General features: G+C 60.7%; 54 protein-coding genes (1 of these 54 cut by a window edge). 29 read left to right on the top strand and 25 right to left on the bottom strand.

Going from position 1 to position 56,709, the window contains the following annotated elements:
• Positions 1–1,540, bottom strand: partial view of a glycosyltransferase gene (locus K328_RS25700; RefSeq protein ID WP_051284646.1) — the start only. The gene continues 1,934 nt to the left of window position 1, outside the view; 1,540 of the gene's 3,474 nt are visible here — the first part of the coding sequence; its start codon is at positions 1,538–1,540; its stop codon lies off the left edge, out of view.
• Positions 1,541–1,663: 123 nt separating this feature from the next.
• A complete protein-coding gene (locus K328_RS25695; protein WP_051284645.1) occupies positions 1,664–2,482 on the bottom strand; it encodes a sulfotransferase in 819 nt (272 codons plus the stop codon).
• 163 nt (positions 2,483–2,645) lie between these two features.
• On the opposite strand from K328_RS25695, the gene K328_RS23080 reads away from it, so the two are divergent.
• The 5 genes from K328_RS23080 to pseB all read left to right on the top strand — a co-directional run bounded on the left by K328_RS23080 (position 2,646) and on the right by pseB (position 9,161).
• Positions 2,646–2,936, top strand: coding sequence for a hypothetical protein (locus K328_RS23080; protein ID WP_051284644.1), 291 nt, complete (start codon positions 2,646–2,648; stop codon positions 2,934–2,936).
• Between the two features lie 181 nt (positions 2,937–3,117).
• A complete protein-coding gene (locus K328_RS23075; protein ID WP_084608163.1) occupies positions 3,118–5,451 on the top strand; it encodes a type I secretion system permease/ATPase in 2,334 nt (777 codons plus the stop codon).
• A 42-nt stretch (positions 5,452–5,493) separates the two neighbouring features.
• Positions 5,494–6,831 carry an HlyD family type I secretion periplasmic adaptor subunit gene (locus K328_RS23070; RefSeq protein ID WP_051284642.1) on the top strand — a complete coding sequence of 446 codons (1,338 nt, stop codon included), beginning with the start codon at positions 5,494–5,496 and terminating at the stop codon, positions 6,829–6,831.
• Positions 6,832–6,835: 4 nt separating this feature from the next.
• A complete protein-coding gene (gene pseC / locus K328_RS0108225) occupies positions 6,836–8,047 on the top strand; it encodes a UDP-4-amino-4,6-dideoxy-N-acetyl-beta-L-altrosamine transaminase (protein WP_028465573.1) in 1,212 nt (403 codons plus the stop codon).
• An 85-nt stretch (positions 8,048–8,132) separates the two neighbouring features.
• On the top strand, positions 8,133–9,161 hold the full coding sequence (pseB, locus tag K328_RS0108220; protein ID WP_028465572.1) for a UDP-N-acetylglucosamine 4,6-dehydratase (inverting): 1,029 nt from the start codon (positions 8,133–8,135) through the stop codon (positions 9,159–9,161).
• Between the two features lie 76 nt (positions 9,162–9,237).
• Here pseB and K328_RS0108215 read toward each other — a convergent pair whose 3' ends face one another.
• From K328_RS0108215 to K328_RS0108205, 3 genes are all read right to left on the bottom strand, one after another.
• On the bottom strand, positions 9,238–10,614 hold the full coding sequence (locus K328_RS0108215) for a TRAP transporter large permease (protein ID WP_028465571.1): 1,377 nt from the start codon (positions 10,612–10,614) through the stop codon (positions 9,238–9,240).
• Between the two features lie 3 nt (positions 10,615–10,617).
• Complete coding sequence (locus K328_RS0108210; RefSeq protein ID WP_028465570.1) at positions 10,618–11,292, bottom strand: TRAP transporter small permease; 675 nt, start codon at positions 11,290–11,292, stop codon at positions 10,618–10,620.
• 93 nt (positions 11,293–11,385) lie between these two features.
• Positions 11,386–12,381 (bottom strand): DctP family TRAP transporter solute-binding subunit, encoded by a 996-nt coding sequence (locus tag K328_RS0108205; protein ID WP_028465569.1) that lies wholly within the window; start codon positions 12,379–12,381, stop codon positions 11,386–11,388.
• 229 nt (positions 12,382–12,610) lie between these two features.
• Here K328_RS0108205 and K328_RS23065 point away from each other — a divergent pair, with 229 nt between their 5' ends.
• The gene (locus K328_RS23065; RefSeq protein WP_051284641.1) at positions 12,611–14,329 is read left to right on the top strand and encodes a sensor histidine kinase; all 1,719 of its coding nucleotides are present in this window, start codon (positions 12,611–12,613) and stop codon (positions 14,327–14,329) included.
• Entirely contained in the window at positions 14,326–15,543 is a 1,218-nt protein-coding gene (locus K328_RS0108195; protein WP_028465568.1) for a sigma-54-dependent transcriptional regulator, read from the top strand. Before K328_RS23065 ends, K328_RS0108195 begins: the two co-directional genes overlap by 4 nt.
• 55 nt (positions 15,544–15,598) lie before the next feature.
• Here the strand turns inward: K328_RS0108195 and K328_RS0108190 are convergent, their stop codons facing one another.
• A complete protein-coding gene (locus K328_RS0108190; RefSeq protein WP_028465567.1) occupies positions 15,599–15,811 on the bottom strand; it encodes a DUF2842 domain-containing protein in 213 nt (70 codons plus the stop codon).
• 214 nt (positions 15,812–16,025) lie between these two features.
• On the opposite strand from K328_RS0108190, the gene K328_RS23060 reads away from it, so the two are divergent.
• The gene (locus tag K328_RS23060; protein ID WP_051284640.1) at positions 16,026–17,375 is read left to right on the top strand and encodes an MFS transporter; all 1,350 of its coding nucleotides are present in this window, start codon (positions 16,026–16,028) and stop codon (positions 17,373–17,375) included.
• Here K328_RS23060 and K328_RS0108180 read toward each other — a convergent pair.
• From K328_RS0108180 to K328_RS23050, 7 genes are all read right to left on the bottom strand, one after another.
• Positions 17,354–18,304 (bottom strand): dimethyl sulfoxide reductase anchor subunit family protein, encoded by a 951-nt coding sequence (locus K328_RS0108180; RefSeq protein ID WP_028465566.1) that lies wholly within the window; start codon positions 18,302–18,304, stop codon positions 17,354–17,356. The genes K328_RS23060 and K328_RS0108180 overlap by 22 nt on opposite strands.
• A 9-nt stretch (positions 18,305–18,313) precedes the next feature.
• Positions 18,314–19,108, bottom strand: coding sequence for a 4Fe-4S dicluster domain-containing protein (locus K328_RS0108175; protein WP_028465565.1), 795 nt, complete (start codon positions 19,106–19,108; stop codon positions 18,314–18,316).
• Complete coding sequence (locus tag K328_RS23055) at positions 19,105–21,984, bottom strand: molybdopterin oxidoreductase family protein (RefSeq protein ID WP_084608162.1); 2,880 nt, start codon at positions 21,982–21,984, stop codon at positions 19,105–19,107. Before K328_RS23055 ends, K328_RS0108175 begins: the two co-directional genes overlap by 4 nt.
• A 181-nt stretch (positions 21,985–22,165) precedes the next feature.
• The gene (locus K328_RS0108165) at positions 22,166–22,651 is read right to left on the bottom strand and encodes a universal stress protein (RefSeq protein WP_028465564.1); all 486 of its coding nucleotides are present in this window, start codon (positions 22,649–22,651) and stop codon (positions 22,166–22,168) included.
• Positions 22,652–22,682: 31 nt separating this feature from the next.
• Positions 22,683–23,447, bottom strand: coding sequence for a TIGR02186 family protein (locus tag K328_RS0108160; RefSeq protein WP_028465563.1), 765 nt, complete (start codon positions 23,445–23,447; stop codon positions 22,683–22,685).
• A gap of 4 nt (positions 23,448–23,451) precedes the next feature.
• A complete protein-coding gene (locus K328_RS0108155; protein WP_028465562.1) occupies positions 23,452–24,372 on the bottom strand; it encodes a sulfite exporter TauE/SafE family protein in 921 nt (306 codons plus the stop codon).
• Between the two features lie 132 nt (positions 24,373–24,504).
• The gene (locus K328_RS23050) at positions 24,505–25,302 is read right to left on the bottom strand and encodes an ABC transporter ATP-binding protein (RefSeq protein ID WP_036553253.1); all 798 of its coding nucleotides are present in this window, start codon (positions 25,300–25,302) and stop codon (positions 24,505–24,507) included.
• Positions 25,303–25,489: 187 nt separating this feature from the next.
• Here K328_RS23050 and K328_RS0108145 point away from each other — a divergent pair, with 187 nt between their 5' ends.
• Positions 25,490–25,846 carry a PilZ domain-containing protein gene (locus K328_RS0108145; protein WP_028465561.1) on the top strand — a complete coding sequence of 119 codons (357 nt, stop codon included), beginning with the start codon at positions 25,490–25,492 and terminating at the stop codon, positions 25,844–25,846.
• Between the two features lie 53 nt (positions 25,847–25,899).
• Here K328_RS0108145 and K328_RS23045 read toward each other — a convergent pair whose 3' ends face one another.
• Entirely contained in the window at positions 25,900–26,919 is a 1,020-nt protein-coding gene (locus K328_RS23045; protein ID WP_051284639.1) for a glycosyltransferase family 9 protein, read from the bottom strand.
• A gap of 90 nt (positions 26,920–27,009) precedes the next feature.
• Here K328_RS23045 and K328_RS0108135 point away from each other — a divergent pair, with 90 nt between their 5' ends.
• Positions 27,010–28,047 carry a glycosyltransferase gene (locus K328_RS0108135; protein WP_028465560.1) on the top strand — a complete coding sequence of 346 codons (1,038 nt, stop codon included), beginning with the start codon at positions 27,010–27,012 and terminating at the stop codon, positions 28,045–28,047.
• 11 nt (positions 28,048–28,058) lie between these two features.
• Here the strand turns inward: K328_RS0108135 and K328_RS0108130 are convergent, their stop codons facing one another.
• Positions 28,059–28,934: a MurR/RpiR family transcriptional regulator gene (locus tag K328_RS0108130; protein WP_028465559.1), complete on the bottom strand. Its 876-nt coding sequence runs from the start codon at positions 28,932–28,934 to the stop codon at positions 28,059–28,061.
• A gap of 149 nt (positions 28,935–29,083) precedes the next feature.
• On the opposite strand from K328_RS0108130, the gene K328_RS23040 reads away from it, so the two are divergent.
• The 7 genes from K328_RS23040 (at position 29,084) to K328_RS0108095 (ending at position 37,014) form a co-directional block, all read left to right on the top strand.
• On the top strand, positions 29,084–29,926 hold the full coding sequence (locus K328_RS23040; RefSeq protein WP_205620595.1) for an N-formylglutamate amidohydrolase: 843 nt from the start codon (positions 29,084–29,086) through the stop codon (positions 29,924–29,926).
• Positions 29,919–30,425: a TRAP transporter small permease subunit gene (locus K328_RS0108120; RefSeq protein WP_028465558.1), complete on the top strand. Its 507-nt coding sequence runs from the start codon at positions 29,919–29,921 to the stop codon at positions 30,423–30,425. The genes K328_RS23040 and K328_RS0108120 overlap by 8 nt, the downstream gene beginning before the upstream one ends.
• Positions 30,425–31,750, top strand: coding sequence for a TRAP transporter large permease (locus K328_RS0108115; RefSeq protein WP_028465557.1), 1,326 nt, complete (start codon positions 30,425–30,427; stop codon positions 31,748–31,750). The genes K328_RS0108120 and K328_RS0108115 overlap by 1 nt, the downstream gene beginning before the upstream one ends.
• Positions 31,751–31,892: 142 nt before the next feature.
• Entirely contained in the window at positions 31,893–32,948 is a 1,056-nt protein-coding gene (locus K328_RS0108110) for a TRAP transporter substrate-binding protein (protein WP_028465556.1), read from the top strand.
• A gap of 157 nt (positions 32,949–33,105) precedes the next feature.
• Positions 33,106–34,473, top strand: a complete 1,368-nt coding sequence (locus K328_RS0108105; protein WP_028465555.1) for a glutamine synthetase family protein — start codon at positions 33,106–33,108, stop codon at positions 34,471–34,473.
• Between the two features lie 7 nt (positions 34,474–34,480).
• Positions 34,481–35,863, top strand: a complete 1,383-nt coding sequence (locus tag K328_RS0108100) for an aldehyde dehydrogenase family protein (protein ID WP_028465554.1) — start codon at positions 34,481–34,483, stop codon at positions 35,861–35,863.
• A gap of 5 nt (positions 35,864–35,868) precedes the next feature.
• Complete coding sequence (locus K328_RS0108095; RefSeq protein WP_028465553.1) at positions 35,869–37,014, top strand: iron-containing alcohol dehydrogenase; 1,146 nt, start codon at positions 35,869–35,871, stop codon at positions 37,012–37,014.
• Between the two features lie 65 nt (positions 37,015–37,079).
• Here the strand turns inward: K328_RS0108095 and K328_RS0108090 are convergent, their stop codons facing one another.
• The 4 genes from K328_RS0108090 to K328_RS0108075 form a co-directional block, all read right to left on the bottom strand.
• The gene (locus K328_RS0108090; RefSeq protein ID WP_028465552.1) at positions 37,080–37,469 is read right to left on the bottom strand and encodes a helix-turn-helix domain-containing protein; all 390 of its coding nucleotides are present in this window, start codon (positions 37,467–37,469) and stop codon (positions 37,080–37,082) included.
• Positions 37,470–37,481: 12 nt separating this feature from the next.
• Positions 37,482–37,724: a type II toxin-antitoxin system RelE family toxin gene (locus tag K328_RS27150; protein WP_028465551.1), complete on the bottom strand. Its 243-nt coding sequence runs from the start codon at positions 37,722–37,724 to the stop codon at positions 37,482–37,484.
• 95 nt (positions 37,725–37,819) lie between these two features.
• Positions 37,820–38,776 carry an agmatinase gene (gene speB / locus K328_RS0108080; RefSeq protein ID WP_028465550.1) on the bottom strand — a complete coding sequence of 319 codons (957 nt, stop codon included), beginning with the start codon at positions 38,774–38,776 and terminating at the stop codon, positions 37,820–37,822.
• Positions 38,777–38,848: 72 nt separating this feature from the next.
• On the bottom strand, positions 38,849–39,343 hold the full coding sequence (locus K328_RS0108075; protein ID WP_028465549.1) for a GNAT family N-acetyltransferase: 495 nt from the start codon (positions 39,341–39,343) through the stop codon (positions 38,849–38,851).
• A 533-nt stretch (positions 39,344–39,876) separates the two neighbouring features.
• Here K328_RS0108075 and K328_RS23035 point away from each other — a divergent pair.
• The 6 genes from K328_RS23035 (at position 39,877) to K328_RS0108045 (ending at position 44,877) form a co-directional block, all read left to right on the top strand.
• Complete coding sequence (locus K328_RS23035) at positions 39,877–40,566, top strand: tetratricopeptide repeat protein (RefSeq protein WP_051284637.1); 690 nt, start codon at positions 39,877–39,879, stop codon at positions 40,564–40,566.
• 81 nt (positions 40,567–40,647) lie between these two features.
• The gene (locus K328_RS0108065; protein ID WP_028465548.1) at positions 40,648–41,397 is read left to right on the top strand and encodes an FKBP-type peptidyl-prolyl cis-trans isomerase; all 750 of its coding nucleotides are present in this window, start codon (positions 40,648–40,650) and stop codon (positions 41,395–41,397) included.
• Positions 41,398–41,403: 6 nt separating this feature from the next.
• A complete protein-coding gene (locus tag K328_RS0108060) occupies positions 41,404–42,321 on the top strand; it encodes a heme-dependent oxidative N-demethylase family protein (protein WP_028465547.1) in 918 nt (305 codons plus the stop codon).
• Positions 42,322–42,325: 4 nt separating this feature from the next.
• Positions 42,326–43,576 carry a TIGR04372 family glycosyltransferase gene (locus tag K328_RS0108055; RefSeq protein WP_028465546.1) on the top strand — a complete coding sequence of 417 codons (1,251 nt, stop codon included), beginning with the start codon at positions 42,326–42,328 and terminating at the stop codon, positions 43,574–43,576.
• A gap of 32 nt (positions 43,577–43,608) precedes the next feature.
• Positions 43,609–43,983: a VOC family protein gene (locus K328_RS0108050; RefSeq protein ID WP_028465545.1), complete on the top strand. Its 375-nt coding sequence runs from the start codon at positions 43,609–43,611 to the stop codon at positions 43,981–43,983.
• 9 nt (positions 43,984–43,992) lie between these two features.
• Positions 43,993–44,877 carry a hypothetical protein gene (locus K328_RS0108045; protein ID WP_169721189.1) on the top strand — a complete coding sequence of 295 codons (885 nt, stop codon included), beginning with the start codon at positions 43,993–43,995 and terminating at the stop codon, positions 44,875–44,877.
• 76 nt (positions 44,878–44,953) lie between these two features.
• Here K328_RS0108045 and K328_RS0108040 read toward each other — a convergent pair whose 3' ends face one another.
• On the bottom strand, positions 44,954–45,847 hold the full coding sequence (locus tag K328_RS0108040; protein ID WP_036553251.1) for a dimethylarginine dimethylaminohydrolase family protein: 894 nt from the start codon (positions 45,845–45,847) through the stop codon (positions 44,954–44,956).
• A 40-nt stretch (positions 45,848–45,887) separates the two neighbouring features.
• Positions 45,888–47,426 (bottom strand): acyl-CoA synthetase, encoded by a 1,539-nt coding sequence (locus tag K328_RS0108035; protein ID WP_028465542.1) that lies wholly within the window; start codon positions 47,424–47,426, stop codon positions 45,888–45,890.
• 188 nt (positions 47,427–47,614) lie between these two features.
• Between K328_RS0108035 and K328_RS26610 the strand changes: the two genes are divergently transcribed.
• Positions 47,615–47,791: a hypothetical protein gene (locus K328_RS26610; RefSeq protein ID WP_156901202.1), complete on the top strand. Its 177-nt coding sequence runs from the start codon at positions 47,615–47,617 to the stop codon at positions 47,789–47,791.
• Between the two features lie 6 nt (positions 47,792–47,797).
• Here the strand turns inward: K328_RS26610 and K328_RS0108025 are convergent, their stop codons facing one another.
• A complete protein-coding gene (locus tag K328_RS0108025; RefSeq protein WP_028465541.1) occupies positions 47,798–48,670 on the bottom strand; it encodes an alpha/beta hydrolase in 873 nt (290 codons plus the stop codon).
• On the bottom strand, positions 48,667–49,869 hold the full coding sequence (locus tag K328_RS23030; protein ID WP_051284635.1) for an OpgC family protein: 1,203 nt from the start codon (positions 49,867–49,869) through the stop codon (positions 48,667–48,669). The genes K328_RS0108025 and K328_RS23030 overlap by 4 nt, the downstream gene beginning before the upstream one ends.
• A 295-nt stretch (positions 49,870–50,164) precedes the next feature.
• On the opposite strand from K328_RS23030, the gene mdoH reads away from it, so the two are divergent.
• Together mdoH and K328_RS0108010 are read left to right on the top strand one after the other, a co-directional pair.
• A complete protein-coding gene (mdoH, locus tag K328_RS0108015) occupies positions 50,165–52,036 on the top strand; it encodes a glucans biosynthesis glucosyltransferase MdoH (protein ID WP_156901201.1) in 1,872 nt (623 codons plus the stop codon).
• A gap of 79 nt (positions 52,037–52,115) precedes the next feature.
• Positions 52,116–52,706, top strand: a complete 591-nt coding sequence (locus K328_RS0108010; RefSeq protein ID WP_036553249.1) for an NUDIX domain-containing protein — start codon at positions 52,116–52,118, stop codon at positions 52,704–52,706.
• Positions 52,707–52,717: 11 nt separating this feature from the next.
• Here K328_RS0108010 and K328_RS0108005 read toward each other — a convergent pair whose 3' ends face one another.
• Positions 52,718–53,389, bottom strand: a complete 672-nt coding sequence (locus tag K328_RS0108005; RefSeq protein ID WP_028465538.1) for a Fe2+-dependent dioxygenase — start codon at positions 53,387–53,389, stop codon at positions 52,718–52,720.
• A gap of 114 nt (positions 53,390–53,503) precedes the next feature.
• On the opposite strand from K328_RS0108005, the gene K328_RS0108000 reads away from it, so the two are divergent.
• The 3 genes from K328_RS0108000 (at position 53,504) to K328_RS0107990 (ending at position 55,771) form a co-directional block, all read left to right on the top strand.
• Positions 53,504–54,493 (top strand): glutathione S-transferase family protein, encoded by a 990-nt coding sequence (locus K328_RS0108000; RefSeq protein ID WP_342665268.1) that lies wholly within the window; start codon positions 53,504–53,506, stop codon positions 54,491–54,493.
• A gap of 80 nt (positions 54,494–54,573) precedes the next feature.
• Positions 54,574–55,257 carry a hypothetical protein gene (locus K328_RS0107995; RefSeq protein WP_028465536.1) on the top strand — a complete coding sequence of 228 codons (684 nt, stop codon included), beginning with the start codon at positions 54,574–54,576 and terminating at the stop codon, positions 55,255–55,257.
• Between the two features lie 121 nt (positions 55,258–55,378).
• Positions 55,379–55,771 carry a hypothetical protein gene (locus K328_RS0107990; protein ID WP_028465535.1) on the top strand — a complete coding sequence of 131 codons (393 nt, stop codon included), beginning with the start codon at positions 55,379–55,381 and terminating at the stop codon, positions 55,769–55,771.
• A 200-nt stretch (positions 55,772–55,971) separates the two neighbouring features.
• Here K328_RS0107990 and K328_RS0107985 read toward each other — a convergent pair whose 3' ends face one another.
• Entirely contained in the window at positions 55,972–56,478 is a 507-nt protein-coding gene (locus K328_RS0107985; RefSeq protein ID WP_028465534.1) for a hypothetical protein, read from the bottom strand.
• Positions 56,479–56,709: the final 231 nt, after the last annotated feature.

Below are 56,709 nucleotides of genomic sequence, written 5' to 3'. Positions count from 1 at the left end.
TGACCTCGAAACTGCCAACGAAATGCACCGGGTCGAAGCGAAGCTGGAAGACGCCTTTCGGAAGGCGGACGACGGCCTTGCCGACCCCGCCCCGGGTCGGCGGCAGGCGGAACCTGTAGGCTTCCTCGAAACCGTAGCCGGCATCCGCGAAGAGGAATGGGGACGCGCCGCGCTTTGCCTCGATCTCATACGATATTTCGGCCCAGCCTTCCGGCAGGAAACGCCAGGGTGAGCCAAGGATCAGCTGCGGATTGGGCTCGGTGGAGCGGAACTTGTCATCGCCGAGTGCCTCAGCGTGCACGGTGCTGGCGATATGCATGTCGTGCTTCAGCACCCGCATGGCGCCGAGCGTGCGCAGGGCGAGGCGGTTGATCACCCGGAGCGGGCGCGTCAGTTTCCAGGACCAGGTCTGGGTAATGAAGCGCAGCTCGCGGTGGATCCGTGCGTTCTCGATATTCAGATCGTGTTGTGCCTGCTTGTAGCTGTCATGCAGATCCGCGCGCTGAACCATGAGCGAGTGGATGATCCTGTCCCGCTCCCTGACCCTGGTCTCCCGCTCCTCGACACGGCTGATCTGCTCCGTCGCCCAGTGTTCCCGCTCGACCAGCTTGCGGTGCAGGTCGACGATTTCCTCGCGCTGCTTTTTCTCGCGCGGGGCGCCTTCGCCGACGATGTCGTCGAAATAGCTGCCCGCCTGATCAAGCTCACGCGCCACCATGTCGATATCGGCAAGGGCTGCAGCATCCTGCGGGTTCTGCTCAAGCGCGCGGCAGGCGGCAAAGACGCGGCCGGTCCAGCGGGCGAGGGTGGCGGAGCCGTAAAGCTCGGTATCGTGAAAGGCGAAATGGCGCAGGCCGGGCCGGATGAACTTCTCGATCTCGGCGCGGGACTCGTCGGTCACCTTGTCGAGCGGCAGACCGAGCTGTTCGGCAAGGCCTTCGATCGCAGGCTGCCAGTCCTGCATCAAGGCATCGTAGCTGACGAAGGCGCGGCGCTTGCCTCGGGTCGCCCGCTCTGCCTCGATGACATGCCGGAGCCAGAGGACCATGCCGCGGCCGTTCGAAAGGCCGTCGCGCTGGTGCAGGGAGCGGACAACCTCAAGCGGATGCCGCTGCATGATGATGTAGGCGGGTTCGGCGCCCAGCTCTTCGATGACCGGATCCCAGAGCGGCATCAACCGGCACATGCGCGGGTCCTTGATGCCCCAGAGCGGCGCCGTGCCAAAATCGGTATTCAGAAAGGCAAGGATCTTCTCGCGCGCGGCCTGCGCCGCCTCCGTCTCCGTCCAGCCGTCCGGCAGGGCGCGCGGGTCGTCCCAGAACATGTCGAACGCGACCAGCAATTCCTCGTTGGTCACGACGGCGCCCAGATGCTCCCAGAACCCGGTCTCGTTATTGCCTTCGGCCGGCGGCAGCAGATTGTCGCTCAGGTCGACCCCGAGGATATTGCAGACCCTGGTCAGGGCGGATGTGCCGCTCCGGTGCATGCCGAGAATAACGACTGCTGTCGGTTTGCTTGAGGTCTTGGGTTTGGATGCCATGGATCTGGGACTCGTCGGGTGAACTTCGTTCGCGGTTCGCTTGGTCGGTCGTCTGGATATCATAAACGGTGTGGTTCGGCGATGTTGCCCGGCCCGGTCCGGCGCAACACAGGGCAGTCCGGCTCAGGATAGGTAACCGAATCTTTCCAATGCGTCGGTGGCCTTCTCTGTCAGGGCACGCGCTTCGTCTTCCGGCAGGCTGCGCCATCGGCCGACGGAAGAGGGTGTCCGGATCACCGAATCGGCTCCGGCGCCGACGCGCCCGGCGAGGGCAGGCTCGATGCCGCCATTGATCAAGGCACCGGCGAGAACCTTTCCGGGCGCGGCACAAAGGTCTTCGAATCGGATGCGCATATAGCGGCTACCGAGTTCCCGCTCGCCCCAATCCGCTACCTGGCTGTTGGCGCGCGCCCAGAGCTTGATGGCAAATTCCGGAGTGGCGTCGCCATAGGCCTCGCCGAACAGGGCTTCATAATGTTTGTTGGGCTGATTCTGGTTGTCGCTCAGCGCCATGTCGCGCCCGTCGCGCACCAGATGCAGGAAGCTCATGCCCGGGCAGGCCGCGGCAATAATGGGCAGCACGTACATGCTGCGGGGATTCTTCCAGCCCCAATGCCCGGCCTTTTGCGGCAACTCGGCGGTGTATGTCTTCAGGGCCGCCTTGAAACCGCGTTCAGCTGCCGTGCGTGTTCCGCCGGACAACTGGTCTAGCGCGTAATCGAGAGAACGGGTTTCCCGCAGAACCGGATTGATGATCTCGTCCAGGAAAGGCTCGAAATCCATCGCGTCGCCGGCATGATTGAGCCGGGTGCCGACGAAAAAGCCGGCCTCCGCCAGTGCGCCATGCAGGGCCCGGGTTCCGGACCCGCCTGTGGCGCCGATCAGCAGGGGCGCACTCGTGTCCTGGCGAACGAAAAACCTGTCGATAATCTTGTCGAGCACACTTGCTCCGGCCCCTTCAAGGGCTGTCGGTTGATTGGGATGTGCCTAGATAGGGCAAGGCCAAGCTCTTAGCCAAGATGTAAATTACGCCTTCACCTGTGGAAAGCGATCCGATATAAGGCCAATAGGCCAAACCGCACACGAAATTGTGGATTTTCGATCGATGGGCAAGTATCTCGACGACCTTTGGAACGACCTTGAGCAGACTTGGGATCTCGCCATGCAGGTGAATGATCTTTCCGAGCAAGAGCGCTCTGACGTGTCGGCTGCCTGGGAAACCTACTTCAAGCCGGCTGAACTGGTTGACGCCGCGAGGACCGAAGGCGAGGGCGTAACCCCGCCGACCAAGGTGTTCTGCACCAATATCTACGGTCTGCAGTACAATCCGGAAACCAAATACTGGGTTCCTTTCCGTCACGGTGATATCGACCTGGCGAAATTTACCGAGGATTGATCCCCAAGGCCTGCCGGACTTTTCGCCAGCAGGCCTTTTTTGACGGTAAATCAATAAACAAGACGCTCAACTTCATGTTTCGCATCGGCGAATCATGTATGGTATTGATAGTTTTCGAGGCAAAAGCCGCGCAAGTTGAGTCGCGTGGCTTTGATTTGATATTCGATACCGAGGTGATTCAATGGCAGGGGCGGATCAGCCCGTAACCGTAAATCGGTTGATGCGAGCCTGCTACACGGCCTTGATGTCGGCTGGCATTTTCAGTTTCGCCGTCAACATGCTGATGCTGACCCTGCCGGTCTTCATGTTCCAGGTGTTCGACCGGGTGCTGGCAAGCCGCAGCGAGGCAACGCTTTATCTGCTGCTTGGTATTGCCGCGTTCACGCTCTGCATCCAGGCATCGCTTGATACGATTCGTGCTTACGCCTTCGTACGGATCAGTGGCTGGATCGACCGCCGTATCGGCCCCATCCTGCTCTCCTCAATCATCACCGATGCGCTCGATCGGGGCAGCCAGCCGAACAGCAACCCGTTGCGGTCGCTCGGAACGCTCCGCATGTTCCTCACGGGGCCCGGCATGCTCACCATGCTGGATTTGCCGTGGGTGCCGGTTTTCATGGCCCTTATTTTCTTTATCAATCCGCATATGGGGATGGCGGCAATAGCCGGCGCTGTGGTCATGCTGGTGCTCGGCATCGTCAACGACCGGATGACGCGGCCGGCACTCAACGCGGCACAGGAGTTCTCCTCCAAGGCCTATTCGGCAGCGGAATCCGCCGTTCGTAATGCGGCGGTTGTCGAGAGTATGGGAATGCGCCGGAACGTGATGGCGCGTTGGCATCGAGAAAACGAAAAGGTTCTCACCCTGCAAGGGCGGGCAAGTGACCGTGCCGCCATCCTCAGTTCGATGTCGAAGTCCGCACGGATGCTGATCCAGATGGTCATCATGACCGTCGCCGTCCTGCAGATCATCGATCCGTCCGTCGACATGACGCCGGGCATGATGATCGCCTGTTCGCTGATCCTCGGGCGCGCGTTGCAACCGGTTGAGATGGGAATCAGTCAGGCTCGCCAGCTGGTCGATGCGCTGGCGGCGTACAAGAGTATCGAGACGGCGCTGGTCAATGCCCAGTCCGGCATGCACCGGATGGAACTGCCGGCCCCGAAAGGGCATCTGGTTCTGGAGAATGTCGGATATCAACCGCGCGGTGCGCCACGGCCGATCCTTCAGCGCATCAGCCTTGAGGTCAAGCCGGGTGAGGCGCTCGGCGTCGTTGGTCCGTCCGCTGCCGGAAAGTCCACGCTGGCGCGTCTTATCGTCGGGGTGGAAAAGCCGCATGTCGGGCATGTCCGGCTAGACGGTTCCGATATCTTTAATTGGGATACGGGGAGCCTCGGCAAGCATGTCGGCTTCATGCCGCAGGATATCGAGCTGTTCGGCGGATCCGTCGCGGAGAATATCGCGCGTCTCGATGCCGATCCGGATCCGGAGAAGGTGATCGATGCGGCGAAACTTGCCGGTCTGCACGAGTTGATCCTGCAGCTGCCCAATGGCTATGACACCGATATCGGCAATGCCGGTGCAATCCTCTCCGGTGGCCAGCGGCAGCGTGTTGCGCTTGCCCGGGCGCTTTACGGCGACCCGTCTCTCGTGGTTCTGGATGAGCCGAACTCGAACCTGGATTCCAAAGGCGATGAAGCGCTTGCGAATGCGGTTAATGTCCTCAAGGAACGCGGCGCCACCGTCATCATGATCACGCATAGGGTCCAGACCTTGGCGAACATGAATCAGTTGCTGGTTCTGCAGGATGGCATGATCAATAAATACGGCTCCCGCGATGAGGTGCTGGCGAGTGCCGGTATGGGATCGGCTTCTCCCTCTGGCCCCCCTCCGTCGTCGGGTGGGGCCAATCCGTCAACTGCACAGCCGACTCCTGCAAAACCGGCTCCGGCCAAGGCTGAAGCTGGGACGCCAGAGGTTGAGCGCCGTCGCATGCCGTCACCGCCGCGGGCTGGACCGGGGCCGGCACCGCGCGGCGTGCCCGCCGCAGCGAGTTTACCGCCACCGCCGCGCGTGCCCGAATTGCCCTCGGCACGTCGGGCCCGTTCCGGCAAGACGACGCCGCCGACCCTGCAGCCGGGTACAGGCCATGGCGTTCGGCCGCAACTCGGTCAGGGGTCGGCCCAAGCTATGGAAATTCTGGCGGCCCGACCGTCTGCCGGACCTGGCGGATCTGGCGCTCCGACGCCACCCAAAGCATCTGTCGATTCAGCGCCAATGATACGGCCGCCGAAAATGGAAGCGACAGTACGCCTGCAGCCGCCGCCGGCCGGGCCTGTTCGCCCTGCGCCGAAACCGGCGAATACGCAAGAACCGCGCGCCGCGAAACCTGTTGAACAACCGTCAGTCCCCCGCCCGCTCTCGCCGCCACCGCCGGCGAATGCCCGGCCGGTCGCGGCCCTCAATATCGCGGACATACAGTCCATTTCGGGACGTCCCCGTGCCAAGCAGTAAATCGTCGGAACGGGGTGCCACGCCCCTTGTCAGGAACCATTAATGTCTAATGCCGAAGATGAACTGAGCGATGGTTCTGAGCTTTCGGAGGCTGAAAACCCGAAAGCCTGGCGGCCTGTTGTGTGGATGGGCTTCTTCATTTTGATGTTCTTTTTCGGTGGTCTCGGGCTGTGGGCATCTCTGGCGCCGCTTGGCAGTGGGGCGATTGCACAGGGGCAGCTACAGGTTTCGTCAAATCAGAAGACCGTTCAGCATCTCGAAGGTGGGATCATTGAGGCGATCAATGTCAGGGACGGTGACCTGGTTCGCGAGGGTGACATTCTGATCAAGCTGGACGACACGCGGGTTCGGGTTGATTACGAGCTGCTCCACAAACAATTCCTTACACACCTTGGCAGCAAGGCACGGCTTGTGGCCGAGCGGGACGATCTTGCGGAGGTGAATTTCCCGTCCGAGCTCCTGTCGCAGTCGGCGGATGTGGATGTCGGCGAAGTGATTGCCGGTCAGAGGCGCCTGTTCGAGACCCGTATCAGTGCCCGTGACAGCCAGTTCGGGCTGCTTCGCCGCCGTATCCAGAAGACCCGCGAAGAAATCACAGCACTGGGAGCGCAGCAGCGGGCCGATGCACGTCAGTACGAGTTGATCCAGGAAGAGATCGCGGATGTCCGGGTGTTGTATGAGAAAGGGCTGGAGCGCAAGCCGCGCCTACTCTCTCTTGAGCGCACGGCGGTACAGCTGGAAGGCAGTATCGGAAACCGCAAGGCGCTGATCGCGCGAGCCGAGCAGACCATTGCCGAGACCGAGTTCCAGTTGCTGAACACAGAAGAGCGTTTCAAGACCGAGGTGGAGACTAACCTGCGCCAGGTGCAGGATCAGATGATCGATCTGAAGGACCGTCTGAAAGGTGCGCGGGACACGCTCGACCGGACCCGTATCCGGGCACCGCAGGACGGACGCGTCTATGGCCTTCGGTTCCATACCGTCGGTGGGGTTGTCGCTCCGGGTGAGCCGCTCATGGGCATTGTGCCACAGGGCGACACGCTGGTGGTGAAGGCGCGGATCGATCCGACCGATATCGACGTGGTTACGGTTGGTGCGGTGGCGAGTGTCCGGCTGACCTCTTTCAGTCAGCGCACGACGCAACCGATCGACGGCGAATTGGTGAGTATTTCGGCAGATATCGTGCAGCCCGAGCAAGGGGCTCCCTTCTATGAGGCCCGTGTCGTTCTTGATCTGGAAAGTCTCGCGAAACAGCCGAAACTGGAGCTTGTGCAGGGGATGCCGGCAACCGTGATAATCTCGACCGGCGACCAGACTTTGCTCGAATATCTGCTTGCCCCGCTGGTGCGCAGTTTCGAGCTGGGATTGAGGGAAAATTGATCCAATGAATGATGCATCCGATACCCGTTCCTTTCTTCCCTATGGCAGGCAAATGATCGACGAGGCCGACGAGCAGGCCGTTCTCGACGTGCTGCGCGGTGACTGGCTGACCACCGGTCCGGCGGTGGAAGCCTACGAGGCGGCCTTCGCCGAGCGTGTCGATGCGAAACATGCGATTGCCTGTTCCAGCGGAACCGCGGGTCTGCACATGGCGGCGATTGCCCTGGACCTCGATTTCGGCGACATCGTCGTGGTCCCGAGCGTGACCTTCCTGGCCACGGCCAATGCTGCCCGTTACGTCAAAGCAGATGTCCTGTTCGCCGATGTGGACCCGGAAACAGGTGTGATGCGCCTGGAGGATGTGCAGCGGGCCATTGCCGGCATGTCGAAGGGAACGGTCAAGGCGATCTTCCCGGTGCATCTGACTGGGCATACGGTCAATGTGGATGAACTGGCCGCGGAGTTCCCTGAACTGGTGCTGGTTGAGGATGCCTGTCATGCAATCGGCGCCGAATACGAGATCGGCGGCAGTATGACGCCCGTCGGGTCCTGCCCGCACGGCGGTATCACGATGTTCTCGACCCACCCGGTGAAAACCATCGCAACGGGTGAGGGCGGCATGCTGACAACCAACAGCGATCGTTTCGCGGAGACGCTGCGGCGGAGCAGGAACCACGGCCTCGTGCGGGAACCCGAGAAGTTCCTGAACAAGCGCATGGGATTCGAGGATGGTGTCCCGGCTCCCTGGTATTACGAGATGCACGAGCCCGGCTACAATTACCGGCTTTCCGACATCAATGCCGCTCTTGGCCTGAGCCAACTGGGCAAACTCGACAGCTTCGTCGCCAAGCGCAGGGCGCTCCGGGCGCGCTATCAGGAGCTTCTGGACGCACTTGGCCCGCATGTGGCAATGCAGAAGGTCGCTCCAGGCTGCAGTCCCGCCTGGCATCTCGCCGTGGCCCTGATCGATTTTGCGGCGCTGGGCACCACACGGACAGCGGTCATGACAGCCCTGAAGGAGCGCGGGATCGGCACCCAGGTGCATTATATTCCGGTGCACCGCCAGCCTTATTACGCGAACCGGTACCAGCCAAAATCCCTGCCCGGCGCGGACGCCTATTACGCCCGATGTCTCAGCCTGCCGCTGTTCCCGGCGATGAGCGAAGACGATGTTGACCGGGTGGTTCAGGAGCTGACTAAGGCGCTCGGGATTTAAGGGATTTAAACTGTCTCTTCCGCATATGCGGAAAACAGGGCAAAATAAAACGATTCTAATGTCTTAGGAGGAGGCTCCGGACCGCATGAGCTATCAACCATTCTCGTTTGATACCGATCACATCGATCTTAATGGCAAAACGGTATTGGTCACCGGCGGCACAGGCTCCTTCGGCAAGGAATTCGTGCGCACTGCTTTGGCTTCCTCGGAAATGCGCCGCTGTATCGTGTTCTCACGGGACGAGCAGAAGCATTACGACATGGGGCAGGAATATCCATCGGTCCCTGGGAAACCGATCCGCTATTTTATCGGCGATGTGAGGGATGTGGACCGGCTGGAGCTGGCCATGCGCGGCGTGGATTATGTTGTCCATGCCGCAGCGATGAAGCATGTGCCGGCCGCTGAGTACAATCCGTTCGAATGCGTCCAGACCAACATCTATGGCGCCGAAAACATTGTGAAGGCCGCGCTCCGCACCGGGGTGAAGAAGGTGATCGCATTGTCGACGGACAAGGCGGCGAACCCGATCAATCTGTATGGTGCAACCAAGCTTGCCTCGGACAAGATCTTCGTTGCCGCGAACAACATCTCGGGTGCGGACGGCTGCCGGTTCTCCGTGGTTCGCTACGGTAACGTGATCGGCTCCCGCGGGAGTGTTATCCCGTTCTTCCGCAAGTTGATTGACGAGCAGTCGCCGGATCTGCCGATCACCGACGAGCGCATGACGCGGTTCTGGATCACCTTGCAGCAGGGCGTGAACTTCGTGCTGTCCAGCATGCAGATGATGAAAGGCCGCGAGATTTTCGTGCCGAAGATCCCGAGCATGAAGATTACGGATGTGGCGAAGGCCATGGCGCCCGGCTTGCCGCTGCGCAATGTCGGCATCCGTCCGGGAGAGAAACTGCACGAGGTGATGATCTCGGAAGACGATTCCCGCACGACGGTGGAACTGGAAGATCGCTACGTCATTCTTCCGGCCCAGAGCGACCGGGTGCTGGATGACTATCTGGCCGAGGGCCACAAGTTGGTTCCCGCCGAGTTCCGCTATGCAAGCGATACCAATACGGACTGGTTGAGCGGCGACGATCTCAACAAGATGATGTCGTCAATCTGATCGCTCCGGGATCAGATTGCCTTGGGATCTGATAATCCAGCGGGCCGGGCCCAGGAACGGCGCGGCCCGCTGGTTTTTAGTTCGTGACGATCTCCGGCCCCATCACCGCATTGGGCAGCACAGTCGAGATCCACGGCACGTAGGTAACGACAATCAGGAATGCGAAGAGAACTGCGAGGAATGGCAGGGCAGCCTTCACCACGGCCATCATCGGCATCCCGGCGACACCTGAGGTGACGAACAGGTTGAGCCCGACCGGCGGTGTGATCATGCCGATCTCCATGTTCACCACCATGATGATGCCGAGATGGATCGGGTCGATGCCAAGTTCCATGGCGATCGGGAAAACCAGCGGCGCCACGATCACCAGCAGGCCCGACGGCTCCATGAACTGACCGCCGATTAGCAGGATCACATTCACCGCGACAAGGAACATCACCGGCCCGAAGCCGTAGGCCAGCATGGTCTCTGTGATCTGCTGCGGCACCTGCTCGTCGGTGAGGACATGCTTCAGGATCAGCGCGTTGGCGATGACGAAGAGTAGGGTAATGGTGAGCTTGCCGGCATCGAACAGGGTCTTACGTGTGTCCGGATGATAGAGAGCCGTCAGCAACGCGCTGGGCTGGCGGAACAGGGAGACGTTCCGGGTGTCGCCCTCTGTCGCCAGCGGGCCCATGTCCCGATAAACGAAGGTGGCTATGATCCAGGCATAAACGGCCGCGACGGCCGCCGCTTCGGTCGGTGTGAAGACACCGCCATAAATGCCGCCCATGATGATCACGATCAGCAGCAGGCCCCAGGATGCTTCCTTGGCGCTGGCATAGATCTCGCCCCATCCGGCCCATTCGCCTTTCGGCAGGTTCTTCCATTTCGCCATGATGTAGATCGCCGCCATGAGCGACAGACCGGCCAGGAGGCCGGGGATCACGCCAGCAAGGAACATCCGGCCGACCGAAACTTCCACGGCGGCGGCATAGACCACCATGACGATGGACGGCGGGATCAGGATACCAAGTGTGCCGGCATTGCAGATCACGCCGGCGGCGAATTCCTTGGTGTAGCCGACCTGGCGCATACCGGCGATGACGATGGTGCCGATGGCGACCACGGTCGCGGGCGAGGAGCCGGAGAGCGCGGCGAACATCATGCAGGCAAAGACGCCGGCGATGGCGAGGCCACCCGGAAAATGCCCGACGCAGGCGATGGAGAACCGGATGATCCGTTTCGCTACCCCACCCGTCGACATGAAGGAGGAGGCGAGGATGAAGAACGGGATCGCCAGCAGGGTGTAATGCCCCTCGAAAGCGCTGAACAGGGTTTGCGCGATGGAAGCCAGGGACGAATCCGAAAAGGCCAGCAGGAACAGGATAGATGACAGACCAAGCGCGACCGCGATGGGGACCCCGATCAGCAGCAGCACGATAATGGCGAGGAAGAGAAGAGCGACTTCCATGGATCAGAGATCCTTCAGTTTTTTGGCGGCGTCTTCGACTGCGTCCTCGACTTCGTGGCTGGCAATCAGCCCTTCCATCCGGCCGCGCCAGATGGCGATACCGGCCATGACAAAGCGGAACAGCAGCAGCGCCATCGCGAATGGCAGGATGGCGTAGGGGACGAGACGGGGAATCTTCTCGTAGACCTCGCCCTCGTTGAAGACGTCCTGCAACCAGTCGAGCGGGCGGAAGCCGAAAATGTCCGGCATCGGGGTGTCTTCGGTCTCGTACCAGCCTTTTTCCCGGAACTTGTCCTCGAAGCCGAGCGGGAACCAGCGTCCTTCCGTGGCGGGTAGGTTGGCGAAGTTGGCCCAGTAATCCCAGGATCCCTTCAGCAGCAGGAAGGCATAGACAATGCAGACGGCGCAGGCGAGCAGCGCCAGGATCCGGCGTTTCGGCGAGGTGAGGCCCGCGGTGATAACGTCGACGCCCAGATGAGCGCGAATCTTGACTGCGTAGGCAGCGCCAAGAAGCACGAGCCAGCCGAACAGGAATACGGTGACCTCAAGAGCCCAGAGAATGCCGGAATCGAATACATAGCGTGCGATCACATTAGCGAAGGTGATCACGGTCATCGACCCGAGGATCGCCGCTGTCGCGGTTTCCTCAACCCGGTCGGAAAGGGGTTTTATCGTCATTACGGGCGCCCCCAGAAATAAGCGCGGTGCGGAGGGAGGTCCGCACCGCGCGACAAGGCTAAAGTCCGAGCCTTGGCCTTGGAGTTTAGGTGTCTAGTTGTTCGCGGCCTGCGCGGCGGCGATGTTGTCGGCGCCAACGTCTTTCTCGAACTTGGCCCAGACCGGCTTCATCACTTCAACCCAGGCAGCGCGCTGCTCCGGGGTAAGCGAGCGGACAATGCCGCCGGCCTTGATCACGGACTGCTTGGCAGCCTCGTTCACGGCGGTGGATTCCTGGTTCCGGGCTGCGGTCACTTCGGCAACGATCTTCAGGAACTGGTCACGCACGTCCGGCTTCAGGCTTTCCAGCCAGTCGACGGAGGTGACCAGCAGATAGTCGATGATGCCGTGGTTGGTCTCCGTGGTGCCGTCCTGCACTTCGAAGAACTTCTTGCCGTAGATGTTCGACCAGGTGTTTTCCTGACCGTCGACAACGCCCTGCTGCAGAGCACCGTAGACTTCGGAGAAGGCCATTTTCTGCGGGGTGCCGCCGATGGCTTCCATCTGGGCGACCAGCACTTCGGAAGACTGCACGCGGAACTTCAGGCCATTGGCGTCGGACGGCATCAGCAGCGGCTTGCTGGCGGACATCTGTTTCATGCCGTTGTGCCAGTAGGCCAGACCCTGCAGGCCACGGCGCTGCATGCTGTCGAGCAGGCCCTTGCCGGCGTCTGAACCCTGGTAGGTTTCAACCGCGTTGATGTCCTTGAACATGAACGGCAGGTCGAACAGGCGGAATTTCTTGGTGAACTTTTCGAACTTGGACAGCGACGGTGCGGCGAGCTGGACGTCGCCCTGGAGCATGGCTTCCAGAACCTTGTTGTCGTTATAGAGGGTCGAGTTCGGGAAAACCTGCATGCAGGCCTTGCCGTTCATTTCCTCGTTCACGCGCGTTTCCAGCAGCGATGCGGCGATACCCTTCGGGTGCCGATCGGTGTTGGTGACGTGGCTGAATTTGATGACAACCTCGCCGTCATCGCAATTGGCATAAGCGGCGCCAGGCGCAATAAGGGCGGCAGCCGCCAGAGCGGCAGCGAAAAACTTCTTCATTGTGTCCTCCCAATAGACACGCGGTTGAATCCGCATAGGCTGTTACCTGAAATTGTCCGCTTCAACTGGGCAATCGTGAAATTGCAGGAAATTTTTTTTCTTTAAAGTCAGTGCACTAACTTTTGCTAAGGTGCACAAAAAGTTCATTTGTCCGGATTTTCGGGCAAATTTTCTTGAGATTTCGTGGGCCCGTTTTCGTTTCGGGAATGCGTTCAACAGACCGGGTGCCATGTCACGGGCCAAAGCGATCGTTGTCATTCTTTGCGCGCTCTATGCGCTGGTCTCCCTGCTCGCGGGCTGGCTGGTCTATCGCTATGCCTACCTGGAGACTCTCGACCAACTGGAGGAGACCGGCCGTATCCGCGTGCAGCAGGCGAGTGACCGCCTGATGGGCCAGCTTTCCGGCTACTCCTACCTGGTCAATTTGCTGGCCCGACATCCGCTGGTGATCCGTAGTGTCGTTGACGGTGTTCCTCCTGAGGCCGCTGACGATCTGCTGATCGACTCGGTTCTGACATATGGCGCCGACCGGATCAGTCTGACGGACGCGGACGGTCGTCTGGTTGCATCTTCCTCTCCCGAGACGGAACGGGACCAAATCGAGGGCACGGTCGATACATCCCTTTTGCGCGCGGCGCTGAACGGTCGTCTGGGGCTGGAAGCGGCTTTTGACGACGATGGCCGCAGGGTGATCCGGCTGAGCCGGGGTGTCCTTGATGGGGCTGCACCTGCGAAAGGTGCGATTTTTGTGACTATCGATGTGGCCGCGCTGGAGTTCGAATGGGGGATCGCTCCGGAGGCCATCTGTTTCTTTGATGCGTCGCAAACAGTGTTCGCGTCGACCAGACAATCGCTTTTGAGGCGGCAGGATAAAGGTCTGGGTGATGGCGACCCCCGATTTGAACCGTTTCCCCATCGCGCGTTGGAGCGTGAAGGGGGACATGAGGTCTGGTCTTTCTCCGAAGCTTTCGACCTGCCGCAACGCGCTCTTGTGGTTACCCGGGCGCTGCCCCAGGTGAATATGACCGCGCGCGGATTTCTCGATACGGCGCCGGCCCGGACCGCAGCCATCCTGCGCGGGCTGCTGACCACGACCGTGCTGGGCGCGGTGGGGCTTGCGATGTTGATCGCGGCGCTTTGGAGGCGGCGCATGGCGGACCGTCTGGCGATCGAGGCGGCGGTCAATGCGCGTCTCGAGGAACGTGTCGAACGGCGTACGTCGCAATTGAAAGTGGCGCAGGACCAGCTCGTCCAGGCTTCCAAGTTGACCGCCCTTGGAGAAATGTCCGCAGGGATCAGCCACGAGCTCAATCAGCCGCTCGCGGCCATTCTGAACCTGTCGGAGAATGGGCGGAAGCTGCTCGACCGAAAGAGGTTCGACGAGGCGGGCGAAAATCTCGGCCAGATAGCGGGCCAGGTGCAGCGGATCGACAAGATCATCCGCAATCTGCGTGCCTTCGCCCGGAACGAAGGCGAAGGCGGAGAGCCCGTAGATCTCGTTGCCGCTGTCGATTATGCGATCACACTGACATTGCCATCGCTCGAAAAGGACGGCATCGCCTTGTCCTGGTCCGCACCAGAGCGGCAGATGCTGGTCGATGGTGGTGAGGTCCGCCTGCAGCAGGTCGTGGTCAATATTCTGAGCAACGCACAGGATGCGATGGTGTCGTCGGATATAAAGCGGATCGACGTGATGCTGAAAACGGACACGGGTGAAGCTGTTCTGGAAATCGCAGATTCGGGACCCGGTATTCCAGATCCGACCCGGGTGTTCGAGCCGTTTTACACAACCAAGGAACTGGGAGCCTCGAAAGGCCTTGGCCTCGGGCTGTCGATTTCCTACGGGATCATTCGCAGCTTGGGCGGGACGCTCTCCTGCCATAACAGTGCGCATGGCGGGGCGATTTTCACCATTCGACTTCCATTGACCGACAGGGCGGTGCAATGACCGGACAGGTGCTGCTGATCGAGGATGACGATGCCCTGCGCAACTCGCTGGCGCAGACGCTGGAGCTGGCCGATCTGACCGTGATATCGGCGAGCAGTTATGTGCAGGCGAAGCGGAGCATCCGGGCGAATTTCCCGGGCATCATCCTGTCCGATATCCGTATGCCGCATCAGGACGGCTTCTCCGTGTTGTCGGCGGCGCAGGGGGCCGATCCGGAGCTGCCGGTGATCCTGCTGACGGGACACAGCGATGTGCCGACGGCCATGCGTGCAATGAAAGAGGGCGCCTACGAATATCTGGAAAAGCCGGTCGGCACGGAGCGCCTGGTCGATGTGGTGCTCCGGGCGATCGAGCATAGGGACCTTGTGCTGAAATCCCGCCGGATCGAGCGCGCGCTTGAGCGTAGCGACGCGGCGGCCCGGAGTTTCCCTGGCTCGGGACCGGTCTCGACGGCGCTTCGCACGGCGCTCCGCAGGGTTGCCGCCAGCGACTGTCATGTTCATCTGCATGGTCCGAAGGGGACGGGCAAGAAAGAGGCGGCTTTTGCGATCAATGCTCTTTCGCCGGAGCCACGTGCATTTCTGACACTGAACCTGCTGCACGCAGCGGCAGACTCCGTACGCCGCCTGCACCCGCCCGAGGGCGCGGCGGACCTGTCTCTGAAAAGCGTCGAATGCGCCACACCGGAACAGGTCGAGGATGTACGCGCACTGATTCATCGTTGTCCGGAGCTGCGCGTCATATCGTCGTCCGTCGCGTCGCTGGCAGAGCTGGAGCACCTGGAGCCGGGCGCGGAAGGCACGACGGTGGTGGAAATCCGGGTTCCGTCGCTTGACGAGCGCCGGGACGATTTGCCGGAGATTTTCGAGAACTTCCTGCGCCAGGCGATACGTAGCCTGGACACCGACATGCCGGAGGTATCAACCGCCACCCTGACGGACATCATGACCCGCCCCTGGCCGGGCAGCCTGCCGGAGCTGCGCAGCTATGCGATGACCTATGCGCTGGGCGTGCGGGTCCAGAGCGACAATGTCGGGCAGGGAACCCTGGCGGAGCAGGTCGAAGCGTTCGAGAAAATGGTTCTGACAGAGACGCTGAAGCGCACCAATGGGAAAGCTGCTGAAGCGGCCAGGATACTGGGGGTGCCGCGCAACACGTTCTATGATCGGCTGGCGCGTTTCGGACTGTCTGCCAAGGATTTCAGGGACGGCTGAACGAGAACAAGGCGCCACTGATCGAGAGGCAGTCTGGTGGTAACCGGCCCGGCACCTAGAGGTTCAACTCAGGTTCCTTGTCTTTCTTGGTCCATCCGATCAGGCGGATTGCAGGGAATATCCAGAGGAAACCGGCGACCGGATAAAAAAGCAACTCGGCCAGCCAGTGCTGCGGCAGCATGTGGTTCGCGACGGTCACGACTCCCGCGATATAGGCGATCAGGCCGACAATCATGATGATGCCGCCGAGGGCAGTGCGCCAGCGCATGGGGGACTCCGTTTCGTTCGGTCGGCATCGATATGCGCCGGACGGGGATAGTGTCAACCGTTGCGGAAAGACAGCGCACACATGAAATTGTTGAGACAGTCTGCGTAATCATCCTGTTTGCGCCTCTTCCGTCGCGGGGAAGCGAGACTTTGATGCCTCTCCCGCTCTAAGGGCTGCCTCATAAAGGACACGTGCAACCGAAACGGTTTTTCCGATGAGCATGCTTGGTCACCCCATTGTCGCGTTGATGATCTCCGTCGGGTTTCTTTGGACGGCCAACGGGCTGTTCCACAGTCTGATCGGCCTGCGCATGAGCCAGGAAGGGTTCGACACCACGGTTGCCGGTCTGGTCACCTCCGCATACTTTGTCGGTCAGCTCACCGGCGCCGCATTCTGTGGCCGGATTATCGAGAGTGTCGGCCATGTCCGTTCGTTCGCGGCCTTCGCGTCGATTATCTCTGCGTGCGCCATTTCCCACGCGATCTTCGTCGATCCATATTTCTGGTCGCTGTTGCGTTTCGCCACCGGCATCTGTATCGCCGGTGCCCTGATGGTGGCGGAAAGTTGGCTGAACGGCGCGGTTTCGAACAAGCATCGCGGAGGCATGCTCTCCATCTATGTTGTGGTGATCTATTTCGGCATGGCGGCTGGTCAGCAGATCCTCAATCTTTCGCCGCCGACCAGCTTCATTCTCTACAGCGTGGCCTCTATCCTGTTCTCGCTCGCCCTGGTGCCACTGTCGCTGGCCAGCCGGGCGACGGCGGGCGAGCTGGCGCCATCGCGCCTCAGCATGGCCGAACTGTTCAAGGTCTCGCCGCTCGGCATGATCTGCAGCTTCGCCAGCGGCGTGCTTGGCGCTGTCGTCATGGGGCTTGGGCCGATCTTCGGTAACCAGATCGGGTTCTCGGTTGCCCAGATTGCCACCATGATGACCGTCACCATGTTCGGCGGGCTGTTGCTGCAATATCCGATCGGAAAGCTCTCGGACTTTTTCGATCGCCGTACCGTGATCGCGGTCGTGCTCTTTGCCGTGGGCGGGGTGTCGTTCGCCATTGCGATGCTTTTCGATGGCGGGACATTCATGTTCCTGGGGCTGATGGTGGTCTTTGGCGGGCTGAACTTCGCGCTCTATCCTCTGGCCATTTCTCACGTCAACGACCACGTCGAAGCCTCCGACCTGGTGCCGGCAGCGGCCGGTATCCTGATCGCGGCGAGCTTGGGATCGTCCATCGGTCCGATTATCGGTGCCTTTGCCATGGATCGTGTCGGACCTGGTGGCCTGTTCCAGTTCACTGCCTTTGTCGGTTTTTCCGTTGGCATCTTCGCTGTCTACCGGATGCTCCGCAGCGCGGCGCCGGCCCGGGAAGAGCAGGGGCCATATGTCGCCTATGCCCGGACGTCGGCCATCGTTGCCGAACTTGACCCGCGCGGCGAGTTCATCGAGGAGGTCGAGCCGAACGTCATGGACGAGAACCTGCCTAAGGATTTCTCCTATGATGAGCTCATCGAGTCAGCGGTGGAGGGCGAGGCAGAGGAATGGGTTCAGGCGAACTCTTCGCCGTAATACAGCGTCGAGACGTGTTTCGCTTCGGCGAAATAGAGCCAGCGTTCGAGCACCACGCCGATGCTGCCTGAGATCGCCGCAAGCAGGACGAGGCCGCTTGCCATGATGCCGGAGCCGGGCATGGCGAGCACGGCAGCCAGCACGGCAACCGGGATCACCAGGCCGAAGAAACCGGCAAGGCGCCGGAGCTTCACGGCGTGTTTGCGGCCGATCCTGTAGCCCATCTCGCGCATCACGTAGGTTTCCGACGTTGTCGGTCCCTCAAGCAACCGCACTGTGCCAAGGTTGGCGAGCCCGGTCGCGGTGCCGGAAGTCGCGGTCGGTGCCGCATTGTCTGTCGCGGTCCAATAGCGCCATTTGATCGCGGCTGAAAGCAGCAGGAAGCCCATTGTCGGCAAGGCCATTGTCTGCAGGTCGCTACCGGACAGTGCGAGCAGCGGCAGTATCCAGAGCCCGCCCGTGGCCATGGCCATGGCGAGATAGCCCGGCACGGTGAAACCATTGTGCCAGCGCGGGATGGTTTTCAGGCACTGGTAGATCATCGCTGTGCAATAGACTGTGACCAGCGCCAGTATCGCGGCCACCGCTCCGGCCAGCATCCAGAGGCCATCGTTGCGGCCCAGCAGCACCCAGCCGACGGCAAACAGAAGCGCCGGGATATAGGTCAACACGGCCAGCAAACCTTCACGTGACAACCATGAGCTGCGCCACTGGCTCATCGCGCGCCAGGCCCGTTCCGGATGCCCGAGATGGAAGGTGGAACTGAGCAGCCCGGCGGTGACGAGGCCGAGGGCCAGCGGGAAGCCGATCCAGCCGATCAGCGGATTGGCATCACCGGTAAGAGCCGCATGGAGGGCAAGCCAGACCAGCAGGCCGTAGCCGGCACCGGAAGCGGTGGTGAAGAAGATGACTGAGAGAGCGGGATGCATCGGCGGGCCTCAGCGGGAAAGCATGGTGTCGAGCCAGCCGAGCAGGCCGCTGGCGTCGGAAGTCGTTTCGCCGGCGGGAACCCGCTGGGCAAGGTCCGCGAGCCGTTCCGGCGCGCCGAAATCCTCGGCCTTGGTCCGGCGTGGGCGCGGCGGCAGGTAGCGGTTTACCGGCTTGTAACCCATCTCCGGCATCAGCTCGTAACCCTGGCGTTCGGCAACCAGTTGCGAGACATCGGAGTCCGGATCTCCGAGATCGCCGAAATGCCGGGCACCTGCCGGACATGTGGAAACGCAGGCCGGCACCCGGTCTTGCTCTTCCAGGTTCTCGTTGTAGATCTTGTCGACGCAGAGAGTGCATTTCTTCATCACGCCCTCGGTCTTGTCGTATTCCCGGGCGCCATAGGGGCAGGCCCAGGAGCAGAGCTTGCAGCCGATGCAGAGATCCGCATTGACCAGAACGATGCCGTCCTCGGCCCGTTTGTAGGAGGCGCCGGTCGGGCAGACTGTGACACAGTCCGGTGTCTCGCAATGCAGGCAGGAGCGCGGGAAATGCACGGTGCGGGCGTCTTCGCCTTCACCTGCTTCATAGGTGTGGATGCGGTTGAACCAGACACCCCAGGCGCCTTCGTCACCGTCTTCTTCGGCGTCGTCGCTATAGGCGTTCCAGTCCGTCAGCGGCGCCGAATGGCCGCTGGTGTTCCATTCCTTGCAGTTCACCGCACAGGCATGGCAGCCGACGCAGATATCGAGATCGATGACGAGGCCGAGCTTCTTGCTTCCGGCTGTTGTGGGCAGGCAGGTCATTGGCCGCGCCTCCCTTTATACTGGAGCGGTCCTTTCGGGCGCTCCGCAGTCGGCGCGGTCTTCAGCACGGGGAATTGTGGTTCCGACACAGCCTCCGGCCTGTCATCCGCCGCTTTCTCGATCCTGACCCGGAGATCGTACCAGGCGGCCTGACCGGTAACCGGATCGGCGTTCGCATAGCGATAGCCGTCCTTGCGCGCGGGCAGAAGCTCGGAGATCACGTGGTTCAGCAGGAAGCCCTTGGTTGCTTCCGGCGCGTCCTTGCCGAGGTTCCAGGCGCCTCGGCGCTTGCCGATGGCGTTCCAGGTCCAGGCCGTGTCCGGATTCACACCTTCCATCAGCTTCACCGGCACCTTGATCTGGCCGTGATGGGAAGTCACGTAGACCCAGTCCCCGTCTGCGATGCCGAGCTTCTCGCCCTGCTTACGGTTCATGAAGAGTGGGTTCTTGCCGTGAAGCTGCCGCAGCCAGGCATTCTGGCCGCCCCAGGAATGATACATCGCCGCCGGGCGCTGGGTGATCGCGTGCATCGGGAAGCTGCCGGTATCGACCTGGCTTTCCTCGAACGGCTGGTACCAGATCGGCAGCGGGTCGAAATAGCGTTTGATCCGCTCCCGGTCCTTCTCCGGCGGCTGGTTCGCGCCGTGACCTTCGGCCGCCAGCCGGAACTGCTGTAACGGCTCGACATAGAGCTGCATGATGATCTGGTTCGGTGCACCGATGAAACCGAGCTTCGTCGCCGTTTCCAGATAGGTCTTGTTGGCGTGCTTGTAGTAGCGCTCTTCCGGCTTGAACTCATGGCGCCAGAAGCACTCGTTTTCCACGTAACGCTTAAGCTGGTCCGGGTTCGGCGCGCCCTTGCCGCCCTCGGTACCGTCCGCGCCGCGCCAGCCCGCCAGCGGGCCGATGCCGGGTGCGCGTTCGTGGTTGGCGATATAATCGGGATAGCCGCCCGGATATTTCGCAGAGCCATCCTCGTGCGTCAGGCCCGGCAGGCCGAGACGGACGCCGAGATCGATCAGCACTTCCTGGAAGGGGCGCACGTCCCGGTCCGGTGCCACGACAGGCTGGCGGATAGAGTCCGCCGCACCGTCCGCATCGCAGATTGGCCGGTCCAGCAGGGAGATGCAGTCCCAGCGCTCCAGATAGGTGGTGTCCGGCAGGATCAGATCGGCGTAGGCCACCATCTCGGAGGCATAGGCGTCGGAATAGATGATCTTCGGAATCCGGTATTCGCCGGTTTCCGGGTCCTTGTCCGTCAGCTTCTCCATCGTCCCCTTGGAATTCATCGTCGAATTCCAGCTCATGTTCGCCATGTACATGAACAGGGTGTCGATAGGATATGGGTCCTGTGCCCAGGCATTGTGGATGACCATGTGCATCATGCCATGCACGGCCATCGGCGCATCCCAGGAGAAGGCCTTGTCGATCCGTGCCGGGTTGCCGGCATCGTCCACGAGCAGGTCATCGGGGCCCATCGGGAAGCCGAGCGGGGGACCCGCCATCGGGGTGCCGGGCTTGATCTGTTCCGCACGGCCAACAGGTTTCAGCGGCGGCGGCGCCGGGCGCGGGAAGGGCGGCTTGTAGCGGAAGCCGCCCGGGCAATCGATGCTGCCGAGCAGCATTTGCAGGACATGCAGGGCGCGGCAGGTATGGAAGCCATTGGAATGGGCGGAGATACCGCGCATGGCATGCATGGCGACAGGGCGGCCGATCATCTTCTCGTGCCGCCGTCCGGCCCAGTCGGTCCAGGGCACGTCGAGGGTGATTTCCTGCTCGAACGCGGCATGGGCGATCTCGGCGGCCAGCCGCTTGATCGTCGCGGCGTCGAGGCCGGTCTGCGCGGCAACGGCGTCCGGCGCATAAGACGGATCGAGATAGCGCTCGGCCAGCAGCTTGAAGGACGGTACAGCCTTGCGGCCGTCCGGCAGAACATGCTCGCCGGAGAGATCCGGCGTAATGTCGGCTTCCAGCGCAGAGACCACTTTGCCGGAGCTCTTGTCGAAGGCGAGCGGGCGGCCTTCATCATCGCGTGCAAACAGGCCGTGATCGGCGGCGCCGGAGTCCTGGATTACCAGCCAGGGCGCGTTCGTGTAGCGCACCAGATATTGCAGATCGACCTTGCCGGCCCGCAGTAGCTCATGCACCAGCGCCAGAATGAACAGTCCGTCCGTTCCGGGACGGATGCCAACCCATTCATCCGCGATGGCGGAATAGCCGGTCTTCACCGGATTGACGGAAACGAACTTGGCACCACGGGTCTTGATGTGCCCGAGTCCCATCTTGATCGGGTTCGAATCGTGGTCCTCGGCGACGCCGAACATCATGAAAAATTTGGTGTGTTCCCAGTCCGGCTCACCGAACTCCCAGAAGGAGCCGCCGATGGAATATAGCCCCGCCGCCGCCATGTTGACGGAGCAGAAGCCGCCATGGGCCGCATGGTTAGGCGTCCCGAACTGGCTGGCCCACCAGCCGGTCAGCGACTGGGACTGGTCCCGGCCGGTGAAGAAGGCGAGCTTGCGCGGATCGCTCTTGCGGATGTCGCCGAGCCATTCAGCGGCAGTCGCAAGGGCTTCGTCCCACTCGATCTCCTTGAACTCGCCACTGCCGCGTTCGCCGACCCGTTTCATCGGTTTGGTCAGCCGCGCCGGTGAGTAATGCTGCATGATCCCGGCGGAACCCTTGGCGCAGAGCACGCCCTTGTTCACCGGGTGGTTCTTGTTGCCTTCGATGTACCGGATCGTTCCGTCGCGCAGATGCACTTTGATGCCGCAGCGACAGGCACACATGTAGCAGGTTGTGAATTTGGTTTCGTCGGATACGGGCGGTGACGTATCGACTGTTTCAACCACCGTCTCGAACGGGTTGATGCTCATTATCTCTCCGGAGCGGGAAGGCCTGAACGGCTCATCGGCTTGTTAATTGCCGATGACAATAGCAGGGCCGGTCCGAAAAAGTCAGGATCGAAACAAGACTTTTTCTTCGATCCGGAATTGGTGCACGATTTGACTTTAAGTCGCCGCCCGCAGGCATCTTTGGGCGGCAGGGGAGCGGGTGTCAGGTGACCGCGTCGATCTGCTCGTCGGAGAGGTTGCCGGGCACGATGGTGACCGGAACACGCATCCGGGCGGCGCCCTTGCCAGTCATATAGGTGACCAGCGGTCCGGGGCTTTCACCCTGGGTGTTCGCACCGAGCACCAGCACGGAAATGCTTGGCTCCTCATCGATCAGATTGAGCAGTTCATCACGGGTCGAGCCTTCGCGGACATAGATGATCGGGATCTGTCCGGAGATATCGACCACCTGCTTGGAGAGTTCGCCGAGAAGTGCTTCCGCATCCTCCCGGGCTTCCTCGCGCATCAGCTCGCCGACGCCCATCCAATGCTGGAATTCCTGCGGTTCAATAGCGCGGAACAGGGCCACATGGCCGCCACTGTGGCGTGCTCTGCGGCAGGCAAAACGCAGGGCGATCTGCATCTCTTCGCTGTCGTCGACAACGACGAGGAAAACCCGGGGCTTCGATCCGTCCGTCAATTGACTCATACGCGTGCTGTCCGTTCTGCCGACACTGGGTTCAGACTTTACGGAAAACTGCGGCGGCAAGCCAGCCCGCGGCGACGGCGATCAGGATTGCGACCAGTCCATAGATTGCGGACTGCTCGTGCGCGAAAGTGTAAACCTCTGCGCCGACGCCGACTTTTTCGACCAGCAACGGTGTTGTCTGGGCGTGGACGACACGGCCCCCGCGGATCAGGTAGACGACTGCAGTGTAGGTTCCGGTTGCCAGATTGGCCGGGAAATGGACCTGGGTGCGAAACAGTTTGCCCGCAATGATCGTGACCCGCCCGGGCTCGCTCGCATAGAGGCCCTGTGCCTGTTTCCGCCGCACCAGGGCCGTGCGGAAAGTATTTTCGTCCTCGGGCAACAGTTTTTTGCCGCCCGCGGCCGCGCGCAACCGCAAATGACTGGCACCGATCTGCTGGCGTTCCAGGACTTCGAGCGGTGCGATTTCTTCCAGTGGCCGGCTGGCTGCGACAGCGTAGAAGTTCGGAGCGCTGTTGAACTGCATGCTGCGGGTGTTCATCCAGATACCGGCGACCCGCTCCTTGCGTCGTACCGTGATCGATTCGCGCGGCCCCGAGACCGTGACGACAATATCGCCATCGTCATCGACCGAGCCGAAAAGCAGGAGGTCGGCGCCCGTAAAACCCGTGGTGATATCGACTCGGTGGCTGGAAAGGTCGGCGATCAGATCCTGCGCATTGGCCTTGCCGGCGGCTTCACAATTCAATGCGAGGGCGGCAAGCAGCAGCATGCTTAACTTTGTGAGCCTGTTCATGCGCCTAGCCACCCTGGGACACCACGATGGAATAGAGGTCGTCCGGTGTTACCACCAGATCGAATGCGAGCTTCAGGCAGACGGCAACAACCATCAGCGCAAGCAACCCGCGGAGCTGTTCACCTTTCAATTTGACGGCGAACTGGCTGCCGAACTGGGCCCCTACAACTGCGCCTACCAGCAGCAGGATGGCGAGCACGACATCGACGGTCTGCGTTGAGATGGCCTGCAGAAAGGTCACGTTGGCGGTTACGAAAATGATCTGCAGCAGCGATGTGCCAACGACCATGGAGGTGCGCATGCCGAGCATATAGATCATTGCCGGCACCATGATAAAGCCGCCGCCGACGCCCATGATGGCGGAAAGGATACCGACAAAACAGCCGATCCCGAGCGGTAGCAGGGCGCTGATATAGAGCTTGGATTTGCGGAAGCGGATCTTGAACGGCAGGCCGTGCATCCAGGTGTGCTGATGCAGTTTCCGGCGGCGCCCGCCGCTCTGCCGGACCTGCAGGATGGTGCGGACGCTTTCCAGCAGCATCAGGCCGCCGATCACGCCGAGAAAGACCACGTAGCAGAGCTTAATCACCAGATCGATCTGGCCGAGACTCTCCAGAAACTTGAACAGCAGGACGCCCAGGGTCGAGCCGACGATACCGCCGGCCAGAAGGACGAACCCCATGGTGAAATCGAGATTGCCGCGTCGCCAGTGCGCGATGACTCCGGAGATCGAACTGGCGACAATCTGATTGGCGCCGGTGCTGACCGCCACCGGCGCCGGAACGCCGATGAAAATCAGAATGGGAGTCATGAGGAACCCGCCGCCGACACCAAAAAGGCCGGAGAGGAAGCCGACGGCGCCGCCCATAGCCAGAATGGTGAGGACGTTTACCGACATCTCTGCGATGGGCAGGTAGATGTACATGGGCCCCGCGGGGACGGTCAGGGATAAACCAGATACCGGATGACGGCAGACACAACCACCCGAACGATTCCATCTTTAATAACAGAAAAGTATGCAGTGAGGCCATGACTAGTTTGTAGTGGTTCTAATGATTTAGCGGGACGATGTTTCGGCTGTTGTTTCGTCGCCACTTTCACTTTCCAGAGCGGCGCCGATCTCGGCCTTCACGGCGACAAATCCGGCGTCGGTTCTGATGCGGGCGGCACGCGGCCGCGGGAGATCTATGTCGATCTCCTTGAGAATGCGCCCCGGCCGGTTGCTCATCACGAGCACCCGGTCGGAAAGGAACACGGCTTCCTCGATATCGTGCGTTACCAGCAGAGCCGAGATGCCGCGTTCCGCCAGAAGTCCGGCCAGCCAGACCTGCATTTTTGCCCGGGTTTGCTGGTCAAGTGCGCCGAAAGGCTCGTCCAGCAGCAACAGATCCGGTCCGCCCGCAAGCGTGCGTGCCAATGCTGCCCGTTGCTGCATGCCGCCGGAGAGGGCCGATGGATAGAAGGTTTCGAATCCCTCCAGACCGACGGCGCTTATCAGCTCCGCGGTCACATCGAACGCCTGGGCGCGAGAGAGGGACCGGAAACGGGCTCCGAACGCGATATTCCGTTCCACCGTGAGCCAGGGGAAAAGAGCGGGTTGCTGGAAAACCATGCCGCGCCCGGGACTCGGGCCGGTCACTAACTCGCCATCGAACGTAATATGCCCGTCGCGCAACGTTATCAGGCCGGCCACCAGGCGCAGGAGGGTCGACTTCCCGCATCCTGACGGTCCGACAATTGTCAGGAATTCGCCATCCGACAGAGAGAAACTGGCTGGCCCGACCGCATGTAAGGCGTCCGCTGCCGCCTTTGCGACAAACTGGTGCCGGACGTTTTCCAGTCTAAGTTTCGTCACGATGCTCGATCCGTCCTTTTGGATTGGTACTCTGCCAGAGAATGCTTTATTCGAAATCGACCGTTAACCGGTTGACGGAAAATAATGTCTCCGGTGTATGTTTTCGCACAGACCACGTTCCAAATATCGAATGGAGTGCGTATCATTGGTTGAACGTTCGGCGTTCTTGCCGGAGGAGTCCTGAGCCATGTTAAACGCGATCCTGCAGGCCATCGGCCTTTCCTCGAAAGATGAAAGACGCCAGTTCGAACGCTATCCTGTTACCTCGCCAATTGAGGTGACGGTGGTCGGCAAGGCGCATAATTGCATCATTGATAATGTTTCGGTCGGCGGTCTCCGGCTGGAACCGCCGGTGGATGCGGAACCCGGCGCCGATTTGACGATCAAGCATCCCGAGTCCGGACTCAATCTGACCGGCCAGCTGATCGGCAACGATACCGACGGTTCGCGAATCAGTTTCAATTCATCGGAGGCTGGGGCGGTGGTGTCTGTCTGGCTCCGGATGATGCACGAGCAACTGAGCGAGGAAACGCGCCCGGAGTGAGTGCTTGCGATCCCGATTCAGCCGGCCAATCGAAGCCTCGCCGCAGCGGATGTCTAGTCCGCTGCGAGAGTTGAGATGACCCTGTCGGCTACCCTGTCCGGGCTGATATCCGCCATGCGATCGGTGCCATAGCGCAATTCTCCGAACGGCATGATGGCATCGATCCTGGTATCTTCCATCATTGGCGCGGAGCCGCCGAACAGGCCGACAGACCGGATTCCTGTCGCGGCGGCCAGATTGAGGGCCCCGGTGTCGTTACCAACCGCGATGTCGGTTACCGCAATGATGGCAGCGGTTTCCAGAATCGGCTGGGACACCATGGGAACCATCCAGTTCGGCCGCCCGAAGCGGGTGTGCAGGCGGTCCGCAAGATCAGATTCGCCCGGCCCGCCGATCAGAAAAATGCTGCCGCCGGTTTCCCGATGCAGGCGGTCGGCAAGGGCTCCGAAATTCTCGACACCCCACTGTTTGAAGGGCTCACTGGCTCCGATGATGAAGCTGATCCAGGGGCGGGGCAGATCGGCAAATCGACGCAAGTTCTCCTCGCGCATGAACTCCGGGACGGGGAGATCGGGCATCGATTCCAGCTTCGGGACGGAGTGGTTCAGCAGAAGCTGGTTCGCTTTTTCGATCGCGGTGAATTTCCGAGCCAGGCGTGAAAGGCTGTGTTGCGATGTCAGAAACGCGTCCTGCCAGCCGATGCCATACCCGATCCGCTCACCAATGCCGGCACGCCAGGTCGCCAGCCCGTATCGGGGGGACGAGTGCAGGATCCAGACAGTGTCGAAACCGTAGGGCTTGAGTGCCGCACCGAGGCGAAAGCCTCCGAAAGGCCCGCGATCCCGGCGGTCATCAAGCCACAGTACGTCCCGGACGCACTCCATATGCTCGAACAGGGAATCCGCCAGGGAGCGTTTCTTTGTCAGCAGGGTGACCGTTTTTTCCTTGGTTTGCGCGGCGATGCTTTTCAGATGCGGCAAAAGCCAGATCGCATCGCCGATGCCGGGCAGGGGCTGGATGACGAGCGTGCCACCGATATGGCGTGGGTTAGCTCCGGCGGTTTCAGCTTCCACGTCTCACGGCTCCCGAAGTGGCTGCGCTTGCGGTCAGGTCCCGGCTACACCACAATGCGCCTCGTTGTCACAAGCTTTTCCGATATTTGAATGATCCGTCTTTATCAGACCATGGCGGGCGCGCGCCACGGCGGCGCCGAAGTGTTTTTCGAACGGCTGGCCTCAGCCATGGCGAAGCCTGAGCGTAGCATGGCTGTGGCGCAGCGCGTGGCGATCCGCCGCGATAGTCGCCGTGCCGAGATTTTGCGGGCAGGCGGTGTCGATTTCACAGAACTGAGCTTTGGTGGCGCGCTCGACTTTCTGACGCCCTGGCAATTGCGAAAGGACATTCGGGCTTTCGCGCCTGATGTCGTGCTCGCCTGGATGAACCGGGCTGCGTCGAAAACCCCGCCGGGAGACTATGTCCGCGCCGGCCGGATCGGTGGTTATTACGACATCAAGTATTATCGCGGTTTCGATCAGCTGATCTGTAATGCACCGGGGCTGATCGACCATATAGTCGGCCAGGGCTGGCCGTCCGAGCGGGCGCATTACCTGCCGAATTTCGTCGATGCTAAGCCGGGGGCGGTTCTTGACCGTGGCGTCTTCGGGACGCCAAAGGACGCACCGTTGTTGCTGGCGCTCGGCCGGTTGCACCGGAACAAGGCGTTTGACGTTCTGATCCGTGCTCTTGCCAAGGTGCCGGATGCATATCTCTGGATCGCGGGAACCGGACCGGAAGAAGCGGCGTTGAAGGCGCTTGCAGAAGAGCTCGGGGTCATGCCGCGCGTTGTCTTTCTTGGATGGCGTGACGATACGGCGGATCTGTTGGCCACTGCGGATGTTCTGGTCTGTTCCAGCCGGGTCGAGGGGCTTGGCAATGTCGTTATCGAAGCCTGGGCGCGGGGTCGCCCCGTGGTCGCCGCCCGGAGTGAAGGGCCGGTGCACCTAATCCGCGATGGCGAAACCGGTTTGCTGGCCGATCTTGAGGATGCCGAGGGGTTGGCGACTCAATTGAGAACAGCGATTGCCGACAAGGCGCTGGCCGCGTCACTGGTTGTCGCTGGACGTGCCGAATATGAAGCCAAATTCAGTGAGGACACGGTGGTGCGCCAGTATCTGGAGCTGCTCTCGTCTTTCAGGCGCTAACACGCGCGGCTTCATGTGAATTTTCGGAACAGCTTCGTCCTGTCGAACAGTTGCTCAAGAGTCTTCATCCTGTTCCGGGTTTCTTCCCAGCGCTCTGTCTCCACCGCCGCGATCAGCGCTTCCAGAATGAACATGATGACGACCGAGCTGTCCCAGGCTGACGGTGCTTCGATACGGGCGCGGAAACCGTGGCTTGCATGTTTCGCGGCGGGCGAACCCCACTGATCCGTAAACAGCACAAGTTGGGCCCCCTGTTCGGTTGCCATCTCGGCGAGCCGGTGTGTGTCGTGCTCATAGCGCCGGATATCGAACGCAACCAGCACGTCGCCTACCGTCATGTTCAGGACATAGTGCGGCCAGGTGTTCGAATTCGGCGGGATCAGCGTCACCCGGTCGCGAATGACCTGCATATGCGTGAAGAGGTAGTCCGCCATGGAGCGGCTGATACGGCCGCCGACGACATAGATATTGCGGGATGGATCGGAAAGCAGATCGACCACCGCATCGAAATCCTCCAGATCCAGTTGCTGTAGCGTCTGGCGCAGGTTGTCCGTTACCGCCTCGGCGAACCGGTTCAGGATGTGGGTGTCCGGTGCGTTCGCAGCCCAGCTGTCATGCTTGGCGATCGGGCTGGAGAGTGTTGCTTCCAGCTCGGTCCGGAGTGCGGTCTGCATTTCAGGAAAGCCGCCATATCCCAGCTTCCGGGCCATTCGGGCCACGGTGGGAGCAGATACCTCCGCCGTTTCAGCCAGTGCTGTGATCGTGCCGAGACCGGAGACCGGATAATTCTCCAGCATCACATTGCTCAGTTTGCGCTCCGCATGCGTAAGCGTTTCAAACAGGCGGCTGATGCGTTCCGCGACGGTTCCTGATGAGGTTTCCGACACTTGATCCTCCCGGTCGGCATTTGAGCGCCATTCTTTACTCTGAAAATAATGCTACATTCTGAAAATCAGAGAAGAAGAATTTTCAGAAATAATCTTGACTGGCTGGTCAAAGCTGAAAAAGATGCCTGCAAGAGGCAGGGAGAATACGAGTGGCGACAACGGCTCAGCCAATGTCCGGTGCATCCGCTTGGGGCAATCCGGTGCGGGTAACCAATGAGAACGGGCGCGGGCCAGCCATCATTGTCTGCGAGCATGCCACGAATTTTATCCCGCCTGAATTGAACGATCTCGGCCTCGAAGCGGATGTTTGCGAAAGCCATGTGGCCTGGGATCCGGGTGCTCTGGCGGTAGCGAGCGTGATCGCGACGACACTGGATTGCCCGTTGGTGGCCGCCTCAATTTCGCGACTGGTCTATGACTGCAATCGGCCGCCGAGCGCGGAAAGTGCAATGCCGGCCGTCAGTGAGATCTTCCCGATCCCAGGCAATCAGGACCTTTCGGATGAAGCGCGGTGGGAACGGGTGGAGCGGATCTACAACCCTTTCCATGCTGCGGTCAGCTCCGTCATAGAGCGGCGGCTCGCGGCCGGTGCTGCGCCGGTAATCGTCACCATTCATTCCTTTACGCCGACCTATCACGGTGCCCGGCGCCCGTTCGAGATCGGCATCCTGCATGACGAGGATGCCCGGCTTGCCGAAGCCATGCTCGAAAGGGCCGAGGCTTTCGGAGGCCTGGATGTGCGGCGGAACGAGCCTTACGGTCCGGTGGATGGGGTAACGCACACATTGCAGAGGCATGCGCTGCCGCGCGGCCTGCTCAATGTGATGATCGAAATCCGCAACGATGTGATCCGCGGGCCGTCTGAGCAGACGGCGATGGCGCAGGTTTTTTCGGACGTGATCGGGGATGCGATCGGCCGCTGCACCGGGTCTGCCGGAATTGCAGGCGGGGATCCAGTCCTTCACAAGACGCAAGAGGTCGGGGATGCCTAAAGCGATACGGCTCTATGTCAGGTATGTGGAGAAGGTGAACCGGGCCATTGGCCGGTGCGCGATGTATCTGATCTTCGCGATGTTGGGCGTGCTGCTCTATTCGTCCTTCTCAAAAACCGTATTCCTGCCCGCGCACTGGACCCTTGAGACTGCCCAGTTCCTGATGGTGGCCTATTATCTGCTCGGCGGCAGCTATTCCATGCAGCTTGGCGATCATGTGCGGATGGATCTGCTTTACTCGACCTGGAAGCCGCGCACCCGGTCTCTGGTCGACTCGATTACGGTTCTTTTCCTGATCTTCTATCTCTGCCTGTTGCTCTATGGCGGCTATTCCTCGACCTCCTACGCAATCCAGTATGGCGAGCAGAGCTACTCGGCCTGGGCGCCCTATATGGCGCCGGTGAAAATCGTCATGACCTTCGGCGTCTTCATGATGCTCTTGCAGGCACTGGCGACACTCTTCAAGGACATTGCCGCCGCACGCGGGGAGGAGCTCTGATGAGCTATGAGCTGATCGCCCTCCTGATGTTCTCCTCGATGATGCTGTTGCTCCTGACGGGGCAGCGGGTCTTCGGGGCTATCGGTTTCGTCGCCTCTGCCGCAGCGCTTTTGATGTGGGGCGATGGCGGCTCCGAAATGGCCTTCAGTGCGGCCATGAAGCTGATGAAATGGTACCCGCTGCTGACCCTGCCGCTGTTCGTCTATATGGGCTACATGCTGTCGGAGTCGCGGATTGCCGACGACCTCTACCGGATGTTCCATGTCTGGATGGGGCCGTTGAACGGCGGTCTTGCGATTGGCACGATCCTGCTGATGGTCGCGGTTTCCGCCATGAACGGCCTGTCGGTCGCGGGCATGGCCATCGGCGCCAGCATCGCGCTGCCGGAGTTGCTCCGGCGCGGCTATGACAAGATCATGGTGACTGGGGTGATCCAGGCGGGCAGTTCTCTCGGCATTCTGGTGCCGCCAAGTGTTGTGCTCGTGCTCTATGGCATGATCGCCCGTCAGCCGGTCAGCCAGCTCTGGCTCGCCGGTGCGCTCCCGGGCCTGATGATGGCGGGTATGTTCATCGCCTATATCGTCATCCGCTGCTGGTTTCAGCCGAACCTCGGCCCGTCCCTCAGCAAGGAAGAGCGCGAAGAGATCAGCTGGGCGGAGAAATTCCGGCTGTTGCAGGCCGGCATCCTGCCGCTGTTCATCTTTTTCTCCATGACCGGCCTGTTCCTGATGGGGGTCACGTCTCTGGTCGAGAGCGCCGCCGTCGGCGCCACCGCAGCGACCGTGGCTGCTTTGGTAAAGCGTCGCCTGACCGCACATGTCATGGAAGAGACCCTGCGCAAGACGCTCGGCATCAGTTGCATGTTCATGTGGATCATCCTGGCCGCGCTCTGTTTCGGCTCGGTATTCGACGGCTTGGGCGCGGTGAAAGCCATCGAGGGCTTCTTTATCGGCAAGCTCGGCCTCAGCCCGTGGGAAGTCCTGATCCTGATGCAGCTGTCCTTCATCCTGATGGGCATGTTTCTGGACGACACCGCAATGCTGGTCATCGTCGCGCCGCTCTATGTGCCGCTGGTGAAGCTGCTGGGCTTCGATCTGGTCTGGTATGGCGTGCTCTACACGATCACCTGCCAGATCGCCTATATGACGCCGCCTTTTGGCTACAATCTCTTCCTGATGCGCGCCATGGCGCCGCCGGAGGTAACGCTGTCGGACATCTACCGGTCCATCGGCCCCTTCGTGCTGGTCATGACATTGGCGCTCATTCTGGTCATGATCTTCCCTGAGATCGCGCTTTGGTTGCCGAAGACCTTCTATGGTCGTTAGCAGTCAGGACGTGATGCAAAAGAAAATAAAACGGGGAAGGAAGGCGCGAAGCGCCGCAACAGGGAGATGCGACGGTTGTTTTCAGCCGCCGCATCGGGGCAACGGGTTCAAATGAACCCCATCAAAGAGGGAAATTGGTGAGATGAAAAACAGACGCGATTTTCTGAAGACGGCTGCCGTCGCGACGGCGGGGGCCGGCGCAACGACATTGAGTGCGCCTTACGTTCAGGCCGCCACCAACAAGACCATCAAGTGGCGCCTGCAGACCTATGCGGGCCCGGCCCTTGCCGAGCACGTGATCAAGCCGTCCATCGACGCCTTCAACAAGGTCGCCAACGGTGAGATGGAAATTGAGCTCTACTTCGCCGACCAGCTGGTCCCGACGGGCGAGCTGTTCCGTGCGATGCAGCGCGGCACCATCGACGCGGTGCAGAGCGATGACGATTCCATCGCGGCTCCGGTCGATATCTCGGTGTTCGGTGGTTATTTCCCGTTCGCCACCCGCTACAGCCTCGATGTGCCGGTGCTGTTCGAGCAGTACGGCCTGAAGGAGATCTGGGAAGAAGCCTATGGAGAGGTCGACGGCGTGACCTGGCTCAGTGCCGGTGCTTGGGATCCGTGCCACTTCAACACGGTCGACCCGATCAACAAGCTGGACGACCTGAAGGGCAAGCGGATCTTCACCTTCCCGACCGCAGGCAAGTTCCTGTCCCGCTTCGGCGTGGTGCCGGTCACCCTGCCGTGGGAAGACATCGAGGTCGCGGTGCAGACCGGCGAGCTCGACGGTATCGCCTGGTCAGGCATCACCGAGGATTACACCGTCGGCTGGGCGGATGTGACCAACTACTTCCTGACCAACAACATTTCCGGCGCCTGGTGCGGTTCCTACTTCGCCAATTCCGAACGCTGGGACGAGCTGCCGGAGCATCTGAAGACGCTGTTCCGTCTTTGCATGGACAGCTCGCACTATTACCGCCAGCACTGGTATTGGGGCGGTGAAGCCAAGCTGCGTGTCCATGGCACCAAGCTGAAGCTGACCTCCATCGACGATGCCGAGTGGAAGACCGTCGAGAACGAGGCCGAGAAGTTCTGGGAGGAAATTGCCGACCGGACGCCGCGGACGAAGAAGGTGGTCGAGATCTTCAAGCAATATGCGGCGGATATGAAAAAGGCCGGCAAGCCGTACCGGTATAGCTAAGACCTGACTCCCTTTTCGGGAGTTACGAATACCGGCCGCCTGATACCCCGGGAGGGGAAGACGGCGGCCGGATCTCGTCGCGGGCCTTCCGGCCTGGACGCTGACAGATGACACTCACCGGGATCATCCCCGAACACAGGAATGATGGGTTATCGGCATGGCAGGCAAACTCACCCTTGAGGAACTGCGCGCGGCGGTCGCGAGCGGCGAAATCGACACCGTACTCGCGGCACAGATCGACATGCAGGGCCGGCTTATGGGCAAGCGCTTCCATGCCGAGTTTTTCTGCGAAAGTGCTTACAAGGAAACCCACAGCTGCAACTATCTCCAGGCGACTGACATGGAGATGAATACGGTCGAGGGTTTCAAATCGACCAGCTGGGAAGCGGGCTACGGCGACTACACGATGAAGCCGGACCTCTCCACGCTGCGCCGCATTCCCTGGCTGGAAGGCACGGCGCTGGTGCTTTGCGACATGCTCGACCATCACACGCACGAGGAAGTTCCGCATTCGCCGCGCGCGATCTTGAAGAAGCAGGTCGCCCGGCTGGAAGCGATGGGTATGAAGGCCTTCATGGCCACCGAGCTGGAATTCTTCCTCTTCAAGCAGAGCTTCGAGGAAGCGCACGCCCAAGGCTATCGCAACCTCGATGTCATCAGCCCTTATAACGAGGATTACCACATCTTCCAGACCACCAAGGAAGAAGGAGTGATGCGGGCCATCCGCAACGGTCTGCACGGCGCAGACATCCCGGTGGAGAATTCCAAGGGCGAGGCCGACGCGGGCCAGGAAGAGATCAATGTCCGCTATGCCGAGGCGCTGACCATGGCGGACCGGCATGTTCTGATCAAAAACGGCTGCAAGGAAATCGCCTGGGCCAAGGGCCACGCGATCAGCTTCCTTGCGAAATGGCACTACGACTATGCGGGCAATTCCTCGCACGTGCACCAGTCTCTCTGGTCGCTCGACGGCACGCCGCTGTTCTTCGACCCGGACGCCAAATACGGCATGTCGGAGCTGATGCAGAACTATGTCGCAGGTCTGTTGGCGCATGCCGAGGAGATGACCTATTTCCTCGCGCCCTACATCAATTCCTACAAGCGCTTCGTGGCGGGCACCTTTGCGCCGACCAAATCGGTCTGGTCCATGGATAACCGCACGGCCGGTTTCCGGGTTTGCGGCGACGGCACCAAGGCGGTGCGCGTTGAGTGCCGGATCGGCGGCTCCGATCTCAATCCCTATCTTGCCATGGCTGCGCTACTCGCGGCGGGCATTGACGGGATCGAGAAGAAAATGGCACTGGAGCCCGAATTCAAGGGCGATGCCTATGGCGGGACGAACGTCCCGGAGGTCCCCGCGACGCTGCGTGCCGCAACCGCCGCGCTTGAGGGATCTAAAATGCTGCGGTCGGCCTTCGGCGACGAAGTGATCGACCATTATCTCCATGCCGCCCGCTGGGAGCAGGTGGAATATGACCGCCGCGTCACTGACTGGGAAGTCAATCGCGGGTTTGAAAGGGCCTGACACTTCAATGACCAAGATGCTTCAGTGTATTTCGCCGATCGACGGCTCCGTCTTCGCGGAACGTCCGGTGATCGAGCCGGCGGCGGCGCGCGAGATCCTCTCGGCGGCGCGTGACGCTCAGCGCGACTGGGCCGCGCGGCCGCTGGCCGACCGGGTTGCAACCGTCCGCGCCGGGGTTGCCCGGCTCGGCGAGATGCAGGCCGAGATGGTGCCGGAGCTGGCCCACATGATGGGCCGCCCGGTGCGCTATGGCGGCGAGTTCGGCGGCACCAACGAGCGCGCCTCCTACATGGCCGATATTGCCGAGACGGCGCTGGCGCCGATCGTGGTGGAGAATTCGGACAAATTCGAGCGCCGCATCATGCGGGAGCCGCACGGTCTGGTCTTCGTCATTGCGCCCTGGAACTATCCCTACATGACGGCCATCAACACCGTCGCACCGGCACTGATCGCCGGTAATGCGGTGGCGCTGAAGCATGCGACGCAGACCCTGCTGGTCGGTGAGCGTATGGTCCGCGCCTTCGAGGAAGCGGGGCTGCCGAAGGGGCTCTTCGTCAATCTCTTCCTTGATCACGGCACGACAGAAGCGCTGATCGGCACCCGCGAGTTCGATTTCATCAACTTCACCGGCTCCGTCGGTGGCGGCCGTGCCATCGAACGGGCGGCGGCGGGAACTTTCACCGGGCTTGGTCTTGAGCTTGGCGGCAAGGATCCGGGCTATGTGACGGAAGACGCCGATCTCGATGCAGCAGTCGATACGCTGATCGACGGCGCCATGTTCAATTCCGGCCAGTGCTGCTGCGGCATCGAGCGCATCTATGTGCATGAGAGCCTCTATGACGCTTTCATCGAGAAAGCGGTCGCCATCGTCTCAGGCTACAAGCTCGGCAACCCGATGGAAGAGGCCACGACGCTCGGCCCGATGGCGCACAAGCGCTTCGCCGCTCTGGTCCGTGAGCAAACCAAGGAGGCCGTCGCCCTCGGCGCGACACCGTTGATCGACCCGAAACAGTTCCCGGAAGATGACGGCGGCGCCTATCTGATGCCGCAGATCCTGACCGGCGTGAACCACGAGATGCGGGTGATGCGGGAGGAGAGCTTCGGCCCGGTCGTCGGCATCATGAAGGTCAGTGATGACGCGGAAGCGATCCGGCTGATGAACGACAGCGATTTCGGCCTGACCGCATCGCTCTGGACGAAAGACACCGACCGGGCGGCCGCCATTGGCGCGCAGCTCGAGACCGGCACCGTCTTCATGAACCGCGCCGACTATCTCGATCCCGGCCTGTGCTGGACCGGCTGCAAGGATACCGGCCGTGGCGGCGCGCTGTCCGTCATCGGTTTCCAGAACCTGACCCGTCCAAAATCATACCATCTTAAGAAAGCCTGAGTGCCATGAGCATCAAAGCCAACTGGAGCTACCCGACCGCGATCCGCTTCGGTGCCGGACGTATTGCCGAAATCGGTGAGGCCTGTGCCGCCGCCGGCATCAAGCGTCCGCTGCTGGTGACGGACAAGGGGCTGGCCAGCCTGCCTATCACCGCGAAGACGCTGGATCTGATGGAAGCCGCCGGGCTCGGCCGGGCCATGTTCTCGGCGGTCGATCCGAACCCGAACGAGAAAAATCTCGAAGCCGGTATCAAGGTTTTCAAGGACGGCAATCATGACGGCGTCATCGCCTTTGGCGGCGGCTCCGGCCTCGATCTCGGCAAGATGGTTGCCTTTATGGCGGACCAGAAAGGCTCGGTCTGGGATTACGAGGATATTGGCGACTGGTGGACCCGCGCCAACGCCGACGCGATCTATCCGAACGTCGCCGTGCCGACCACGGCGGGCACCGGCTCCGAAGTTGGCCGCGCCAGTGTGCTGACCAATTCGGAAACCCACGTGAAGAAGATCATCTTCCATCCGAAGGTTCTGCCGAGCGTGGTGATCTGCGATCCGGAGCTGACCGTCGGCATGCCGAAGCCGATCACGGCCGGCACCGGCATGGACGCCTTCGCCCATTGCCTGGAAGCCTTCTGCAGCCCGCATTACCACCCGATGAGCCAAGGCATTGCGCTCGAAGGCCTGCGGCTGGTGAAAGAGTATCTGCCGCGCGCCTATGCGGACGGCTCCGACCTTGAAGCCCGCGCCCACATGATGAGCGCGGCCGCCATGGGCGCCACGGCTTTCCAGAAGGGCCTCGGTGCTATCCACGCGCTGTCCCACCCGCTGGGCGCCGTCTACAATACCCACCACGGCACTACCAACGCCGTGGTCATGCCTCCGGTGCTGCGCTTCAACCGCCCGGCCATCGAGGACAGGCTGACCCAAGCGTCTGCCTATCTCGGCATCTCCGGCGGCTTTGACGGCTTCTTCGATTATGTCCTGAAGCTGCGCGAGGACCTCGCGATCCCCGACAAGATGTCCGCCCTCGGCGTCGGCACCGACCGGATCGACGAGCTGGCCGCCATGGCCATCGATGACCCGAGCTGCGGCGGCAACCCGGTGGAACTGACGGTCAAGAACCTGACGGAACTGTTCAAGCAGTCGATCTGACGAATTGAACGAATAATGAATAGGAAAGGGGCGGGCTTTCGGGCTCGCCCTTTTTCCTTTTGCGGTCAGTAATCCTCGGTCAGTACTGTCAGCGGTACGGCGAGCGCCTTGGCGAGCGCCTTGATCGTGCTGAGCGTTCCCTCGCGCGTGCCGCGTTCGATTTCGGAAAGATAGCTCTGGGATATCCCGGCGGTTTCGGCCAGTTCCTTCTGGGTCATGGAGCGGAATTCCCGCAGCACGCGGACGGGGCTTTCACGCTCTTCCAGCCGATCCCAGGTCGCTTCCGGCAAGGCGATATCGTCGCCGCGTTCGATGGCGGCCATGGATTCCCGATAGATGCGCAAGGTTTCCGCATCCTCATCGAATTGATTGGCAGCCATCAGGTCGAATTCCTCCTTGGAGAGGACGACCATTTGCTCGCCGGACGGTGAGGTGATGATCTGGATTGTGCTCATATTGACGATGTCCTACCGATAAATTTCGCGGCGATGCCCGGCTCGCAAAATTGAAATGCCGGCTGGGCCATCGCTGAAGACAACACGGTAATCGCCAACCCTGAGCCGGAATACGGGCTCGCCCTGCATTGCCGTGACGTCGCCTTTTCCTGTCTCGGCAAATTCGGAGATTTTGGACCGGAGCCGCTCTCGGGTTTCCGGCGCCAGTTTCCTCATTTGCTTCAGCGCGGTGGCAGTGTACTGGACTTTTCTCATGACCGATATCGTTAAATGCGATTGGCGTTATTGCCGGTATCGCTATTCGGTATATGAGTGGTTTTGAGAGTGTTTTGGCCGACTAGGTTTGGAATTCACTTACGGTGATGCAAAATCCGGCCGATGAAGTTCAGTAACAACTGCGCCGCCAGCGTCGTTGTGCTGCCGGAGTGGTCATAATCCGGAGCGACCTCTACCAGATCGACGCCGACCACAGCTCCGCGCTTGGTTAGTCCGTCCAGCAGCTCCAGTCCCTCGTAATAGGTAAACCCGCCATGGCTCGGGGTACCGGTGCCGGGGGCGATGGAGGGGTCGAAGCCGTCGATATCGATGGTGACGTAATAGCGTTTTCCGGCCGGGATGCGCTCCAGCACACCCTCGACGCCGAGCTTGCGGAACTGGCGGACGGAGAGGATGTCCGAGCCCATGGAGCGGGCGTCTTCGTATCCCTCTCGCGCGGTCGATGACACGTTGCGAATGCCGATCTGGCTGAGGCCGGAGACGTAGGGCTTTTCCGCCGCGCGCCGCATCGGGTTGCCATGGCCTGAACGCACACCGTGCCGCTCATCGACGAAATCGAGATGGGCGTCGATCTGCACCAGATGCACTGGTTCCTCATCTGAGAAGGCGTTGATGCAGGGGATGTTCACCGAGTGATCGCCTCCCAGCACCACTGGGATCGCCCCGGCTGCCAGGATCTTGCGCACGCCGAACTCGATATTGGCATGGCTCTGCTCCGTGTCCGTATGGATGATATCCGCATCTCCCAGATCGACAATCCGCGTCGTCTCCGACGGCAGGTAGGTGATGTCGTCCTCATGATCGTAGGCACCCCCATGGCCGAAGGAGAAGAGGGTGGAAGCCTCCCGGATGCTGCGCGGGCCGAAACGGGCGCCAGGACGGAACTGGGTGCCGAAGTCGAACGGCGCGCCAAGCACCGCGACATCCGCCTCGATGGCGTCCCAGTCCTGCTGGTAGGGATATTTTCCGAAGGTTGCGATGCCGACGAAAGGCAGGTTGAGACGGCCCGTTTCGTATCCGTGCGATGACATGAGATGTTCCCGGCGGGTTGAGACGATGAGAGGTGAGGGCATTGCAGGCGATTATGCCCCGCGGTGCAATGGTTAGTCGGTCTCTGTCGGGCTTTGAGCGTCGCCTTCAAGTATCTTGGTCATGTAGACCGCCGTACCGCCCATGAAGGGTTCCGTCGAAGTGGTGACGTATCCAACCTTCTCGTAGAACGTGACGTTCGCTTTGAAATCCGCGTTTGTCAGCAGGGAGAGTTTGGTTCGGCCTGACCGTTTGGCGATCTCTTCGGCATGTTGGAGAAGCCGCCGGCCCAGCCCCATTCCCTGTTGCGCCGGGGACACGGCGACGTTTTCGATCCAGATATGATCGTCGCGCGTCATTGTCTCGATCAGCCCGGCGATCTCCTCTCCGATACAGAGCAACGCAAAATCATGCTGCCGTAAGGCTTTTTCATAATCGGCGTTCATCGGTTTCGGCTCCCGGCCGATGACGGGGATCCATTTCGCATAGGCGGCGCTCACCAATGCGAGGATCGTCTTCACGTCGTCGGGTTGGGCATCCCGGAAGTTCATGGAAATGTTTTCAGGCATCGGGTCCTCACAGACACTAAAAATCCCGCCGTCCGGATGTTGACCGATCACCGGCGCCCTTTTGCGAGCGAGGCCAGTCCGGCTTCATAATCGATATCCCCCGCAGCGTTCCGGAGACAATTTACGGACCCTTCATAAATAGTTGAGCGGACGGGATGCGACAGATCTTCGTCCTTTCCGCTTTTCAATTGCCAAATACGGGTAAAAAAGTCACATTCAGAGTGACTTGACCAACCATTGGATACTTTGGTGGCGGTACGAACGCTGATACTGCTGGTTTGTTTCTTTGTTTCGGCATGTGCCAACTTGCCGTTCGAAACCAGTGCGCGCGCGCAACCGGAACTGGCTCCTGCGCCGGAACCCCGCTACTGCTACAGGACAATCGGGAAGGTTAATTGCTACACTCAGCCCCTTGATGGCTCGGAAGCGAACCGCCTTGTCGGATATGAGGGGCCGGCGCCGCGTCCGAACGCCGGGACCGGGCCCCTTTCGCCGTAACGGCGTTCGCATCCCCTGATTTGACGGAAAATTCCTTGAAACGGGTACTCCCGCCTCTCCTCGCAGCATGCGCGTTCCTCAGTCTGTGTTCCGCTCCGTCCCTCGCGGCGGACAGCAAGCGTCAGACCTATGGCGAAGCCATGGACTGGTACCGCGCGCAGGCGGAAGCTGGCGACGCCAAGGCGCAGTTCTATTATGGGCTGGCCCTGGAGCGCGGTGCGCAGGGCAGCCGGCGCGATGCGGACAAGGCGCAGGCCGTCGAGCTTTACAAGAAAGCGGCTGAAGGTGGTTACGCGCTCGCTCAATATCGTCTTGGGGTGCTCTACCAGATAGGCCAGGGCGTTGAACGATCTCTCGCTGAGGCACGGAAATGGTTCGGTACCGCTGCCGAAGCGGGGCTTCGCGAAGCCGAATTCAATTACGCGGTCATGCTGGAAACCGGGGCGGGCGGCGCGCGCGATCCGGAGGAAGCGGCCCGGCTCTATGAAATCTCCGCAGGCAAGGGCGTCCGGCAGGCTTTCCTGCCGCTCGGCATTCTCTATGCCAGGGGCGACGGGGTGGAACAGGATCTCGTTGAGTCCTTGAAATGGCTCATCCTGGCGGAGCGTGCGGATGCCGAAAGTGTTGCGCCAGCCATGCATGCCGTCCGTGGCGCGCTCGAAGACAAGGGCCAGGCGGAAGCCTTGAAGCGCGCCGAATCCTGGCGCATGACGCTGCCCGAATAGAAATCCGCCTGGCTTCGGTTGGACTCGCCCGCAGGTCCCATTACCCTGATGCCCGACCTTTTTTGTATGAGGATCGATCCGATGATGAAATTCATTGCAGTCGCCATTGCGGCATTTGCCTTGAGCTGGCAGCCAGCGCGAGCGAGTGACGAATCCCCTCCGGATAGATTGACAGTTCTCGATATGGTCCCGGGAACTGGAACGACAGCAACCGAGAACGCATCGGTGACGGTGCATTATACGGGGTGGCTGCTGGACGGGACCAAGTTCGACTCTAGCCACGATCGCAATCAACCCTTCACCTTCACCCTCGGCGCCGGTCGTGTGATTCAGGGGTGGGACCAAGGTGTTGTCGGCATGAAGGTCGGCGGCAAGCGTGAGCTGGTCATTCCTTCCAAACTTGCTTATGGCGCACGCGGGGCAGGCGGTGTGATCCCGCCGAATGCGCCCCTGAGGTTTGAGGTGGAGTTGATCTCGGTCTCGGCACCAAAGTTCAAGGCAATCGGAAATGACGAGCTGAAGAGCCTGATGCAGAGGGGCGTGAGCGTTCTCGATATCAGGCGGCCCGAAGAATGGGAGGAGACGGGAACGATCAAAGGTGTGAAACGGCTGACAGCATTCGACAGAAACGGACAGTTTGTCCCGAGCTTCCCGGATGCGCTCGGCGCACTGATCGAAAAGGATGCCGAAGTCGTGCTGATCTGCCGAAGCGGCCGGCGCTCCCTCGCGCTGGCACGCGCCATGGCCGACCAGGCCGGTTATGCGAAGGTCTATAATCACGCGACTGGCATGAATAACTGGATAGAAGCCGGTAACCCGGTGGAAAAGTAAGCTGCGATGAATGCGATCACGGAGACCAAGGCGCCACGGTTTGCGCCCTATGCCAGCGGTAAGTTCCAGATGGCCATGGGGCTGGTCGCGCTCGACCTGAAGGACTGGTTCGATGTCGATCAGAACCGCGCGGTGGAGTTGCGAGAGAAAGAGCGGTTGCTAGCCGGCCAGCACGATGCGGTATTCGGCGATCTGCCAGGGAGCGAAGCCGCCCAGCGCGAAGTGCTGATGCTGCTGCTGGATAATCTGGAGCGCTGTCATCCCGGTCTGATCAGCTTCGAAGAAGGGACGGTCCGGGTGCCAGAGACCGGAAAGTCCTATTCTCTCAGTGATTTTACCGATCATGCCCTCGATCTTGCCGGCCGTCTGGTGCAGGAGGATCTATGCCTGATGACACCGGGCGAGGAGGGCTACGTGCTGCACGCCGCCTCACTCTGTTTTCCGGCGCGCTGGGTACTGGGCGAGAAACTCGGCCAGCCGATGATGGGCATCCATGAACATGTCTCCGGCTATGCCGAAAAGCTGGGAAAGCCGGTCGACCGGTTCTTTACCCACCTCAAGGCCGACAAACCGGTGGTGCGGCTCAATTGGTCCGTTATCGACGATCCGGCCTTGTTTCAGACCAGCGGCAAGTACCGGAATGATCATCAGGTTGAGATCACGCCGGAGAATGCGGGTGACCGGCTCTGGCTCCGGGTCGAACGGCAGACCTTGCGACGGCTGCCGGAATCCGGCGATATCCTGTTCACCATCCGGACCTTCGTCGATCCGCTTTCCTCGCTTGAGGCGCGGCCGGATCTCGCCATGGGCCTGCGCGGCGCCGTCGCGGACATGCCGGAGGGTATGCAGCGCTACAAGAGTCTGCTGCCGTTCCGCGAGGCGCTGGACGGATACCTTGGAAATCTGATGGAACGGGCTGCCTGACCGGATGGATACCGAAACCCTGCTTGCCGAGTTGCGCAAGCCGGAGACGCTGACACTCCTTGGCCGCGCGTTGGAGCCGCATCTGAAGGACGGTGCCCGGACGCTGGTCTACCCGATGCCCTATGCGGACGCGATCGGCCACCTGGCGCCGGAGCCGCACTATCTCGCCTCGCTCTACGGCCCCGAATACGACCGGATCGTGCTGCTGACATCGCCCCGTGCCGTTCCGACGATGAAGCGCCCGCTCTACGATCTGCTGGCCCGGGATTTCGGCATGGCGGAAACCCAGCATGCGCCTTTGCTGCTGCTGCGGGATCTCGACCGGGGAATCGTCCGGATGGGGCCGTTCGATCTCTGCCTTGTGCATACCCATAAATTCTACCGTGCCTATACGCAGCATCGGGCGGCGCGGAAGCCGCTGGTGCATCTCAAGCTCGACGATGAAATGCGTGCGGCGGGGGAACGCTGGCTCTCAAGCATCGGTCTGGAGCCGGGCAGCCCTTACGTCACCCTGCATATGCGGGAGGAAGGCTACGCTCATGATGCCGGCAGCGCGCCCTACGGGAAGCTGCGCACGGTTGACCCCGCAAACTTCCGTCCGGCCGTCGATTGGCTTGTCGAGGCCGGATACACAGTTTTCCGTTTGGGAGGAGCGAATTCCGCCGCGTTCACCCATCCATCCGGAAAAGTGATCGATCTGCCCCATGATCCGCGCGCCGAGGACTTTCTCGACATTTATTTGATGGCTACCTGCCATTTCTCGCTGAACTGCCAGTCCGGCCCGGAAGCCCTGGCTCGCGCGTTCGGGCGTCCGAGCGTCAATACCAACCTCCTGCCGACGGTGATGAGTCATCACCTCGATAGCGATATTTTCCTCTTCAAGCCGCTTTATCGCGGCGACAGCACCTCGCCGCTGTCGTACGCGGAGCAACTGGAATTCATGCTGCCCAACAGGCTGATCTCAGGACCCTTGCCGGATCAGGACTGGTATGCCGAACATGGCTTCCGGGCCGAGGATTGTTCCGCGGAGGATATGCTGGCGGCGGTGCAGGAAATGCATGCCCGGCTTAACGGTGGGACGGCGTCGGATGACGCTGCCAACGCGCGGTTCGTTGCGATGAGCAAAAGCTACGAAGACCAGATTCGGGAAAACGAAATAGCCCGTTTCCAGGGCAACGACGTCTATGCCTACGCCCATAGCATGGGCACGCTTTCGGCAAATTGGGCCGGGCTCAATCCGTGGTTTCTTGCGTGACGGAACCGTCCGGAGCCGGTTAGGCTCGTGCCATGATCGACCATGTCTCCATCGCCGTTTCCGATCTCGAACGCAGTGCAGTCTTCTATGACGCGGTGCTGGCGCCACTCGGCTTTACCCGCCTCGCCGAGCGGGAGCGCACCATCGGTTTCGGCAAGAAGTACCCGGAGTTCTGGCTCAATCTGCGCCCGGATATGGAAGCCGTTCCAGAGGGAACCGGCATCCATATCTGCCTGCGTGCCAGCTCCAGGGATGTGGTCGACGCCTTCCACACAGCAGCGCTAACGCATGGCGGTCGAGACGACGGCGCACCGGGCGACCGGCAGGCACAGATGACGGTCTATTACGGCGCCTTCATCCGCGACCCGGATGGCAACAAGATCGAGGCGGTGACTTTTCCGCGTTAGGTCTTATCCATGCCGCAATCGGGCATTATCGATGAAAGAATGAAAACCGTCCTCGCCAAACATTTCTTGAAGATCGCACGAGCTATTCTGCTTTCCGGTCAAAGGCCTCTGATCAGGGCAGGTTCCTTCATCCTCATTGTCACGCTGACATTGCTGACACAGGTCGGCGGAGTGGTGCTTTGGCTGGTTCTCTCTTGCCTGCAAATGGGGTGGGGTTCCTGGCGGAGTTCATGGCAATCGGCAACGCTCATTGTTGGCGGGACTTATCTCATTGTTACGATCTGGGCCGTCCCCGCGATTGCCCCTGTCTTCGGCCGAGTGCCGCTTGTTTGCTGGGGACAGCAAAGTGGTTATGCACCAGCGAGCCGTCTCTATTGCCTGATGAATCGCCATTATGTGACTCCCGAGACAAAGACGGTGCTGGAGCAAGTAGCCGACAGTATGACTGGAGTGGGCCCGGTTATTTATCTGGATGCGGGATTTCCATTTTTTGACGGGTTTCCGCTCCTGCCTCATCTAAGTCACAGGGATGGCCGTAAACTGGACCTCGCACTGATCTACCGGAACCTAGAAGATAATAAACAAGTGTCTCCAGCATGGCCGCTTGGCTACTGGGCTTTCGCGCCGGTTGATGTGAGAGATCGTGCATGCCCGGATGGAGGTGGTGTCTTACGATGGTCTCTGGATTGGTTGCAAAGGTCGTTTGAGGGACTTGAACTGGATCGGGTTGCCACTTCGGGACTCGTCATGAGTGCACTTAACCCGCCGAATGTCAGAAGAGTGCTTATCGCTCCGGATCTCAAGCGGGATCTGGGTCTCACAGACAACCGCTTGCGTTTCGCCGGATGTAACGCTGCTCGGCATGACGATCACATACACTTGGAAGTGCGTTGAGATTGTTTTCGCCTGTCGGTTCTTGCGCCGTCTTGCCACACAATAATTATTTTGTGTGGCAAGATTTTCGCTGACTTCAAACCGCTTCCCGCAGCAGTGACATCGAGAGGCACCTAGGGCCGCCACCTGCCTGGGTGAACATCGACAGATCCGGGTCGAGCACGGTGATGCCTTCGGCGCGCAGGGCCTCGTTAACGCGCTTGGCGCTCTTCGAGGAAATCACCCGGTCATTTCCGAGGGACATGCAGTTGCACTGGAGCTGCATCGCCTCCTTGTAGCTGACCGGCACCGGCTTGATGCCGTGTCCGGCAACCCATTCCACGAAATCGTCGTCCAGCACGTCGAGGCACATCAGGGCGAGGCGGTCGTTCACCGTGGCATAGAGCAGGTCGAGATGCAGGAAATGCTCGGCGAATTTCTGGATGCGGCATTCCCAGCCCTCGGCCTCGAGCCAGGCCTGAAGCTGTTTCGCCGCCGGCTCGCAGGTGCGCTGGCCGGTATAGCCGATGACCGCGACGCCCGGCTTGATCAGGTGGATATCGCCGCCCTCGATCGGCCCTGCTGTTGCCCAGTTCCAGACCGGGATGCCGAGCTTCTCGTAGAACCGGTATGTGGTGGCGATCTCGCCCCGGCGCTGCTGGCGGTACATCTGGCCGAGGAATACGCCCCAGGGCGTCATCACGGACGGGTCGCGGGTATAGATCTGGTAGCTCAGGGCCGGATCGGTTTCGGCGAAGTGGCAAGTGACACCGGCGCCTTCATAGGCATCGATGAATTCCTGGTAGCCAGCAAGCGCCGTTGCCTTGTCGAAGGGAACACCGTCGCGCAGGGTCGCCCGGACCACGGCATTGGCGGTGGTGTCTTCCTTTGCCACGTCGGACCACTGGAAGTTATCGGGGCGGCAGAGATAGACGTCCTTGAGGACGCCGAACTCGGAAGCAACGGCAAAGGCGTTCGAGCCAGAAGTCATCTGAATATCCGGAAAGAAGGTCGCGAAAGGAGAAGGCAGCTTAGCCTTCAGCCTCCGCCGCCAGCAAGTCGCGAAGCTCTGTCTTCAGGATTTTGCCGTAATTGTTCTTCGTCAGGGCGGTGACCAGCCGGTACTCTTTCGGCCGCTTGAAGCGGGCGATATTGTCGAGGCAAAGCTTGTCCAGCTCGGCCGTGTCGATTTCCTGTCCCGGTTGGGGCACGACAAAGGCGACGACTTCCTCACCCCAATCCGCATGGGGGCGGCCGACCACGGCGCATTCATAGACATCCGGATGGCGCAGGAGGACTTCCTCGATCTCGCGCGGATAGATGTTCGTGCCGCCTGAGATGATCATGTCCTTGGAGCGGTCCTTCAGGGTGACGTAGCCGTCTGCGTCCATGGCACCAAGATCGCCGGTCCAGAGCCAGCCGTCCCGCAGCGTGTTCGCCGTCGCATCCGGGTTCAGCCAGTAGCCTCCCATCACGATATCGCCCCGGCAGATGATCTCTCCGGTCTCGCCGTATGACACCTCCTTGCCGTCCGCGTCCACCACCCGGACCTCGACACCGGTGCGGGCAAAGCCGGCGGAAGCGAGGCGGGCGAGATAGCGCGGGTGATCCCTGTCCAGATAGGCGGATTTCGGCAGGCCGGTGATGGTCATCGGCGCTTCGCCGAGGCCGTAGATCTGGGTCAACTTCGGGCCGAGAATCTCCAGCGCCTTCAGCGTATCCTCCAGATACATAGGTCCGCCGCCATAGACGACGGTCTTAAGGTTCGCGAGGTCGGCGGTGGCCGTGCCCGGATGGTTCAGCAGGCGGCTGACCATGGTCGGCGCGAAGAAGAAGCTGGCACCGGGCCAGTGTCGGATAAGCTCCAGGCACTCCTCGACGTCGTAGCTGCCGCTTTGCGGCACGATGTTGTTCGCGCCGCGCGCCACATGCGGCATGGCGTAGAGACCGGAGCCGTGGCTCATCGGCGCCGCATGGATCATGCAGTCCCGTTCGCTGATCTGATCAACGTCGGCAAGGTAGTTTGTGGTGGCGAACATCAGGCTTCGGTGGGTGATCATCGCACCCTTGGGGCGGCCGGTGGTGCCGGAGGTGTAAAACAGCCAGCAGAGCCCGTCCGGGTCGACAGTCGCGGCTGGGACCGGTGGTGCCGCAAACAAGTCCTCGAAATCAGGATCATCGATGGCAATCAGGTGCTCAAGGTCAGGGGCTTCCGCCTTCACGTCAGCCAGCGTCCCGGCGACGTCCGGCGTCGCGAAACAGGCCTTGGCGCCGCTGTTATAGAGGATGAAGGCAAATTCCTTCGGATGCAGCTTGGCATTGATCGGCACAGCGGCGAGCCCGGCATGCCAGACGGCATAGAGGATTTCCAGATAGAGCGGATCGTTCTTCATCGCCAGCGCAACCCGGTCGCCGGGCATCAGGTCGAGTTCGCCTCGCAAGGCGCCGGCGAGGCGGGCCACACGGTCGCCGAGTTCCGCATAGGTCCGGCAGACCCGCTGCCCGTAGGAAATCGCCGGTCGATCGCCATGGATCCGCGCGACCTGCGCCAGTAATGCTGCCTGATTCATCCAAGTCCTCCCCGCCGATCTTGCGTCGGCCGCGGGAAATCTAGCAGCAGGTCGCGTCGACTGACCAGAGCGCCGCTCGTAATCACCACTAAAATTAAGCCAAAACTGGCATGGCAATTGCTGTGACTGAATTATCAGTTTGGGAGTGAGTGAAGCGTACGGCTAACGGTCAAAAGCAGGAGAAGATGATGCGTTACATTCCGAAACATGCAGACGATTACGGTTTGAGCAGCAACGACGATGCTTTCGATGCGGCGTTTCTGTTCAATGACGGCAGCGAGATGGTCGAGGTCCTGGGCGATGACTGGTCGCTGAGCGATGACGATGATGCGTTGCTCGATCTGGATCTGATGCAGGCCAACTAAAGACGGCTACTCGGTCCTGGCGGTCAGAATGCGTCCGTAATAGCGCAGGACGTTCTCTATTTCGGAACGCCAGAGCCGCCATGTGTGATTGCCGTCCGTCATCCGGAACTCGACCGGGATGTCGGCCCGTTTCAGCGCCTGGTACAGAGCGATATTGCCTTCATAGAGGCCGAACCCGTCATCGTCCCCGACGGTGATCCAGATTGCCGGTCTCTCGCTGGCTGCTTTCAATGACTGGATATTCGCGAAGAAATTCTGGCGGTTGAACTCGACGATGTCGAACGGTTCACCGAATACCCCCTTGAAAAAGCCGATCTGCTGCCGGGAAACATCATCCCTGCTGGAAAGGTCCGGGAAGATCGCTGCGCTGAGCCCGGCGGTCATCGCGAATTGATCCGGGTGCCTGAACGCCAGCCTGAAAGCTCCGTATCCTCCCATCGAGAGGCCGGCAATGCCCCTTCGGGAGCGGTCGCCGCCAAAACCATGGATCCGCTCGGTCTCCGGTATCAGGTCTTTCAGCAGGGCGTCTTCATACAGCCCGTGCTTCTTTGAATTCACATACCAGCTGTTCGCTCCGTCCGGCATGACGATGGCCATGGGCGGAATGGCTTTTTGCCGGATCAGGCGCGTTGCCGTTTGTTCAATCTGACCAAGGGTCTGCCAGTCGCGCTCATGGCCGCCGAGCCCGTGCAGCAGATAGAGCACCGGCAAGGACGCGCTCCGGTCTTCAGGCAGGAACAGTGAGTATTTCAGCGACCCGCTGAGCGCCGGACTCTCGACAGAGAGGCTTTCCTTGAGCTCCGCGGTTGCGCTTGCCGCGGTCAGAAAGAGGGCAACAAGCGCAATCGTTGGCCGAATGAAATAGCGCCGGACCGTCATTCGGCGGGGGAGAGAGCCGGGGTTGCCCTGTTGCCTCGCTCCACCGGTCTGGTGGCGCGGGTCTCTATCGCCTTCCTCCACCATTCCTTTTTGATCGCGGTGACCAGATAGGCGAACAGCACCACGATAACGAGGCCGGCCATGTTCACCAGGGCCCAGGTGGCCTGGCTGCGGCCGAGCTGATCCAGCATCATGCCGCCGAACTGCGCCAGCCACATGTTCAGGAGAAAGACCGGAAGCGCTTGCTGACCGACCGTCCGGATCGGGTGGAATGCCTTATGCAGCAGCAGATGCTCGCGACCGCGCACGAGATTGACCACGATGTAAGCCAGCGCCAGGAAATGGATGAAGCGGAGAATGCCGTAATCGGTCTTGGCCCGCCACGGCAGGGTTAGCTCGCGCCAGTCGGCCAGAAACGGCAGGCTGTCCTGATAGCCGACGAAGAACCACCAGTGGGAAATCGGTGCGGCAGCCACGACGAAGACAATGCAGGCCGCCATCAGAGTGCGGTTGAAGGGCGGCGGGGTAAGCCAGCCGCGCGAGATGGCGAAGCCGGTGAAGAACACCAGCTGCCAGCCGAACGGATTGAAGAACCATTCGATGTGCGAGTGGTTCGGATGGGCCGGCAGGCCGCCGTCATACATCCAGTTGAGGCAGTAGACGCCGACGGAGAAGACAATGGCCAGCCGGGGGTCGACCCGCGCCAAAGCCATGAAGACCGGGATCATCAGCAAGGCACCCATATACATCGGCATGATGTCGAAATAGTTGGGCACATAGGTCAGCGTCAGCAGGCCGAGCAGGGCTTTCGGTGTTTCATTGAAGAAGAAATGCAGGTTCAGCCGGCCGACATAATTCGGCTCGGCGAAGACCGCATTTCCCGCAAGCATGAGCCCGGCGATCAGGAAAAAGATAAGGATGTGAGCCGTATAAAGCTGCCATATCCGGTAAAGCACGCGGCCGGTTCCGTGCCAGAACCCGGCCTTGATGAAAGTGCCGCCAAAGGCAATGGCCGCGGCGAAGCCGGAGCAGAAGACGAACATTTCGGCCGCATCGGAAAACCCGAAGCGCGCCGGAATGAAGTTCGACCAGTGATTCTGCGGGATGTGAGCCACGAAGATGATCAGCATCGCGACTCCGCGAAAGAAATCGAGCCTCGGGTCGCGTTGCCGCCGTGTTTTGGTCGGTTGATCTGTCATGGTCTCCACTCACCGGCAGCGAAAATCGCATACCGTTATCATCGTGCCATAGAGGTAATAAGCGGTGGAACGCCGCGGAACTCCAGTCAATTTGGTCTCGCGTCTTTGTGAAGCTTGTTTTGCTGACGCGGAGGCATCTCCGGATCAAATGTCTGAAATGTTGCAGCGGGGAAAAGAACGATGTCCTTTCTTCCGCAATCATAAAAAAGACATCGTCCTGGTCCAATGGATCAGGTGGTAATGCGCGGGCAGCGGCACGGCCGTCGTTGAGTTCGCGTTGAGTGGCAGCAGGCCGATGGGGCTAGGGGCTATGGATACAGGACACCGCATGCGGGCAGGACGCTCGGTCACGAGCCGGAGGATGACAGCGCGGCGTATCCTTTTTTTTGGGCTGGTTTCAAGCACCATTCTTGCCCTGGTGTCAGCGCTCACTTACGTGTTCGCGGCGGACGGCCTGCGGGCCATTGAAATCGCAATGATTGTTGTCTTCGCCCTGAATACGCCATGGATGGTCATCGGCTTCTGGAATGCGGTGATCGGGTTCTCCCTGCTGCATTTCAAGCGTGACTGGCTACGGTCTGTGACCGGCCTTTCCGGTCTGGAGGACGAGACGTCCGCGATCGGCGGCCGCACGGCAATCGTTATGCCGGTTCATAATGAAAGCCCCGATCTGGTCGTCGGCAATCTGAAAGCCGTGATTGACAGTCTGGATGCGACCGGCCTCTCCGATACCTTCGATGTATTCCTTTTGAGCGATACGACCGATCCGGACATCGCATTGCGCGAGCAGAGCCTGTTTGAAGCGTGGCGGGACGGAAACGAGCGCCCGGACCGGCTGCATTACCGGCGCCGGACGGATAACATTCGTCAGAAAGTCGGCAATATCGAGGATTTCTGTACGCGCTGGGGTGACGGTTTCGACTTCATGATCGTGCTGGACGCGGACAGCGTGATGTCCGGCCCGGCAATCCTGCGTTTGGTCAGGTTGATGCAGCATAATCCCGCGCTCGGTATTTTGCAGACCCTGGTAACCGGTATGCCGGCCAGCAGTGCCTTCGCCCGCATGTTCCAGTTCGGCATGCGTCACGGCATGCGCTCCTACACGACGGGCAGCGCCTGGTGGCAGGGCCCGGACGGGCCCTATTGGGGGCATAACGCCATTTTGCGGCTGCAAGCCTTCCGGCGGAACTGCGCGCTTCCAGCCCTGCCGGGAACACGCCCTCTCGGCGGCGAGATCCTGAGCCACGATCAGGTCGAGGCTGTGTTCATGCGCCGCGGTGGCTATGAGGTTCGGGTACTGCCGCTCGAAGACGGCAGCTATGAGGAAAACCCGACCACTCTGCCTGATTTCCTGACCCGCGATCTGCGCTGGTGCCAGGGCAACATGCAATATCTCAAACTGTTCCGGCATCCCTCTCTGATTCGCGGCGTCCGGCCGATGGGGCGGCTGCAATTGCTGCTCGCCATCATGATGTATACCGGCGCGCCGCTCTGGTTCGCCTTCATGGGGCTGGGGCTGGCGGATCTGTGCCTGTCGGCGGCCTCCAGCGGTGGGACCGCTCCCGCCGTGGCGGCGCCCGGTTTCGGACTGGCCCTGTTTGCGGCCGTCATGGGGATGACCTTTGCGCCAAAACTGTTCGGCATCCTCGATATCGCGCTGCGCCGGGCCGGACGCCTGTCTTATGGCGGTGGCCTGCGGGTTGCCGCCGGAACCTTGCTGGAGACAGTCTTCTCGCTGCTGCTGTCGCCGGTTGTGGCTTTGGCGCAGACCGTCTTCGTATTCGGCCTGTTTTTCGGCAAGCGGATACGATGGGACGCGCAGGAACGGGACGACAGGCGGGTGACGTTGCGGGAAGCGCTGGGCGGTCTCTGGCTGCAGACGGCACTTGGAGCCACATTCCTTACGGTGCTTTCACTGGTCGCGCCGCATATCCTGCCGTGGGCCGCGCCCGTGATTGCCGGCCTGCTGCTGTCCGTGCCGTTCGCGGTCGTGACCTCGATGCCGGCTCTTGGCCGTTTGTTCCGTCTGTGCGGACTGTGCGCTATTCCCGAGGAAAAACTGGTTCCGGAGGTACTGCGGGAAGCCCAGGTTAGGGCGCCAGAGCCAGCACTCATCCGGCGCGCCGCGCCGACGGTCCGCCCACTGGCCGATCCGGAGCGTGCCTGACCGGATAGGTATGCCCGCTCTTTTGTTATCATCCGGGCTCGCATAGGGTTCGCTCGCGTTGATAGGGGAGCGGACGGCAATGACGGAACAGCAGGACCAGGCGGTCTGGCAGGTGGTAGCGACACGGGATGTTTACGACAATCCGTGGATCCGCGTTGTCGAGCATGATGTCATCGATCCGAACGGCAACCCGGGCCTCTACGGTGTCGTCCGGGTGAAGGGGTTGGCGGTCGGTATTCTGCCGGTGGATCACCAGGGCATGACCTGGCTGGTCGGCCAACAGCGTTTCCCGCGTGACTATTACAGTTGGGAGCTGCCGGAAGGCGGTGGCTCCTTCGAAGACCCGCAAGATTCTGCTGAGCGGGAACTGCTTGAGGAAACCGGCCTGAAAGCCGGAGGCTGGCAGGAAATCCTGCGCATGGACCTCTCGAACGCGATCACGGACGAGCAGGCAATCGGTTTCATCGCCTGGGACCTTGAAGAAGGGATGGCGCAACCTGAGGCATGTGAGAGGCTTGAGTTGCGGCGCGTGCCGGTGCGCGAGGCGGTCGAAATGGCCCTCAACGGCGAGATCGTGGATGCATTTGCCCAGACCATGTTGCTGAAAGCCGATGCGCTCGCCCGGCGCGGTATATTACCGGCCGGGCTGGCACTGCATTTCACCGGGTAACCCGGAAGGGATCAGGTCTGCGCCCACATGCGCAGCAGGTTGAGCCGGCCCTTCTCGAGCATTAGAACGGCTTTTTTATCTACATTTGAGCCGGTGAGGATGGCTTGCGTTTCCGCAAGGTCGCTGATGACTTCCCGTTTCAGCGGGTCGGGCACCATGCTTTCCATCCAGGTGATGATGGCGAGGCGCCGCCCGGACGTTACCGGGGTTACATGGTGCAGATAATGCGTCGGGTAGAGCACCGCATCGCCGGGCTCTTCCTTGTAGACCTGATCGCCGAAATCAGTGCTGAGCACCAGCTCTCCGCCCTCATAGGCATCCGGCTTGTTCAGGAAGATGGTGATCGAGAGATCCGTGCGCATGCCCGGATAGGGGCCCATCAGCGCGGCGTCTATATGTTCGCCATATTTGTTGCCGGTGGTGTAGGAGGCGAAGATCGGCGACAGGATGCGCCGGGGCAGGGCCTTGATGGCGACCGTCTCGTCGGCTTTCATCGCGCCCATCACCAGCTCCGCCATTTCGCGGTACTGGGGGCTGTTCGGTGGTACTTGCGTGTTTTTCTTGATGTCCTTGCCGAGCGGTCCTCCGCTCGAGCTGCCATCGATGAATTGCGCCGAAAACAGCCTCGCCGCGATGGTTTTCACCTGATCCTTGTTCAGTAGCCCGCGTATGACCGCAACCATGGCCCCAATTTCCCTTCCCGCATGGTAATTGGCCCGCATGGTAACAGGACCGTTTCCAAATACGAGCCTTGATGTGACGGTCGCAGTCGCCAGATCTGTCAGACAGAAATAATCATGGGAGAACCGGATATGGGCATGCTGGTGGAGGGCGAATGGCATCCTGACGATGCGGATGCGAAAACGAAGAATGGCCGCTTCCAGCGTCAGAATTCGGCTTTTCGCAATGCTGTCGAAGACGCGCCCGGTGCTCGGTTCGCTCCGGAGTCCGGACGATATCACCTCTATGTGTCATATGCCTGTCCGTGGGCGCACCGCACACTCATCGCCCGATCCCTGAAGGGGCTGGTCCCGCATATCGATATCTCCGTGGTCGATCCGCATATGGGCGAGGACGGCTGGTTCTTCGGTGACGACCCGGATGGCACTAACGACCCGGTCAACGGTGCCCGGTTCCTGCGCGAGGTTTATGTGAAGGCAGATCCTTCCTATACGGGCCGCGTCACAGTGCCGGTACTCTGGGACAAGAAGGAAGGCACGATCGTTTCCAATGAATCCTCCGAGATCCTGCGCATGTTCAACAGCGCTTTTAATGGATTGGAGGGTGTGGATGCGGCGCTGGATCTCTATCCGGAGGACCTCCGCGCGGAAATCGACGCCGTGAACGAGGGCGTCTATACCGACATCAATAACGGGGTCTACCGGAACGGATTTGCCGGGACACAGGAAGCCTACGAGGAAGCCTATGATGCATTGTTTGCCCGGCTGGATGACCTCGAGGAAAGGCTTGGCCGGAGCCGGTATCTCGTCGGAAATCGGGTCACGGAGGCGGATTGGCGGCTGTTTGTAACGCTTGTCAGATTCGATGGGGTCTATTTCACGCACTTCAAGTGCAACCGTCAGCGGATTTCTGATTTTCCAAATCTTTCCAATTATTTGCGGGATTTGTTCCAAACCGGTGATGTGGCTGAAACGGTGAATATGCGGCACATCAAGCAACATTATTTCGGCAGTCATAAGAACCTCAATCCCAAGGGCATTGTGCCGAAGGGGCCGTTGCTTGATTTCCATCTGCCACATGATCGTGCCTGCCTTCTGGCGGCCTGACGGAAAACCGGCACGCTCTTTGCTTTATCTCTTGTCGAGATGCCGGTGCAGTACCGGCCCATGAATGAGAGGAGCAGCACATGTCCCTGACATCGGCGTTGAAAGCGGGTCTGGGTTCCCGCCTGAAGGATCTTTCGGGCAATGGCACCGGTGCCGACTGGGATCCGTATCCCGATGATGGTCAGGACGCTAAATCGACTGCTTCCAGACTTCCCGCCAAGGCGGCGCCACAATCGGCTCCGGCGGTGAAGCAGCCGCTTCGCGCAGAACGGGCTGATCGGCCTGGCGCAGCCGTTGCTGCTCCTGCACGGACACCACGCCCCGCCAATGCGAATGCTGCTGCCGAACGGGCAGCTCAGCAGGCGCAGAAGGCCCAACAGGCCCGGCCGGCGGCTGTCAAACAGAGTGCGCCCTGGCTGCACGGCAAAGACAACGCGATGCGGGTCAATCCGCAGCAATATGCGCGCGAGCTGGATCGCTACAGGAATGAGCAGAACCGGCATCTGACGCAGGAAACGGTCATGGAGGTCGCGTCAGGCGAACTCGAAGGCATCGCCCAGATGGCCGCAAAGGCCCGTGGCCGCTACTTCGCCAAGCTCCTTGATGCGGGTGCGCCGCGCCAGGGGTTTCTGCAGGAAGCGGAAATTACCGAGCTCAAGTTCTACCGTGAAATGTACGAGGAAATGACGCAGGGCTTCGAGGCCATGCGGGATGCGATCGAGGCTGGAGATATCTCTGTCTCGGGCATGTCGAAGCGCCGTTAGCCTGGTACGTTAAAGGCGCTCCGCAAAAGCAACTCGACGCGTAGCAAAAATTAAGAGAGTCTGGATTTCTATAAGCCTGCGGCTTTTTATGCCGCAGGCATAATTTTGCCGCGAATTCAGTATGCACTTTCAAATCAGAACACGGCCTGACGGAAAATTCGTCGAAGGCATCTGCCATGGCGCCGTAACCGGCGTTTCAATGGTGGAAGCCATCACTGAAATGCGTCTGGTCGACGGCTATTCCGACGGCCTGAATGCGCTGTGGGATTTCCGTGAGGCAGATCTGTCGACTCTCACGGTCGAGGATATGAAGCTCATGCTGGACTATATGGAACAGACGCCGAAGCGGCGTTCTGTCCGCATCGCTATCCTAGCTCTCAAGGATGCCGACTTCCTGCTCCTCAAGCTCTGGCGCGTGGTTTCCAGAAGACGATATGGCCAGACGACGAAAGTGTTCTCGAGCCATGAAGACGCTTGTCATTGGCTTGAAGAAAGCCACACGCCTGGCGATTGATACCTGACGGCGGCATTTATCTCCGCTTACCCGGAAATTCTCCTGATGTCGTATCTTTGGCTGAGCGGGTGCATTGGGCCCTGCCTTGGGGCAGGCGCGTGATCGGGGCTGAGGCCGTCAGACACCTAACAGGTCAAAAAAAGGGCCGCGATTGCGGCCCTTAGCTGGGGAGATGCGCCGTTGGGGGACGGCGCGGGGGGTTAGTGGATGGTTGCCGTCGGAACATTGATCTCGATGAAGATGTCGGCGGCAAACCGGTGTTCGTCATGGACGCTGCGCTTGTAGCAATGAGCCTGGTCCAGATCGGCAATAGGCTGTCCATTGTCCAGCTTTTCGAGCAGGCAGGTGTAGCCGATATCGGTCAGGCTTTCGTATTCCTCATCGCTCAAGGCCGGATTAAGTGCCACGAACTGGTCGGCAAAGGCCTCGGCAAAGCGGGACAGGGCACGCCGGCGCAGGCGCCAGGTCTGGTGCTGGAGATGAGTGGCCCAATCGGCGACTGCCTCGACGATGACTTCCGGCAGATGATCGGCCAGCGAGAAGGCGGGCGTCCCGATATTCTGGTTCGCAGCCGTCGTTTCGCCGTGAACCTGGTCGGCAGACGAAAACCCGTGGTTAAACCGTCCGGCGGGTTTCATCCAGATCTTGTCGGAAGGCTCGATGTTAGAGCCGTGTGCCGGCCAGGTACGGAAATCGGTGTCTGCCATTTTTTGCTCCAGCTGTCGGATGCTGCGTTGATTGTCCGAACGAGAGGAGCAAGAGCCGGGCCAGAACGTATCAGCGTCGGGGCGGTGTATTTATCTATCTGAATTATAAGGAATAAAAAACGACAGGGCTGATTTTGTCGCGGCTGTGTTGGTGCCTGGGCAGGTGATTTCTGCCGGTCAGAACTGACCTATAGGCAAGAAAAAAGGGCCGCTTTACAGCGGCCCGAGTTA

Origin of the sequence: Nisaea denitrificans DSM 18348, from assembly GCF_000426505.1 — a bacterium.
Classification (GTDB): domain Bacteria; phylum Pseudomonadota; class Alphaproteobacteria; order Thalassobaculales; family Thalassobaculaceae; genus Nisaea; species Nisaea denitrificans.
Note: the sequence above shows the minus strand (reverse complement) of the source record. Positions and strands in the feature narration are given on the sequence as shown.

What these genes read in the sequence shown, in the direction of transcription:
- K328_RS23080 (WP_051284644.1), top strand. Translation starts at nt 2,646, where the DNA reads ATGGGCAAGTATCTCGACGACCTTTGGAACGACCTTGAGCAGACTTGG.
- K328_RS23075 (WP_084608163.1), top strand. Translation starts at nt 3,118, where the DNA reads ATGGCAGGGGCGGATCAGCCCGTAACCGTAAATCGGTTGATGCGAGCC.
- K328_RS23070 (WP_051284642.1), top strand. Translation starts at nt 5,494, where the DNA reads ATGTCTAATGCCGAAGATGAACTGAGCGATGGTTCTGAGCTTTCGGAG.
- pseC (WP_028465573.1), top strand. Translation starts at nt 6,836, where the DNA reads ATGAATGATGCATCCGATACCCGTTCCTTTCTTCCCTATGGCAGGCAA.
- pseB (WP_028465572.1), top strand. Translation starts at nt 8,133, where the DNA reads ATGAGCTATCAACCATTCTCGTTTGATACCGATCACATCGATCTTAAT.
- K328_RS0108215 (WP_028465571.1), bottom strand. Translation starts at nt 10,614, where the DNA reads ATGGAAGTCGCTCTTCTCTTCCTCGCCATTATCGTGCTGCTGCTGATC.
- K328_RS0108210 (WP_028465570.1), bottom strand. Translation starts at nt 11,292, where the DNA reads ATGACGATAAAACCCCTTTCCGACCGGGTTGAGGAAACCGCGACAGCG.
- K328_RS0108205 (WP_028465569.1), bottom strand. Translation starts at nt 12,381, where the DNA reads ATGAAGAAGTTTTTCGCTGCCGCTCTGGCGGCTGCCGCCCTTATTGCG.
- K328_RS23065 (WP_051284641.1), top strand. Translation starts at nt 12,611, where the DNA reads ATGTCACGGGCCAAAGCGATCGTTGTCATTCTTTGCGCGCTCTATGCG.
- K328_RS0108195 (WP_028465568.1), top strand. Translation starts at nt 14,326, where the DNA reads ATGACCGGACAGGTGCTGCTGATCGAGGATGACGATGCCCTGCGCAAC.
- K328_RS0108190 (WP_028465567.1), bottom strand. Translation starts at nt 15,811, where the DNA reads ATGCGCTGGCGCACTGCCCTCGGCGGCATCATCATGATTGTCGGCCTG.
- K328_RS23060 (WP_051284640.1), top strand. Translation starts at nt 16,026, where the DNA reads ATGAGCATGCTTGGTCACCCCATTGTCGCGTTGATGATCTCCGTCGGG.
- K328_RS0108180 (WP_028465566.1), bottom strand. Translation starts at nt 18,304, where the DNA reads ATGCATCCCGCTCTCTCAGTCATCTTCTTCACCACCGCTTCCGGTGCC.
- K328_RS0108175 (WP_028465565.1), bottom strand. Translation starts at nt 19,108, where the DNA reads ATGACCTGCCTGCCCACAACAGCCGGAAGCAAGAAGCTCGGCCTCGTC.
- K328_RS23055 (WP_084608162.1), bottom strand. Translation starts at nt 21,984, where the DNA reads ATGAGCATCAACCCGTTCGAGACGGTGGTTGAAACAGTCGATACGTCA.
- K328_RS0108165 (WP_028465564.1), bottom strand. Translation starts at nt 22,651, where the DNA reads ATGAGTCAATTGACGGACGGATCGAAGCCCCGGGTTTTCCTCGTCGTT.
- K328_RS0108160 (WP_028465563.1), bottom strand. Translation starts at nt 23,447, where the DNA reads ATGAACAGGCTCACAAAGTTAAGCATGCTGCTGCTTGCCGCCCTCGCA.
- K328_RS0108155 (WP_028465562.1), bottom strand. Translation starts at nt 24,372, where the DNA reads ATGTACATCTACCTGCCCATCGCAGAGATGTCGGTAAACGTCCTCACC.
- K328_RS0108145 (WP_028465561.1), top strand. Translation starts at nt 25,490, where the DNA reads ATGTTAAACGCGATCCTGCAGGCCATCGGCCTTTCCTCGAAAGATGAA.
- K328_RS0108135 (WP_028465560.1), top strand. Translation starts at nt 27,010, where the DNA reads ATGATCCGTCTTTATCAGACCATGGCGGGCGCGCGCCACGGCGGCGCC.
- K328_RS0108120 (WP_028465558.1), top strand. Translation starts at nt 29,919, where the DNA reads ATGCCTAAAGCGATACGGCTCTATGTCAGGTATGTGGAGAAGGTGAAC.
- K328_RS0108115 (WP_028465557.1), top strand. Translation starts at nt 30,425, where the DNA reads ATGAGCTATGAGCTGATCGCCCTCCTGATGTTCTCCTCGATGATGCTG.
- K328_RS0108110 (WP_028465556.1), top strand. Translation starts at nt 31,893, where the DNA reads ATGAAAAACAGACGCGATTTTCTGAAGACGGCTGCCGTCGCGACGGCG.
- K328_RS0108105 (WP_028465555.1), top strand. Translation starts at nt 33,106, where the DNA reads ATGGCAGGCAAACTCACCCTTGAGGAACTGCGCGCGGCGGTCGCGAGC.
- K328_RS0108100 (WP_028465554.1), top strand. Translation starts at nt 34,481, where the DNA reads ATGACCAAGATGCTTCAGTGTATTTCGCCGATCGACGGCTCCGTCTTC.
- K328_RS0108095 (WP_028465553.1), top strand. Translation starts at nt 35,869, where the DNA reads ATGAGCATCAAAGCCAACTGGAGCTACCCGACCGCGATCCGCTTCGGT.
- K328_RS0108090 (WP_028465552.1), bottom strand. Translation starts at nt 37,469, where the DNA reads ATGAGCACAATCCAGATCATCACCTCACCGTCCGGCGAGCAAATGGTC.
- K328_RS27150 (WP_028465551.1), bottom strand. Translation starts at nt 37,724, where the DNA reads ATGAGAAAAGTCCAGTACACTGCCACCGCGCTGAAGCAAATGAGGAAA.
- speB (WP_028465550.1), bottom strand. Translation starts at nt 38,776, where the DNA reads ATGTCATCGCACGGATACGAAACGGGCCGTCTCAACCTGCCTTTCGTC.
- K328_RS0108075 (WP_028465549.1), bottom strand. Translation starts at nt 39,343, where the DNA reads ATGCCTGAAAACATTTCCATGAACTTCCGGGATGCCCAACCCGACGAC.
- K328_RS0108065 (WP_028465548.1), top strand. Translation starts at nt 40,648, where the DNA reads ATGATGAAATTCATTGCAGTCGCCATTGCGGCATTTGCCTTGAGCTGG.
- K328_RS0108060 (WP_028465547.1), top strand. Translation starts at nt 41,404, where the DNA reads ATGAATGCGATCACGGAGACCAAGGCGCCACGGTTTGCGCCCTATGCC.
- K328_RS0108055 (WP_028465546.1), top strand. Translation starts at nt 42,326, where the DNA reads ATGGATACCGAAACCCTGCTTGCCGAGTTGCGCAAGCCGGAGACGCTG.
- K328_RS0108050 (WP_028465545.1), top strand. Translation starts at nt 43,609, where the DNA reads ATGATCGACCATGTCTCCATCGCCGTTTCCGATCTCGAACGCAGTGCA.
- K328_RS0108045 (WP_169721189.1), top strand. Translation starts at nt 43,993, where the DNA reads ATGCCGCAATCGGGCATTATCGATGAAAGAATGAAAACCGTCCTCGCC.
- K328_RS0108040 (WP_036553251.1), bottom strand. Translation starts at nt 45,847, where the DNA reads ATGACTTCTGGCTCGAACGCCTTTGCCGTTGCTTCCGAGTTCGGCGTC.
- K328_RS0108035 (WP_028465542.1), bottom strand. Translation starts at nt 47,426, where the DNA reads ATGAATCAGGCAGCATTACTGGCGCAGGTCGCGCGGATCCATGGCGAT.
- K328_RS26610 (WP_156901202.1), top strand. Translation starts at nt 47,615, where the DNA reads ATGCGTTACATTCCGAAACATGCAGACGATTACGGTTTGAGCAGCAAC.
- K328_RS0108025 (WP_028465541.1), bottom strand. Translation starts at nt 48,670, where the DNA reads ATGACGGTCCGGCGCTATTTCATTCGGCCAACGATTGCGCTTGTTGCC.
- K328_RS23030 (WP_051284635.1), bottom strand. Translation starts at nt 49,869, where the DNA reads ATGACAGATCAACCGACCAAAACACGGCGGCAACGCGACCCGAGGCTC.
- mdoH (WP_156901201.1), top strand. Translation starts at nt 50,165, where the DNA reads ATGGGGCTAGGGGCTATGGATACAGGACACCGCATGCGGGCAGGACGC.
- K328_RS0108010 (WP_036553249.1), top strand. Translation starts at nt 52,116, where the DNA reads ATGACGGAACAGCAGGACCAGGCGGTCTGGCAGGTGGTAGCGACACGG.
- K328_RS0108005 (WP_028465538.1), bottom strand. Translation starts at nt 53,389, where the DNA reads ATGGTTGCGGTCATACGCGGGCTACTGAACAAGGATCAGGTGAAAACC.
- K328_RS0108000 (WP_342665268.1), top strand. Translation starts at nt 53,504, where the DNA reads ATGGGAGAACCGGATATGGGCATGCTGGTGGAGGGCGAATGGCATCCT.
- K328_RS0107995 (WP_028465536.1), top strand. Translation starts at nt 54,574, where the DNA reads ATGTCCCTGACATCGGCGTTGAAAGCGGGTCTGGGTTCCCGCCTGAAG.
- K328_RS0107990 (WP_028465535.1), top strand. Translation starts at nt 55,379, where the DNA reads ATGCACTTTCAAATCAGAACACGGCCTGACGGAAAATTCGTCGAAGGC.
- K328_RS0107985 (WP_028465534.1), bottom strand. Translation starts at nt 56,478, where the DNA reads ATGGCAGACACCGATTTCCGTACCTGGCCGGCACACGGCTCTAACATC.